The 57,671-nt window shown below is 36.3% G+C and carries 48 protein-coding genes (1 of these 48 running past the window's edge); 23 read left to right on the forward strand and 25 right to left on the reverse strand.

Going from position 1 to position 57,671, the window contains the following annotated elements; genetic code table 11:
* Nucleotides 1-422, reverse strand: a 422-nt coding sequence (locus tag A6E06_RS06485) for a hypothetical protein (RefSeq protein ID WP_141676906.1), incomplete at its 3' end; no start/stop codon positions are given.
* A 454-nt stretch (nt 423-876) separates the two neighbouring features.
* On the reverse strand, nt 877-2,019 hold the full coding sequence (locus tag A6E06_RS06490; RefSeq protein WP_065593013.1) for an ABC transporter substrate-binding protein: 1,143 nt from the start codon (nt 2,017-2,019) through the stop codon (nt 877-879).
* Nucleotides 2,020-2,147: 128 nt separating this feature from the next.
* Between A6E06_RS06490 and A6E06_RS06495 the strand changes: the two genes are divergently transcribed.
* From A6E06_RS06495 to A6E06_RS06510, 4 genes are all read left to right on the forward strand, one after another.
* Nucleotides 2,148-3,053: a LysR family transcriptional regulator gene (locus A6E06_RS06495; RefSeq protein ID WP_065593014.1), complete on the forward strand. Its 906-nt coding sequence runs from the start codon at nt 2,148-2,150 to the stop codon at nt 3,051-3,053.
* A 114-nt stretch (nt 3,054-3,167) separates the two neighbouring features.
* Nucleotides 3,168-4,607, forward strand: a complete 1,440-nt coding sequence (locus A6E06_RS06500; protein WP_065593015.1) for a DUF1254 domain-containing protein — start codon at nt 3,168-3,170, stop codon at nt 4,605-4,607.
* Between the two features lie 45 nt (nt 4,608-4,652).
* Nucleotides 4,653-6,191 (forward strand): sulfatase-like hydrolase/transferase, encoded by a 1,539-nt coding sequence (locus A6E06_RS06505; protein WP_065593016.1) that lies wholly within the window; start codon nt 4,653-4,655, stop codon nt 6,189-6,191.
* A gap of 74 nt (nt 6,192-6,265) precedes the next feature.
* Nucleotides 6,266-6,904: a hypothetical protein gene (locus A6E06_RS06510; RefSeq protein WP_065593017.1), complete on the forward strand. Its 639-nt coding sequence runs from the start codon at nt 6,266-6,268 to the stop codon at nt 6,902-6,904.
* 32 nt (nt 6,905-6,936) lie between these two features.
* Here A6E06_RS06510 and A6E06_RS06515 read toward each other — a convergent pair whose 3' ends face one another.
* The 5 genes from A6E06_RS06515 to A6E06_RS06535 all read right to left on the reverse strand — a co-directional run bounded on the left by A6E06_RS06515 (nt 6,937) and on the right by A6E06_RS06535 (nt 13,615).
* Entirely contained in the window at nt 6,937-8,361 is a 1,425-nt protein-coding gene (locus tag A6E06_RS06515) for a cell wall metabolism sensor histidine kinase WalK (RefSeq protein ID WP_065593018.1), read from the reverse strand.
* Nucleotides 8,349-9,035 carry a response regulator transcription factor gene (locus tag A6E06_RS06520; protein WP_065593019.1) on the reverse strand — a complete coding sequence of 229 codons (687 nt, stop codon included), beginning with the start codon at nt 9,033-9,035 and terminating at the stop codon, nt 8,349-8,351. Before A6E06_RS06520 ends, A6E06_RS06515 begins: the two co-directional genes overlap by 13 nt.
* A gap of 117 nt (nt 9,036-9,152) precedes the next feature.
* Nucleotides 9,153-10,787, reverse strand: a complete 1,635-nt coding sequence (locus A6E06_RS06525) for a phosphoethanolamine transferase (RefSeq protein WP_083190297.1) — start codon at nt 10,785-10,787, stop codon at nt 9,153-9,155.
* 118 nt (nt 10,788-10,905) lie between these two features.
* Nucleotides 10,906-12,141 (reverse strand): OmpP1/FadL family transporter, encoded by a 1,236-nt coding sequence (locus A6E06_RS06530; RefSeq protein ID WP_065593020.1) that lies wholly within the window; start codon nt 12,139-12,141, stop codon nt 10,906-10,908.
* A 76-nt stretch (nt 12,142-12,217) separates the two neighbouring features.
* Entirely contained in the window at nt 12,218-13,615 is a 1,398-nt protein-coding gene (locus A6E06_RS06535; RefSeq protein ID WP_065593021.1) for a DUF1254 domain-containing protein, read from the reverse strand.
* Nucleotides 13,616-13,781: 166 nt separating this feature from the next.
* Between A6E06_RS06535 and A6E06_RS06540 the strand changes: the two genes are divergently transcribed.
* Together A6E06_RS06540 and A6E06_RS06545 are read left to right on the forward strand one after the other, a co-directional pair.
* A complete protein-coding gene (locus tag A6E06_RS06540; protein WP_065593022.1) occupies nt 13,782-14,948 on the forward strand; it encodes an anaerobic sulfatase maturase in 1,167 nt (388 codons plus the stop codon).
* An 81-nt stretch (nt 14,949-15,029) separates the two neighbouring features.
* A complete protein-coding gene (locus A6E06_RS06545) occupies nt 15,030-15,977 on the forward strand; it encodes an endonuclease/exonuclease/phosphatase family protein (RefSeq protein WP_065593023.1) in 948 nt (315 codons plus the stop codon).
* Nucleotides 15,978-16,020: 43 nt separating this feature from the next.
* Here A6E06_RS06545 and A6E06_RS06550 read toward each other — a convergent pair whose 3' ends face one another.
* Nucleotides 16,021-17,163, reverse strand: coding sequence for a hypothetical protein (locus A6E06_RS06550; RefSeq protein WP_065593024.1), 1,143 nt, complete (start codon nt 17,161-17,163; stop codon nt 16,021-16,023).
* A 297-nt stretch (nt 17,164-17,460) separates the two neighbouring features.
* On the opposite strand from A6E06_RS06550, the gene A6E06_RS06555 reads away from it, so the two are divergent.
* Nucleotides 17,461-18,147 carry a response regulator transcription factor gene (locus A6E06_RS06555; RefSeq protein ID WP_065593025.1) on the forward strand — a complete coding sequence of 229 codons (687 nt, stop codon included), beginning with the start codon at nt 17,461-17,463 and terminating at the stop codon, nt 18,145-18,147.
* Nucleotides 18,148-18,241: 94 nt separating this feature from the next.
* Nucleotides 18,242-19,471 (forward strand): HAMP domain-containing sensor histidine kinase, encoded by a 1,230-nt coding sequence (locus A6E06_RS06560; protein ID WP_218059901.1) that lies wholly within the window; start codon nt 18,242-18,244, stop codon nt 19,469-19,471.
* A 377-nt stretch (nt 19,472-19,848) separates the two neighbouring features.
* Here A6E06_RS06560 and A6E06_RS06565 read toward each other — a convergent pair whose 3' ends face one another.
* On the reverse strand, nt 19,849-21,117 hold the full coding sequence (locus A6E06_RS06565) for an MFS transporter (protein WP_065593027.1): 1,269 nt from the start codon (nt 21,115-21,117) through the stop codon (nt 19,849-19,851).
* A gap of 275 nt (nt 21,118-21,392) precedes the next feature.
* On the opposite strand from A6E06_RS06565, the gene A6E06_RS06570 reads away from it, so the two are divergent.
* Together A6E06_RS06570 and A6E06_RS06575 are read left to right on the forward strand one after the other, a co-directional pair.
* Nucleotides 21,393-22,334, forward strand: coding sequence for a YeiH family protein (locus A6E06_RS06570; protein WP_065593028.1), 942 nt, complete (start codon nt 21,393-21,395; stop codon nt 22,332-22,334).
* Between the two features lie 115 nt (nt 22,335-22,449).
* Nucleotides 22,450-23,088, forward strand: a complete 639-nt coding sequence (locus A6E06_RS06575) for a hypothetical protein (RefSeq protein WP_065593029.1) — start codon at nt 22,450-22,452, stop codon at nt 23,086-23,088.
* Nucleotides 23,089-23,122: 34 nt separating this feature from the next.
* Here A6E06_RS06575 and A6E06_RS19945 read toward each other — a convergent pair whose 3' ends face one another.
* Nucleotides 23,123-23,272: a hypothetical protein gene (locus A6E06_RS19945; protein ID WP_176703453.1), complete on the reverse strand. Its 150-nt coding sequence runs from the start codon at nt 23,270-23,272 to the stop codon at nt 23,123-23,125.
* Between the two features lie 168 nt (nt 23,273-23,440).
* The gene (locus tag A6E06_RS06580; RefSeq protein WP_065593030.1) at nt 23,441-24,106 is read right to left on the reverse strand and encodes a tRNA (adenine(22)-N(1))-methyltransferase TrmK; all 666 of its coding nucleotides are present in this window, start codon (nt 24,104-24,106) and stop codon (nt 23,441-23,443) included.
* A 101-nt stretch (nt 24,107-24,207) separates the two neighbouring features.
* Between A6E06_RS06580 and yidA the strand changes: the two genes are divergently transcribed.
* Nucleotides 24,208-25,017 (forward strand): sugar-phosphatase, encoded by an 810-nt coding sequence (yidA, locus tag A6E06_RS06585; protein WP_065593031.1) that lies wholly within the window; start codon nt 24,208-24,210, stop codon nt 25,015-25,017.
* Between the two features lie 87 nt (nt 25,018-25,104).
* Here the strand turns inward: yidA and A6E06_RS06590 are convergent, their stop codons facing one another.
* The gene (locus A6E06_RS06590) at nt 25,105-26,403 is read right to left on the reverse strand and encodes an MFS transporter (protein ID WP_065593032.1); all 1,299 of its coding nucleotides are present in this window, start codon (nt 26,401-26,403) and stop codon (nt 25,105-25,107) included.
* A 39-nt stretch (nt 26,404-26,442) separates the two neighbouring features.
* A complete protein-coding gene (locus A6E06_RS06595) occupies nt 26,443-27,180 on the reverse strand; it encodes a glycerophosphodiester phosphodiesterase family protein (RefSeq protein WP_065593033.1) in 738 nt (245 codons plus the stop codon).
* A 282-nt stretch (nt 27,181-27,462) separates the two neighbouring features.
* Between A6E06_RS06595 and A6E06_RS06600 the strand changes: the two genes are divergently transcribed.
* Entirely contained in the window at nt 27,463-27,996 is a 534-nt protein-coding gene (locus A6E06_RS06600; protein WP_065593034.1) for a DUF3332 domain-containing protein, read from the forward strand.
* 83 nt (nt 27,997-28,079) lie between these two features.
* Here A6E06_RS06600 and A6E06_RS06605 read toward each other — a convergent pair whose 3' ends face one another.
* Nucleotides 28,080-28,526: a DoxX family protein gene (locus A6E06_RS06605; RefSeq protein WP_065593035.1), complete on the reverse strand. Its 447-nt coding sequence runs from the start codon at nt 28,524-28,526 to the stop codon at nt 28,080-28,082.
* A gap of 142 nt (nt 28,527-28,668) precedes the next feature.
* Here A6E06_RS06605 and A6E06_RS06610 point away from each other — a divergent pair, with 142 nt between their 5' ends.
* A complete protein-coding gene (locus A6E06_RS06610) occupies nt 28,669-29,559 on the forward strand; it encodes a LysR family transcriptional regulator (RefSeq protein WP_065593036.1) in 891 nt (296 codons plus the stop codon).
* A 166-nt stretch (nt 29,560-29,725) separates the two neighbouring features.
* A complete protein-coding gene (locus A6E06_RS06615; RefSeq protein WP_065593037.1) occupies nt 29,726-30,337 on the forward strand; it encodes a response regulator transcription factor in 612 nt (203 codons plus the stop codon).
* Nucleotides 30,338-30,393: 56 nt separating this feature from the next.
* Here the strand turns inward: A6E06_RS06615 and A6E06_RS06620 are convergent, their stop codons facing one another.
* The 10 genes from A6E06_RS06620 to A6E06_RS06665 form a co-directional block, all read right to left on the reverse strand.
* Entirely contained in the window at nt 30,394-32,286 is a 1,893-nt protein-coding gene (locus tag A6E06_RS06620; RefSeq protein WP_065593039.1) for a methyl-accepting chemotaxis protein, read from the reverse strand.
* A 126-nt stretch (nt 32,287-32,412) separates the two neighbouring features.
* Complete coding sequence (locus A6E06_RS06625) at nt 32,413-33,780, reverse strand: GGDEF domain-containing protein (protein WP_176713275.1); 1,368 nt, start codon at nt 33,778-33,780, stop codon at nt 32,413-32,415.
* A gap of 27 nt (nt 33,781-33,807) precedes the next feature.
* Nucleotides 33,808-34,407, reverse strand: coding sequence for a response regulator transcription factor (locus tag A6E06_RS06630; protein ID WP_065591861.1), 600 nt, complete (start codon nt 34,405-34,407; stop codon nt 33,808-33,810).
* A 14-nt stretch (nt 34,408-34,421) separates the two neighbouring features.
* Nucleotides 34,422-35,582 (reverse strand): EAL domain-containing protein, encoded by a 1,161-nt coding sequence (locus tag A6E06_RS06635; RefSeq protein WP_065591862.1) that lies wholly within the window; start codon nt 35,580-35,582, stop codon nt 34,422-34,424.
* Complete coding sequence (locus A6E06_RS06640; RefSeq protein WP_083190290.1) at nt 35,575-39,222, reverse strand: transporter substrate-binding domain-containing protein; 3,648 nt, start codon at nt 39,220-39,222, stop codon at nt 35,575-35,577. The genes A6E06_RS06635 and A6E06_RS06640 overlap by 8 nt, the downstream gene beginning before the upstream one ends.
* A 178-nt stretch (nt 39,223-39,400) precedes the next feature.
* Nucleotides 39,401-40,282 carry a LysR family transcriptional regulator gene (locus A6E06_RS06645; RefSeq protein ID WP_065591864.1) on the reverse strand — a complete coding sequence of 294 codons (882 nt, stop codon included), beginning with the start codon at nt 40,280-40,282 and terminating at the stop codon, nt 39,401-39,403.
* A gap of 86 nt (nt 40,283-40,368) precedes the next feature.
* Nucleotides 40,369-42,333 (reverse strand): GGDEF domain-containing protein, encoded by a 1,965-nt coding sequence (locus A6E06_RS06650; protein WP_065591865.1) that lies wholly within the window; start codon nt 42,331-42,333, stop codon nt 40,369-40,371.
* Complete coding sequence (locus tag A6E06_RS06655; RefSeq protein WP_065591866.1) at nt 42,330-43,493, reverse strand: extracellular solute-binding protein; 1,164 nt, start codon at nt 43,491-43,493, stop codon at nt 42,330-42,332. Before A6E06_RS06655 ends, A6E06_RS06650 begins: the two co-directional genes overlap by 4 nt.
* 135 nt (nt 43,494-43,628) lie before the next feature.
* Complete coding sequence (locus tag A6E06_RS06660; protein WP_065591867.1) at nt 43,629-44,228, reverse strand: response regulator transcription factor; 600 nt, start codon at nt 44,226-44,228, stop codon at nt 43,629-43,631.
* Nucleotides 44,229-44,243: 15 nt separating this feature from the next.
* A complete protein-coding gene (locus A6E06_RS06665) occupies nt 44,244-46,064 on the reverse strand; it encodes a sensor histidine kinase (protein ID WP_255312058.1) in 1,821 nt (606 codons plus the stop codon).
* 190 nt (nt 46,065-46,254) lie between these two features.
* Between A6E06_RS06665 and dsrO the strand changes: the two genes are divergently transcribed.
* The 6 genes from dsrO (at nt 46,255) to A6E06_RS06695 (ending at nt 53,813) form a co-directional block, all read left to right on the forward strand.
* Nucleotides 46,255-47,031, forward strand: a complete 777-nt coding sequence (dsrO, locus tag A6E06_RS06670; RefSeq protein WP_065591868.1) for a sulfate reduction electron transfer complex DsrMKJOP subunit DsrO — start codon at nt 46,255-46,257, stop codon at nt 47,029-47,031.
* Nucleotides 47,028-48,098 (forward strand): NrfD/PsrC family molybdoenzyme membrane anchor subunit, encoded by a 1,071-nt coding sequence (nrfD, locus tag A6E06_RS06675; RefSeq protein ID WP_065591869.1) that lies wholly within the window; start codon nt 47,028-47,030, stop codon nt 48,096-48,098. Before dsrO ends, nrfD begins: the two co-directional genes overlap by 4 nt.
* Nucleotides 48,099-48,108: 10 nt before the next feature.
* Nucleotides 48,109-51,213 carry a tetrathionate reductase subunit A gene (locus A6E06_RS06680; RefSeq protein WP_065591870.1) on the forward strand — a complete coding sequence of 1,035 codons (3,105 nt, stop codon included), beginning with the start codon at nt 48,109-48,111 and terminating at the stop codon, nt 51,211-51,213.
* 180 nt (nt 51,214-51,393) lie between these two features.
* The gene (locus A6E06_RS06685) at nt 51,394-52,014 is read left to right on the forward strand and encodes a c-type cytochrome (RefSeq protein ID WP_065591871.1); all 621 of its coding nucleotides are present in this window, start codon (nt 51,394-51,396) and stop codon (nt 52,012-52,014) included.
* An 11-nt stretch (nt 52,015-52,025) separates the two neighbouring features.
* A complete protein-coding gene (locus A6E06_RS06690) occupies nt 52,026-53,060 on the forward strand; it encodes a c-type cytochrome (protein ID WP_065591872.1) in 1,035 nt (344 codons plus the stop codon).
* A gap of 177 nt (nt 53,061-53,237) precedes the next feature.
* On the forward strand, nt 53,238-53,813 hold the full coding sequence (locus tag A6E06_RS06695) for a hypothetical protein (RefSeq protein ID WP_065591873.1): 576 nt from the start codon (nt 53,238-53,240) through the stop codon (nt 53,811-53,813).
* 60 nt (nt 53,814-53,873) lie between these two features.
* Here the strand turns inward: A6E06_RS06695 and A6E06_RS06700 are convergent, their stop codons facing one another.
* Nucleotides 53,874-54,995 (reverse strand): multidrug effflux MFS transporter, encoded by a 1,122-nt coding sequence (locus A6E06_RS06700; RefSeq protein WP_141676908.1) that lies wholly within the window; start codon nt 54,993-54,995, stop codon nt 53,874-53,876.
* A 98-nt stretch (nt 54,996-55,093) separates the two neighbouring features.
* On the opposite strand from A6E06_RS06700, the gene A6E06_RS06705 reads away from it, so the two are divergent.
* The 3 genes from A6E06_RS06705 to A6E06_RS06715 all read left to right on the forward strand — a co-directional run.
* Nucleotides 55,094-55,858: a helix-turn-helix domain-containing protein gene (locus A6E06_RS06705; protein WP_065591874.1), complete on the forward strand. Its 765-nt coding sequence runs from the start codon at nt 55,094-55,096 to the stop codon at nt 55,856-55,858.
* Nucleotides 55,859-55,956: 98 nt separating this feature from the next.
* Complete coding sequence (locus tag A6E06_RS06710; RefSeq protein ID WP_065591875.1) at nt 55,957-57,483, forward strand: YjjI family glycine radical enzyme; 1,527 nt, start codon at nt 55,957-55,959, stop codon at nt 57,481-57,483.
* 8 nt (nt 57,484-57,491) lie between these two features.
* Nucleotides 57,492-57,671 carry the 5' end (the start) of a YjjW family glycine radical enzyme activase gene (locus A6E06_RS06715; protein ID WP_065591876.1) on the forward strand. 732 nt of this gene lie beyond the right edge of the window, so the window shows 180 of its 912 coding nt (coding positions 1-180); the start codon lies at nt 57,492-57,494; its stop codon lies beyond the right edge, outside the window.

Here is a 57,671-nt window from a genome sequence, read left to right on the forward strand (position 1 = left end):
GTATTTTGGTTAGCAGAAAGTGCTATATGTTGTGTTTGTTTTAAAGCAGCATCAGTTTGATTGTGAAGTTCATTGATTGAAGCGGTGTTATTCACCGTATTTTGGTTAGCAGAAAGTGCTATATGTTGTGTTTGCTTTAAAGCAGCATCAGTTTGATTGTGAAGCTCATTGATTGAAGCGGCATTATTCACCGTATTTTGATTAGCAGAAAGTGCTATATGTTGTGTTTGTTTTAAAGCAGCATCAGTTTTATCGTGAAGCTTTTTGATTGAATCGGTATTATCAACAATATGAGAAAATGCTACTTTATTAGCATTTACTGAAACTTGAAAATCACTAGAAGATACAAAATCGTTTGTTGAAGCCATTGCAGAGGAAGATAAAACCGCACTAACCGCTGTTGCAATAAGTAATTTTTTCATTGGTAAGCCTTAATAAAATTGATTATAAATATCGTGGATACAACTCATGGTAATCATTAGCATCACTTACTATGGCTTTGTCGTAACGCATTAAACGTGAAGGCGAAGAGTTTATAAAATGACCGCTTATGTAAATTTAAAACTTAAAATCCATTTCATTATTAAATTTTAAATTCGAATGCTCGTTTTGAGAAAATTGATTATCTATATCGTTGATATCCTTGGCATCCATGCAATCGCCACCATTATATTTACTTAATATTTTTTGATAATAGGTATAAATATGAATTCATTATTCGGATAGAGTGAACAATAAGAGGCACAGAATACAGTTCAGTCTAAACGTGTTTTAAAGAGAGATATATTGAGATTTTGTGGTTTTTTAAGAGAGGGATCGGCCTTTATGTAACACTATAATAGTGAAAAAAAAGGCCTTTTAACAACGATGGTGATTTTACTTTCCGTAACGAACCAACCATTCTTTTTCTAACGCAAGTTGCCAACTTGGGTGAGGTTCAGCCAAAGATTTAAATAGCTTCGTATTCTTCGCAGATCCCGTTAAATACTGTGACGACAACACTGATGGATCGCCCCAAACACTTAAATCGCCTTTACGAGATTGGGCTTCAGGACTTAATAAGAAGTTAATCGCTACCTGAGCGCCCTCTTTTGCTGATGCATTCCATGGGATAGCTAAAAAATGAATATTAGACAGTGCCCCCGCTTCCATTGCGTAGGTTTGTGTGGTGTCTGCTAACTTACCACTCGCTTGTGCAGAAAAGACTTCATTTGGATTAAACGTAACCGCAAGATCAATCTGACCGTCATCTAATAATTGTAATGATTGTGCGGTACCTGATGGGAACTGCTTACCTTTGCGCCACGCCGTTTGATGCAGTTCATCCAGATACATCCATAAAGGTTGTGTGACCTCTGCAAAGTTCGCTTGCTCTACTGGCTTCATTAACTGAGGATTGTTATTGGTTAACTCAATTAATAACGCTTTTAAGAAACTCGTACCATGAAATTCTGGCGGCTTAGGATAAGTAATTCTATTTGGAAAGGCTTTGCTATAACTTAGTAATTCAGCAAAGGATTGTGGTGGGTTATTTAACGTTTTCTTATCATGGATAAAAACAAGTTGACCTACCCCCCACGGGGCTTCCAAACCAAGTGTAGGTTCAGAAAAATCGCTATCAACCGGAAGCGTTTTATTTACATACTCCCAGCTTGGTAAGCCTTCAACAAACGGACCAAAAAGTAATTTGCTCTGTTTCATTGATTTGAAATTTTCACCATTGATCCATACCATATCAACACTACCTCCGTTGTTTTTACCGGCGGTTTTTTCTGCAATTAGGCGAGATGTACTTTCTGCAATATCAGCAACTTTTACATGCTTTAATGTTACTCCATATTGACGTTGTAACTCTTTATCTGCCCAACGAAGATAATTATTTATCTCTTGGCTTCCTCCCCAAGCGTGAAAGTATACCGTTTGCCCTTTGGCTTTTTGTTCAATGTCTTTCCATGTATCAGTAGCACTAACCGTAAAGGAAAGTATTATGCTGCTGAGCAGCAACAACCACTTTTTCATTTTTATTTCCTTATCCATTAAAACGTATTTTTATTATGTTCGTCCCGATTATAGTGTATAACTAATGATTATTCAGAGCTTTGTGGTTATATTTAATAATCAAAACATCAATACGAAGATGGGTATAAATGCATAATAAAGATCTTAATTTACTCAGGTTACTTATCATTCTTAATGAAGAAAGACAGACCGTTTTAGCGGCAAAAAGAATGAATTTAAGTCAACCAACCATCAGTATTATGCTAAAAAAACTTCGTGACCAATTTGATGATCCCTTATTCATTAGAGATAAGAATAATCTAGTCCCAACCATCAAGTGTTTGGATATTTTATCCACACTACCTAATCTGCTAACTCAGCTTGATAAACTATACAGTGACAATACTGAATGGGATATCTCTCAGCTTAATGGTGAATTACATTTACTGATATCTCCTCCATTGATATCCACTCTTGGCGCTCAATTAATAAAGAAACTTACATTGTTAGCCCCTGCTCTCACGGTTCAATGCTCGCATTGGGACATAAATACACCACAAAGATTAGAAATGAACCCTCATCAACATTTTGGTATTACTTATTTACCAATGGAAACCAATAAAACATTGATGGAGCAAGAAGTGGGAGCCGATGAATTTGCGGTTGTGGTTCATAAGGATCACCCAATAACTGAAATCACTATTGAAGAAGTTCTCGTTTATCCGATAGCTATCTGCCTGATCCCAGGGGTTACCGGTCCTTCTAAAGCTGAACAGTTGATCCGCAGTTTTAAGCTAAAGAAAAACATTAACCTTAGAACCAGTGATATTGCGTTAATGACAACCTTGATGGCGAAAAGTAAATACATTGGTATTATGCCACGCTCTTTAGAAGAATCTATTGGTAAGCAATTTCGTTTTTTATCCATACCTCATTCACTTGTCCCTAAAGGTTATCAGCGTAAAATTGCCTTTTTTTGCCACCAAACTAATCGTAAACAACCTCTGACTGAATGGCTTTTAAATGAAACAAAACTCTTCTTCTCCCTTCATTAGTTATTCATTTTTTAAATCTAAAGTCACTCTCTATTAAAAATAGTAATAGAGAGTATAGGAACAATTTTTAAGTAAAAAACGTAAGCTTACTCTATATATTTAGAGGAGTCGCTAATGTTTAAAAAACAGTTTACCGCTACTATTATCGCCACTATTTTAATGAGTTCTTTGAGTATTAATGCTCAAGAAGTAAAATCAACGACACTGAGTCCTGCCGCTCAAATCCATCAAAATCAAGCATCAACATGGCTGAATCAAGAAAGCTATATTTTGGCGACTAATGCCTATTTATGGGGTTCAACTTTAGTTCGTATGGAGCAGGTTGCTCGCCAATATACGGATATGTCTCAGCCACAAAATGACACGAGTTATCGTGCGCCTTTAAATCATTTTGGCCATGCTCGTCGTCTACCAACAGATCAAGACACCGACATGCCAACCGCAAATAGAGATACGCTCTATTCAAGCGCGATTGTAGATGTATCAAAAGAACCAGTGATTTTATCAACTCCAGAGGTGGAAAATCGTTACTTTGTTATCGATATGTTTGATATGTGGCACAACTTGTTCAAATACGTAGGTACTCGAGCAACAGGGGATTCACCTCAAAAAATAATGATTGTTCCTCCTCACTGGCAAGGTACTGCACCAGAAGGCGTTCAAATTGTAGAATCTCCAACCAGTAAAGTTTGGTTATGGGGAAGAACTCAAGTCTTTGGTGAAAAAGACTACTCGCAAGTTCATAAGATTCAGGATAAATATACACTAACTCCACTGAGTATGTATAAATCAGGAAAAATAACAAAATTCTCTTCAACTCCACTAACTCCAAGAGCTGGAAAAAAAGATGATCCTCTACGCTTTTATGAAGAGCTAGGAGCGTATTTAAAAGACAACCCTATCCCTGAGCGCGAACAAGCCTTACTTGGACAATTTAATAAGATTGGCCTCAGTGAAAATGGATTCGATCGTTCAAAGTTGACCCCGTCAATGAAAATTCAACTTGAAAAAGCGCTTGAAGATGGACCACAAATTGTAGCGAACCAAACTTCGAACCCTGTCACAATGAAAATAAAAGATGGTTGGTATTACTCATTCGTCCTTGATCAATTCGGAGACGATAACGCTTTGAGATCATTAGTTTCACACCCTTATTTAGGCGGGCAAGGTGCAAAAGAAGCGATGTACCCAATCACCTATGCCGATTCTCAAGGTAAATTGTTATCTGGAAACATTCCGTATTCGATGCATTTCAAAGCGGAACCTCCTGTCGATTCATTCTGGTCTGTTACAGTCTATGACGCCAAAACAAAAATGCTCATTAGTAATGAAATTCAGCGTTTTAATATTAATGACCAAACATCAATTCAAAAAAATAAAGACGGTTCTTTTGATTTAATCCTATCAAATAAAAAACCAACAGATCATACACAACAAAAAAATTGGTTACCTACACCAAAAGGTAACTTCTATGCCATTACTCGTTTATATATCCCATCAAAAGACATTCTCGATATGAAGTGGACTGTTCCACCTATTAACCCAATAAAGTAATACCAATATTGAACATGAACTTACTACTTTTATAGGTACATTGAAATGAAGAAAAAAACCATAACAAAAACAGCATTAGCACTTGCTGTCGCCTCCTTTGGTGCTCATGCTGCTCAAACTCAACCGAATATTCTCACCATTATGGTTGATGATGTGAGTCCAATGGATATTTCAGCTTACCATCGTGGAGTTGGTGCCATTGAGACTCCAAATATAGATCGTATCGCCAAGCGCGGTATGATGGTGAGTGATTATTATGCGCAAGGCAGCTCAACGGCGGGAAGAAGTGCATTTATTACAGGACAATATCCATTCAGAACAGGCTTAACCACTGTAGGTCAACCCGGTTCTAATATTGGCTTACAAAAAGAAGATCCAACACTGGCTAATATGCTTAAAGCAAAAGGCTATGACACCATCCATGTGGGTAAAAGTCACTTAGGTGATCGCAATAAATTCTTACCGACAGTTCATGGTTTTGATGAATTTTTTGGTTTCTTATATCACCTAAACGTAATGGAGATGCCAGAACAAGCAAACTTTCCTAAAGACCCTAATTTTGTTGGCCGTCCTCGTAATATGATACATAGTTTTGCTACCAATAAGTATGATAAAACAGAACAACCTCGCTGGGGTGAAATTGGAAAACAGCGCATAGAAGATAAAGGGCCTCTAGGGTCTGAGCGTATGAAAGTGATTGATGATGAGTTTGTGCAGTTCTCTACCGACTGGTTAGACAAACACGAAGCAAATACGCCTGATAAGCCTTTCTTTATGTGGTTTAACCCATCCCGTATGCATCAACAAATACACGTCAAAGATGAGTATTTAGGTTCAAGTGGACACACTGAATATTTTGATGCATTAAAAGAATTGGATGACCAAATCGGGGTGTTATTAGATAAATTAGACGCACTGGGTGAAACTGATAACACCATTATCATGTTCACGGCTGATAATGGTATTAACTTAGATCATTGGCCAATGGCAGGAACAGCTGCATACAGAGGCCAAAAAGGGACGACATGGGATGGAGGCTTCCGAGTTCCTATGCTGATCAGTTGGCCTGGCCATATCCCAGAGGGTGAATATACTGGCGGCTTTATGACGTCTGAAGATTGGGTCCCAACACTAATGGCAGCTGCAACCGGAGATACGACGGTTAAAGAAGACTTGTTAAAAGGCAAAAAAATTGGCGACACCAAGTACAAAGTCCATTTAGATGGCTATAATCAAATGGACATGCTAACCAAAAAAGGCCCAAGTAAACGTAATGAATTCTTCTATTACAACGAGCAAGATTTAAACGCTGTTCGCGTGGGTGATTGGAAAGTACATCTGAAGACTAAAACAGAATGGACTGAACCAGCTAAAACATGGCCTTTAGGCATTATCTTAGATATCAAGGCGGATCCTTATGAGCGCAGTGTTGATACTAATGGTTGGTTCTTATGGATGAAAGAACGCTCTTGGATTGTACCTACATTGCAAAAATCAATTGTTGAATACAAACAATCATTGAAAGAATTCCCGCCACGTCAAAAATCAGGTGGTATAGGAATGTCGGATACTTCAGTAAAGTAAACAACAAATAAAACCATAGAGAGGAGCTGAAATGCTCCTCTCCTTATTCTTCAAATATTTACCTGGAATTTTTAATGACACATTATTCACGCTTTCTTTTAATTATCCCTTTTATTTCCTTTTATTCAAATGCAAGCGAAGAAGTAGATATGTCAGACCCAATGGCAGTTTATACCGGAGGGGATATAAAAGCTGGAGATCAAGGTCTTGGCGGCTCTTTACAATTTTCTGTTGGTCAAAACAACTGGGCAGCAATGGGAAAAATAGAAAGCACAAATAATTTCGAAACCTATCGAGCTCGTATTTTTACCCCAAATAAAGTGACTGGTACTGGTGTTTATATCGACGCTAGTAAAGATGATTCCGTAGATAATATCTCTTCTAATTATGCCACTATTGGTGTATTACAGGTAATTCCTGTAAATGAAAAACTTCAATTTAATGTGGGATTAACCTATGGTAAAGCATGGGAATCAAATGAGAAATTCGAAGATACCGACATCATTAACGCTCAAATTTATGCAAAATATAATATTAATGAAAAATTCTTTGTTCTCGCCTCTCCACAATATCAATATGGCTTAAATGGTGAGGAATTCCGAGATTTTTATGCAGAGCTCAATGTAGGGTATAAAATTGACTCAAGTAATGTTCTTCTTCTGACAGGCAGCACAGAAAACCAAACCTGGATTACTTACAAGTTTAAAATATAAAATGATGACTAAGTTGGATAATATGATCCAACTTATTTACTTTTCGGAATCACAACAGTAAATGTGATCTCTTGATTTTCATTATATGTTACGGATAAATCATACCCATTCTGCTGAGCTATATTTTGTACAATCGACAGCCCTAAACCATGTCTATCAGTATCCGTTCTTGAACAGTCCACTTGATAAAGGGGTTTAAACAAATTCTCTATATTTTGTTGTGTTAATCGTTTTGATGTTGTGTTCTTAATTTCTAAAATTATATTGCCATTTTCATCATTTTCCATAGACGCAATTATGTTTGTATTCTTGGCACTATAAAATAACGCGTTATCTAGTAAATTCCTGCCCATGGTTTCAAGGCTAAATTTATCAGCACACACAATAGGAGAGTTTAATGATGAAGAAAACGTTATTCTATTTTCTATATTTGGGTACTTAAACTGTAATTCGGTACTTATCTCTTCAGATAAAATTCGCATATCAATTTCTTTTCTTACTATATGAAAAGAGTCTGATGCACTTTGATTCAATGCCATCAACTTATTGACGATATTCTTCATGTTATGCGCAATAGATAAGACATCTTCCTTATACGTTGCTGAAATACGAACATCATCAGGAAAACGAATATTCATCTCACTCAAGCTGATGATCTCAGCAATTGGCGTTTTAAGCTCATGAGCGATATCAGAAGAAAGACGTTTCTCATTCGCAACATTTTGAATATTTAATTCTATATATCGATTTAACTCTTTTCTAATTGGCGCTATTTCTCTGCTCTCTTTCGGGTTTTTCTTTATTTGTTGTGCATGGGCATCTAGTTCTGAAATCTCTTTATTTAATAAATAAAGTGAATCTAGCTCTTTATTCACGACTTTAATTACAACAAATCTCACCCCGAAAATTGCCGTTATGAATACAAATAACAATGAAAAATCAGCAATTAATAGTACATTACTCGCTCTTTGATTTGAGATAGCTAACGTCAGATACATCGTGTCGATATAGGTTACATCAGCAGGGTTAACATCCGATGACAATTGAGGTTGAAAACGAGCAGAAATGGCTTTGCCCATACTGCCATCAGGCAATCTAATCTTAAAAATACGGCTACCATGCGTAGGAACGTCTTTGTATTTCAAGTCAACATCATCAAAATAAGCAAGTGATTGAGACTTCGCGAAAGTCTCTTCCTCTAACCAAATCTGAAAATATTGAGCGTTATCTTTACGCTCAAATTGAGGCATAAAACCAGTATGATACTCAAATTCGATGCCATCACTTTCGACTTCCACTAGTGATTTTAAATAGTTTGATTTCTCAACTAAAGCATCATCAAATTGCTGATCAACCCAAGCATCAAGAATGAAATCTAACGATAAAAAAACGACTAATAAAATAATACCGATAATAACGGTTAATGCATTGACTAACCTGCCTTTTATTGAATACATGAGCGTTTTTCCAGATAATAACCAAAACCACGTTTGTTTTTAATTGGCAACTCACCACCCAAGACTTTGACCTTTTTACGCACAGAAGAGAGGTGTGACTCTATGGTATTTTTTGATAATGAATCAAACGAGCCAACGACATAATTACTGATATTTTCAGTCGTCATAACTTGGTTTTTAGATAAGAATAAACACTCAATAATCTTGTATTCATTTTTAGTAAGATCGATGAATTGCTCAGAAAACTCTAATTCTTTTTTGGCAAGATCGAGCTTAAAGTCACCCAACCTAATATCATCATCGCTATTTTTAACTACACCTCTTCGGGCCACCGTTAAAATACGAGCGTGTAACTCATCAAAAGAAAAAGGTTTCACTAGATAATCATCCGCACCGGACAATAAGCCTTCAACACGATCTTCAGGTTGTGACCTTGCCGATAAGATAATCACTTTTACGTCATTACCCATCTTCCGAATGCTCTTCAATAAGGTGATACCGTCTACATTGGGTAACATTAAATCCAAAATAATGAAGTCATACTCATTAGTGATAGCCATTGATAAGCCTACTGAGCCATCTCCGGTATCATCAATCGTAAAACCAAGGTTACTCAACCCGACGACTAAACTACGTCGCAAGTGTGCAGAGTCTTCAATCAAGAGTATTTTCATTATCTAGTACCACGTTATTCTTGAGATTAAGCATTATCTAACGATGATAACAAAAAATAGGCTAACCATTGTTATGGTTAGCCTATTTCTTTCTACTTTAATTATAGCTGTGTTTTGTTAACTTTGAATTGCCATGATGTCTAACGTATTATCTTTCGCATCTGTTTTTACGCCATACAAGCCAAGCATGGTATGAAACAAGTTATCATGCGAGTATTGACCTGTTGCAGCTTTCTCAACAACACTTGCTTTATCAATGCCTTTTTGGTTTGCATAGTCATTACTCATCCAGATATACCAAGGCACATGAGTTTGCTCTTTAGGTGCAATCATATAAGGTGCACCATGAAGGTATAAACCGTTCTCACCTAATGATTCTCCGTGGTCTGATATATACAGCATCACAACATTGTATTTATCTGAATATGTTTTTAGTTTTGCGATAGTTTGAGCAATCACATAATCAGTATAAACAAGCGTGTTGTCATACACATTGGTGATCTCTTCATCACTGCAATTTTCAATATCACTGCGATTACATGCAGGAGAAAATACGGCCATATTATCAGGATAGCGTTTCCAATACGTTGGCCCATGGCTGCCAATCATATGCAGAGCATACAGTTGATCCCCTTTACTATTTTGAATTCGTTGATCAAGCCCTTTAAGTAATACTTCATCATAACAACTTGATCCATTACATAATTGAGCGTCTGCATTATCCGTAATCATCTCTTTTTCAATGTTTTTAGCAACAGCTTTGTCACCACCATCATTATCAACCCATACAGATTTCACTCCAGCATGAGTCAGTACATCTAATACGTCATCTTGGTTATTAGCACGTTCTTTATTGTAATTGGTGCGCAGCATGTTCGAGAACATACAAGGCAAAGAATGTGCGGTTGCCGTGCCACAAGAACTGACATTTTGAAACGCAATCAACCCTAAATCTTTGGTGTATGGATTTGTTTCTCTTGAGTATCCATTATAAGTACTGTTTTGCGCGCGAGCCGTTTCGCCAACTAACACAACCATTAGGGTTGGTTTACCATTCTTCGCTGGGATAATTTGAGCATCTTCGCCGATCGTTACATATTCTAACGGCTCGGTCAGGTACGTATTATTGATGTATTTAACTGTATTAAACGCATCCGCAGGATTAATCATTTTATTAAGGTATGAGTTATTTCGGCCAATTGACGCGTAATCTTTAAAGTAAAAGACGGAGATAATCAACATACCGACAATAGCAACACTCATTAATGCCGCACGATGAAATATCTCTTTTGACCAAGATACATTACGTACAATTTTCACTTTAAGCAGTAATAAAACGGGAATAATACCAAAGGCAATCAAATAAAAAATAGACGCACTACTCAAATAAGATGAAGCTTCGTCTACATTACTTTCGAACACGTTTTCTATCATTGCGTAATCAAACATGGTGTTATATTGCAAAGCTGCATAAAACGCCATCGCTGATGTTATGGTTAAAATAACAACAATACTTTTAAATAAGTAAGGAAAAGCAATAAGCGAGAAAATGATAATAAAAACACAAGTAAGAAGCGCAGGAGTCATAAACAAAAAGAGGCTTTGACCTTGAGATAGCTCATAAATTTTTTCATTAATTGGGTAGTTAAAAACCACGGCAAAATAAATCGAAACAACGGTTATCAAAGACACCATATTCATGGTTATTTTTTGATTTTTAATTTTTGACAACAAATTCGACAACACAAGGATACCTTCAGGAACTTTAAGAATGAGATGAGTGTCACATATCAAACTTAAGATTCACTGAAGATAAACTTATGATTTACTGCATTTCATTACTTCACTGAATAATTAATGCGAAATTTGGTTATTTAAACGACATGTTTAGAGTTATGCCAATAAACTGATTCGAATTATCAAATTGGCCAATAACTCCACTATTGTTGATCTCTGGATCACCATAGTCTACGTAGCTATAATAGGCATTAAAAGAGGTATCTTTTGTCCATTGATAGGTTGCCCCTACACTGTATCTATGCTGTGTATCGACAGGAAGATCAAGGCCTTGAGATTCAGGTTCATCAAGTGGTGAACTTGCATAACCAACCCCTGATTCTAAACGTAATTTCGATGTTAGTTGGTAACGAGCCCCAATAGCTGCTGTCCATACATCTTCAAAATTTCGCTCTATTTGAACTAATTTATCATTATCAGTAATCGAAACTGTCGTGGAGTCATTATCACTCCATTGCTCGAAGCCTACACTCCACACTAAACTCAATGGATTAGTAAGTTGATGTAAACCTGAAACCTCAACTTGACGAGGGTTAAGGACATTTATACCTGCATCGCCCGCCTTAGCTGATATATCTTTATCTACTGAGCCGGGAATTGGCCCTGGAATAGGAACGGAAACCGTCATCGCATTACTATTAAATGATCCTGTCAGATTATGATTCATACGTGAACGATAGGCGACACCTAAACGGTTATTCTCATCAATCTGATACATCAACCCCAAGTTATAACCTAACGTCCAACTGTCAGTCTCAATATTACCTTGTCCGTATAACAAACTCTCTTCAAAACTAGCGTAGTCAATTTGTAATCCACCACCAATTGATAGCTTATTATTTACTTGATAAGACACGCTTGGGTTAAATTGTATGACCGACAATTTCAAATCATTTAGAGTTAATGCCCCCGCATAATCAATACCATAGTCAAGCGCACTTCCTCCTTGAGCTGACATACTCATTCCTAAATGGACATCATCATTCAACTGGTGAACATAGTAAATCGAACCGTAAGGTTGAATACCACCTGCATTTTCACTGTCTAGACTTGAGTCTCTATCGTCATGATAATACATACCCAAATCCATCACTGCGGCATTAACGCTTAATGCATCCCCCGCAATATAACTCATGCCTGCGGGGTTCGAATAAGCCACTGAAGCATTTTCAGCTAATGCTGCACTACCAGCCCCTGCTGTACTGACTGTCATTTTACTCATTTCTTGTACTAAGGTTCCGGCGGCATTCACCTGAAAGGGCAACACTAAAGTAGAACTTAGTAGTATTAATGAATAGTTTTTTTTCATTATTAATTCTCTAACTAACAAAGTAAAAAAGAGCACATTAAACACAATCAATGTACTCTTTAGTGAAAATGAAAATTTATTGTTTAACGACTTGAGGAAGTGCGTAATTGTTATCTAATACGGCTTGAGTTGGCTCATACAAACGTAAGTGCAAATAGAAGTCATCTTTTGGTGCTGGCAGCCAATTACAACTTGCATCCGTAGGTTTACTGTTTTGGATGCATACGGTTAATGACCCATCTTTGTTGTAGGTAAGTTCATCTTTTCGATTCGTCGATACTGAATAACGATCAATACTGTTTGGCACCATAAATAAATGTTTCGCATCATACATAGTTAATGACCAAAACTCTTTTGCAGGTGCGTCAGCAGGCATTATCATGCGGTACTTGTTTTTTCCTGACAATTGCTGATCGTTAGAATCCGTATAGCGATTTGGATACAGTGCACGCTCTTTAGTATTCAAACCTGCAGCACGGAAGTTAATACTGGCACGGCTCAGGTAATCGTTACCATAGCGCCCGCCTTCGTACATCATCGCCCAACCGTTATTTTTAACGCCTAAATCACGACTTGCGTATTGAATAATTTGTGGTGCTGCATTTAGCGCTCGTAATAAACCTTTTTTCTGATCAGCTGTTAAATCATCAGCATTAAATGGCTTATCACCACCGATTCCAATGTATTTAAATTGATCCACAATTGGTGCATCTGAAGGGATTGGATTGTTGCGTAATTCATGGTCAATCAATTCAAACCACTCTAGACCTTTAGGTTGAGCGACAGGAGATATACCAGTTTTTGCATGGCTTAGTTTAACTGTCTTGTGAGCTTGTCCCAATTCTGATAGTGGATAATTAATAAAACCATCGTGCACTTTTAAAGCAGCAGTTAAGTCTTTATTTCCTGAGACTCCAGTACGTTGAATATACCAAACTAACGGTGTTCTTGATTCTATAATACCATCAATACCATCAGGGATCCCCCCTTTCTGACCTTTCCATCCTTTATTGACCAGTAGGAATTTTCCGCCATCTTTTCCCACATTATCAACAATTAAATTATCAACGGCTTCTGAGTAATCATCAAGAAGCTGAACGATAAAATATCGATTATCTGTCGGTGGAACTTCAATCACCAACGGACCGGTATCATTCAGATTAATATGCGATTGCGAATAAAGAGTATCGTTATTCATCGTTGGGACAACTTTATCTTCAGGGCCCGATAATTTCAGGGTTTTTCCCATCATATTTAATGGTGCAGCCCCATTATCCATTGGTGTATCTACATTGGTCGAAGCGACTCTAACTTGCGCAACCGTTAATGGGCCTGCGCCATAAATAAAGGCTTGTAATCCTAGGGTGTAGGCTAATTCTTCTTGGGGATTAACAGGTGTTAGTTGTGCCGCAAATACCGCAGTACTGCTTAATAAACTACTCGTAATTACCGTTGCTATGAGTGCTTTTTTCATAGTAGAACCTCTATTTATAAATATCGTTCCAGATTAGCGACTCTTAATAAAGAAGAACAATTGAAAGAATGAATATCCTTTATTAAAAAATGCAATTCGACTATGCCTATATAATTAATTAAATTAATAGACATGAATTATAAGTCATCAACAAGGTAATCAAATAATGTCAGTATCCCCTACCACAACTACAATGCCTTATAGCCTATTTATTAAATCTGAAAGCGCAAAATGTAATCTAGATTGTCATTATTGTTATTACCTCAAAAATGAAGACAAAAAAAAGCCCGGCATGGATAATGAGACATTAGAAAAAATGATCATCAATCACATGCACTCTCAACCAAGCAAAACCCCCGTGGTTGATTTTATTTGGCATGGAGGAGAGCCAATGATGCGTGGTCTTGAGTTTTATCAATTGGCCATTCAACTACAGCAACAACAAAACTCAAACATTCCAATACAAAATACCATTCAAACCAATGGCACTTTAATTAATGACCGTTGGGCTTCGTTTTTTGCTCAAAATAAATTTATGGTTGGGATCAGTATTGATGGCCCACAACTGATCAATGACATTGCTCGCATTGATAAATCAGGTAATTCCTCTTTTGAACGAACCATGCGTGGAATGCGTCACTTAAAAGAACACCATGTAGAATTTAATACGCTTACTGTGATTAACAATAAAAGTTATAAACATGGAAAAACGATTTATAACTTTTTAAAAGACAACGGCAGCACTTACCTACAGTTTCAGCCTTGTATTGACCATGAAATGGATCGTCGTTTTGATTATGATTGGACATTATCAGGCAAGCAATGGGGACAATTTTTATGTGATGTTTTTGATGAATGGGCAGCCAATGACATTGGTAAAACCTATGTGCAATTTTTTGAAAACTGCTTAATGATTTTAATGGGACACCAAAGCCAAATGTGCCACCATGCTGATACTTGTGGGCAACAATTAATGATGGAATCCAACGGTGAAGTATTTAGTTGTGATCACTACGGTTATGATGACTATAAAATCGGTAATATTCACCATGACAACGCTTCATTAGCGCAAATGGTGAGTTCAAAAGAGCAAATGAAATTCGGGCAAGATAAACTCGATTCACTAAATCAAAAGTGTCAACGTTGTGATTTTAAGCCTTTATGTAATGGCGGTTGTCCAAAAAACCGAGTGGATAAAACCAATAATGGTGAAGATCACAATGTATTATGTGAAGGGTATGAACTATTTTTCAAGCACGCACTGCCTGTGATGCTAAAAATGGTTGACGCAATGAAGCGAGGATATTCCCCAGTTCATTACCCTATGTTCTAAAAAAAGGATTTTAATTAACACCTTAGCGATTTCTATCCCATACTAATAAGTATGGATTCGCTTAAGGATGGGTGCAGAATAATGATGAAAAAAAGAGGTTGGGTTTACCTACTTTTATTACTACCAACTTTATTATGGAGTGCAGTATCAACATTTACTGAGATTTGGTGGATTGAAAATATCACAGGTATTCCCAGTGTTATTGCTGGTATTTACGGCCTATCTTTTATCGTTTTATTACTTTGCCGTTATTACCTTTACTCCTTCTTCTGTTTATTACTTGCCACCTTGTGGTTATATCAAACCCCATCACAGCAATACACTACTGCATCTTGCTCTGATCCTTTAAAAATCGTTCAATATAACCTGTATTATACTAATCCTGATCTGACGTCTTTTTTAAACTACTTAATTAAAACGGATATTGACTTAGTTGTACTTCAGGAAACATCCCCTTGGCATGGGGAACGGTTCATGGAATTGATTGATGAATACCCCTATCAATTTGGCGGAGCCCCAACATTAGGCTACCCAAGTGGGCAAATGGTTATAAGCAAACACCCTCTAAATTTACGAGCTCAGAATACGCCTGCGGGTCATTATATGATTAGTGGTATATGGCAAAGCAGTGAAGACAGGCCTGTAAGTTTATACACCGCGCATCCTCCCTCCCCCCGAACCAAACAACTATGGCATGAGAGAAATGCATTAATAGGAAGTTTAGAACGACTGGCAGATTACTCTCCCTACCCTGATACATTAATTATTGGGGATTTTAACTTATCAGCCAACACCAAGCGTTTTAACACTATTTATAAGGATTACCACACTGCTCCAATACAAAGCTGGCCACGTGAAATCAAAGGAATTGCAATCCCCTCTTTCGCACGGATTGCAATTGACCACCTTTGGATAAAAAATACCGAATCACCCTCACTGTTTATTTGTAAGCGCGAAGCATTACCTCAGTTTTCTGGATCCGATCATAGTGCTGTCGTGACGTATTTATCAAAAGTAACACCGCACTAATTATCTATTTAATAACAAATCAATGCTAAGTTACAGTCAGCACTTATTGTGATAAATACTGCTTATAATAATCTTCAGCAATGACTTCGATAAGATCCCAAGGGTAATCTATTTTCATTTGAGCCAGTAATCTAACTTCATCATTCTCATCAATAGACACTATACTTTTCGCTGCAGCATAAGGAGATAATCCTTTTTCTATTTTTTTAATATCAAATCCAGCTTGTTCCAATAAGAAAATAGCTGAAGCTCCACTAGGATAAAAATAACTCCACCCAAATGTCTCTTGGGCATTTAAACCAAAAGTAAGATCTAAATTATATCCATCAGAGCCAAAGAAAGTCACTCCCACAGCATAAGGAAAAATCCCTTTTCCTAGCATAGTATCAACATAGTAAGCACTCCCCTCAACTTGCTCTTGCCACAACCCCATATTTTTTACTAACAAACCATTGGATGAATCTAATCGTATTTCCTCGCTTTTAATCGTTACGTATTTTTCTAATCTAGAGAGTGCGTCTTGCTTTGTTAATTTAGTTGGCAAATCTTTCATTACGTCCCTCATCAATAAAGATAAAGCAATCAAGTTTTTTTGAATTGGATAACCGTTCATTTCTTGAACATAATCACTCGATTGAGTAAATTTCTTTCCCTGGTAAGAATGAAATAATTCATGTGATAGCAGTCTAATAGATCCATCGGCCGGGCCACTATTAATATCAACACTTGCCATATCATACGTTTGAATATAGTAACCCTCTCCACTCACTTTATAATCAAAACTGTAGATACCGTTTCCATTATTAGCACTTAATGACTTATAAGCTTCCTTAACATTAATATCATAACGAAATACGTTTAATCCTTGATCTTCATTATCACCTAATTGCTCTGCGCCATTGACGTAATGAGATGGATTAATTAAATACCCACCAACAGGTTTACCATTATCGACTTTAATCATATAAATACGTTGTTTGCTTAAACTATAACCCGACCAAATATCATTCTTATCTAACTTTTTCATGGCTTCATTAGTTTGATTCAGCATTTGTAGATCAAGAGCATCAGTTAACGACGTATCCTCATATTTATTCTTTATTTTTTCAGTTTTCTTATCATCTCCGCATCCAGATATAAATAACCCCAAACTTATAAACATTATTTTAACTAACAAATTACTCATTATTGTCCCTATTCATTTAATGTAAAAGTAAAAAACTTGTATAACTTACATCAACAGACTCAGTAATTTTTTGTAAGTTTCATTGAGAACGTTACGTCTTACATTTCCTTACAAGCTTTCCTGTAACCATAAGAAATTACTCATATTATTAGTAGATAATTAATTTGTAAGTTATGTAAGCCATTCTATGATTTTGGAGTTTTCACTATTTTCACTTGTAAAATATTTATATCTTTTTTTCTTTATATATTATGAAAAGCGAATATAACTCAATGACACATAAGTAAGGGGAATGCATTGAAAAAAGGGAAAATACTTATTGTTGAAGATGACCAAGAAATTGGTCGATTAACACAAATGTATCTAGAGGCGGAGCAATATAATACTAAAATTATAAATGATGGTTCACTAGCTATTGATGCAATTAAAGACTATCAACCTGATCTTCTCTTATTGGATTTAATGCTTCCTGGAAAGAACGGCGCTAATATATGCCGTGAAGCTCGACAGTTTTATCATGGCATGATCTTAATTCTCACTGCATCAGATGATGAAATGAGTGAAGTAAGTTTATTTAAATTTGGTGCAGATGATTACGTAACAAAACCAGTAAGAGGGCATATATTACTGGCAAGAATTGAAGCACTATTACGCCGTTCACCTTCATCACCACTTAAAACCACCAACTTCCTTGCTACCAATATCATTCTTGAGAGTAACACTCAAACTGCATGGTATAAAAACTCAAACTTAGAATTAACTACCGCTGAATTTGAAATATTGCATGTTTTAATGGATAACGTAGGTAAGGTAGTTACACGAGAAAAATGCTGTAAAGCCTTTCGTGGTATAGATTATGATTTTAATGATCGCTCTATTGATATGAGAGTTTCCGGCCTTAGAAAAAAACTCTCCGCAAATAATTCTCCAAGCAATTTAATAAGAACGATTAGAAATAGAGGATACATGCTTGTTTCACTTTAAGTCATTACCTTCTATGTTTGCTCGGTTATATTTTGGGCTAATCATATCTATTATTACGACCTTACTTTTGTTTTTTACCTTTGCTGAAAATTACATGAGAAAAGCTGATATAGATGTATTCTTAAAAGATGGAGATTTTTTTCTAGAGCAATATGTTAAGCAGAAAGATAAAGAAAATTCTTTATATGATGACCTAGAAAATAGCAATCATGAAGTTTTTTACATCTTCACATTAAAGCTTATTTCTCATTGGGATAAATCCCCCCCCTGTCATGGTTGCGATCAGATTTTTATTAAAAACTCAACGGTTGTATACGTAAATGAAAGCGGGTTATATAGTGCTATATACCCGGTACCAAATTCAAACCAACATTTTGTCTTTAGTGAAAATGCTGATTTCTTCTCTGATGAAACTGCTTGGTATAAAGAACCAACCGTAATTTTTATTCTCACTCTCACCTTCAGCATTGTTTTTATCTTAAGTGTGGCGATTTACCTTCCCTTAAGACAGTTACAAAAACAAACCCAAACCTTTCAACAAACCCAACGTAAATTTGGTCTGGGAAAATTATCAGAAAGAGCAAACGAACAAGTTCCTGAACCAATAAAAAAACTGTCACAAAGCTTTAATAAAATGGCTGATGAAATTGAAAGCAGAGTTATTCAAAGCCAAATATTTGCTCAAGCAATACCCCACGAAGTAAGAACGCCACTAAGTCGCATTCAGTTAGTTAATGATTTACTCCGTATAAAAAGCCAAGCTGAAAACACAGAGTTACATGACGATATTGATACATATATAGACGACATTAATAACTTAACGTCTAATATCATTATGCTTTCAAAATTAACATCGATGGAATCTTCTTTTTATGAAACGCATAAATCTAATATAAATATGAGCGTTTATCTTCGATCAAGAGTTGAGTCATTACCCAAAAACAACATCAGAATAACCCGCGACATTACAGAAGATATCGTCCTGAGATGTGACTCGACAATGGCAAGGCTGGTGATCGATAATTTAGTAAAAAATGCAATTAAATATACCCACTCTCATGTCCATATTAGCTTAAAAGAACACCAAGAATATGTCGAAATCACTGTCGAAGACAATGGTTCAGGGATCCCAAGATGCAAATACAAAGAAGTTTTCCTCCCATTTTCACGACTAGATAAAAGCAGAAACAGCAAAACAGGCGGCTTTGGTCTAGGCCTCGCAATTGCCAGTGCAGCGGCACATCGCTCACATTTGGCAATTGAGATAAAAGAAAGTACGCTTAGCGGTACTCAATTTTCAATTATTATTCCAACTGAAAGCTAAATAATAAGGGCTATATCTTGATTTACTTTATTCGTTATCACAATAATGGCTCAGAGAAATTAATTTACTGCCACTCTAAAAAAATTAATAAGTGATACAACCGCTAGTACTCCATCTCTTATACCTTTTTGTTTTAGAAGTATAAGAAATAGCTCCAAATAATTATACATAGCGTTTGGAATATCCTAAAAACCACTAAATTGCACATGTCATTAACATTTTATGAGTGAGGCTCAAAAAGACCTATCGTGATTGGTTCTATTGCAAGTGCACTAAGCTGGCGTCCAGAGTAATCATTCTGAACCATGTTGAATAATAAAAGCCACCATAAATAGTGGTGGCTTTACATATTACTTTTCAAGAACAAATATCTCAAATTAGTTACTTTTACTTGGTATTTCCTTCTCCGCCCACTTATATAATCCAATCATTAACAAAGAAAGAGCAAAGCACGCGATAAATAAGGGCGTTGCCCCACCAAGTTGAATAAGCACCCCGCCAACGAGCGGAGCAAGTGCAAACCCTAGCCCATAAATAGCAGCGGCACCAAAATAACTTCCTCGTAAATGTTTAGGTGCTAATTGATCTATTTGTACATTTAAGGTTGGAAAAGCAATCACCTCGCCCACACTCAACACAAAGCACGCCATCAACCAACCCGCAGGAAAATCTACTGGTACCATTAAAAAACAAATTTGTGCTAACGCCATCATTACCATACCAATACGAGTTCGGGTAAATAATGGGACATTTTCAAGCAGCTTAAGCATTGGAAACTGTAAAATTACAATCGTTAGCGTGTTAACTAAAACTAGTCCGCTGATAAATTTAGCGGCATCAACAATATCCGTACGAACGATGACTTGGGGGATAGACGATTCATACTGACCATAGACAAACATCATGATTAAATTTGCGCCAATCAATTTAATAAATAGCTTGTCTTTACTTATGATCCGAACGGTTGAGAAAAAGGACGTTACATCCGCAGTTGCTTTAGAGAGCAAGGTTTCACTCTTACTTTTAGCAAAAGAAAAAAATAGAAAAAGACCAAAAGCCAGATAAGTAATACCGGTCACTAAGAACAATATTTTAGGATGAGCCAGCCCAAGAGTAATGCCAATTAGTGGTCCAATCGCCCCTCCAACGTTAATCAAAAAATAGCGCACATTTAAAGCCAGTTCTCTGTCTTTATCATTATCTAAATTATCACCAATCACGGCTTTTGCTGGTGCCTCTATCATAGGGCGCATTAAGCCACACATCCCAACAAGAACAAACAGTTGGAAAATAGTGGTCGCCATTCCAATTCCACTGTAAGAAAAAGCCGCAATCACACACCCAGATATCATGACCCATTTACGGCCAAATTTATCGGATAACCAACCTGAATATAAACCCGTAAATGAGCCAACCACAGCTGAACCCGCTAACATAGCGCCAACCGTGACTGCACTGGCATTAAAATCTTGATAGAGAATAACAATGAGAAATGGCCAAGCCATAAAATACGTAGTTCGAGCGAGGAGTGTTCCGACTAAAACAGTCCAGATAATGTGATTAAAACGAGAAAGTCTATTCCATTGCAGTACACTTGTATTTTCTTCTATTGCACGGTTACTTTCAGCGGTATTTGCCTCTTCCATATAGTCTCCTTAAGATCCCTAAGCCTAATATTATTGTTATTTGTTATTTTTTATTTGTTTAAAAAGTATACCGAAGTGTCGACCTAATATAAGAGCGTAAGATACTAAATATGAATTCAATTTTAATTAAACCAGTACATTACACTGATATTTAGCCTAGGAACAAAACCCTTACAAAGGTTAAGGTTTATTTAACTCTATATATGGAATTATTAAACTTACTAAACCCAATAAAAATGATATCGTCACCTTTCCTGTATCTGAGACTAATGAACATGACTTTTAATAAACAACATTTACGACATTACTTCCCTTTTTATTTTGCAGCCTTATTAACATTAACTCCTTGGGTTAACTCACCTACTGCTTTAGTCATGGGTTTCGCTTTAGCCAGTTTCGGTTTTGTTCCTACCAATTTTGCTCTCGGCAAAGTAACTAAAAAATTATTAGCCTATTCTATTGTGGGGCTAGGTTTTGGGATCCAATTAAACGAAGCCATTGATGCAACCTCAAACGGTATTGGCATTATCTTATCAACCATTTTTGGTACTTTAGTTCTTGGTTGGTTCTTAGCAAAATTAATGAAACTCGATAAGGTAACGGGACATTTAATCGCCTCTGGTACTGCGATTTGTGGCGGAAGTGCTATTGCAGCAGTCGCTCCAGCGATTAATGCTGACGAAGAATCAACAGGTTTAGCCTTAGCAACTGTTTTTGTTTTAAATTCAATCGCTTTGTTTATTTTCCCTGTTATCGGTCATGCATTAGAATTAAGCCAACACGCCTTTGGTACTTGGGCTGCGATTGCCATTCACGATACTTCATCCGTTGTTGGTGCAGCATCTGCATACGGCGAAGAAGCGTTAAAGACAGCAACAACGCTTAAATTAGCTCGTGCATTGTGGATTGTTCCGGTTGCTTTTATTAGTGCTCTACTTTTTCGTAGCAACAGTAAAAAAATAACCATTCCTTACTTCATTCTTTTCTACTGTTTAGCTATTTTGATTAGCGATAACTTACCGCAATTTAGCCTGATCTATGATGGCATTTTTGATGTATCGAAAAAGCTCTTAGTTCTGTGCTTATTCTTTATCGGTTGTGGTATTTCAATTGATAAAATCAAAGCCGCTGGCGCAAAACCATTGATTTTTGGTGTTAGCTTGTGGGTTGTGATATCAACAACCTCTCTGTTTTATATTATGAATTATATTCAATAGGGATTTATAGAATGACAACTTGCAGTTATGGAATCCTATTTTCAATAAATGAGTACATACTATGCTACTTAACCACTCTATAATGATAAACTAGTTAATAAGTATTAGGGTAGCCATGATGTTTTCTTATTCAAAATCCGCTGACATAAAAAAAATCCAAAAAGGGTTATTACAGTTTTTTATTCAATGCCTTGTTGCTTCTGTTGCCTACTTAGTCATCCGTACTGACATTATTGTCTTAAAAAATGGGCTTAGTGAAAACTCATTAACTGAATATTACCAACAGATTTTACTGCTTATTGTCATTTTTTCTTTTAGTTATATCGCTGTAGTTAACAAAGAGGTTCGCTCTTTTTCCATACTTATCATTGGTTTCTTTAGCTGTATGTGCATAAGGGAGAGTGATGGCGTTCTTGATAAGATTTATCATGGATTTTGGCTAATTCCAGCTCTAATCGTTGCTTTTACCTGCATTTACTTTGCATTAAAAGATAAGAAAGGTCTTCTATCTACCGCCGCACGTTTTTTCGATAGCCGTTATTTCTACACGTTAAGTTGCGCTTTAGTTATTGTTCTGGTGTTTTCTAGATTCGCTGGCATGGGTTATCTGTGGCAAACGTTACTTGATGATCACTACATTCGTACAATAAAAAACCTAGCAGAAGAAGGAACTGAACTACTAGGTTATTCTCTACTCGCTTATAGCGCGCTAGGCTTTGGTATTGAAGTTCATCGCCTTAATAAAAATTCATGACCTTATCTAGCTAACGGCAATTGTCGTTAGCTAATTATTCATTCAATGCCTCTGCTCTCATCGCAAAGTAACTGATCATTTTAACAAGATCTGACTTACTTATTTCTTTTAACGTTAATGCGACTTCTACATCTTTTTTTATCGTCTTGAGCAACACTTGCTTTCTCAAACTTTCACTTTGCATACTGAACTCCGAACATTAACATGCTCATTTAACCACTAGAATGTGTGCTAAGTATAAAAAGTAATAAATACAATTTATGTAGGACATATCCTAAAAATGAATCGCTCAAGTCTATAGCTTTAACGAAACATTCCAATAGCATATTAAAAGGGTAACAAATTCAATGAGCTAAAATTGAAACGTAGAATTCCTTAATCTTAAATACAAGTCACTAACTCCATTCATTCCTTTAGAGTTCTCTTCTATTCTTTGATAATGAGAAATCGCTTTTTGCAAATACTCTTGATGATTTACATCTAACAAATCCCACATTTCAGAACCGATATTAGTCAAAGAGATAGTCGCTTGATTACTGACATGAATAACTTCATAAAAGCGTTTGTTCTCTTTAACTAATGTTTCTGATATCAGACCAAAGCCCATCTCTATCAACTCACATCTAACCATATAGTTATGTAATACCGGGCAAAGAATGAACTCCAGCTCAATATCACTATTACGTGATTGTATGGAACGCATCAGCTCAATCAACAAGTCCCCACCCACACCTGCGATAATGATCAGATTCTTTTTATTTGGGACGATAGGCAGTTGAGCTACATCCATACAGTGCACTTGCCATTGAGAACTGACATTTGAGGCATGCTTTTGCAATTGAGACTCAAGTTCAACCATCAACTCATCCACGACATCAACAAAGTGAATTACACTTTTTGGTTGTGAAGCCAATAAGGCAGTACCTAGTTGGCCATGATCACAACAGCAATCCCAAATATGATCATAATGCTTAGTGACTTTATTTTTAATGGTGTCTAAACGAGAACTTAATTTCATGGCTCAATATCAGTAGTGAAAATCAAGCACAGTATATAGTATTTTTTTCACAAAAATCAGGTAAGCTACCCCAAAATAATTTAACCAAAATGGTAAGTACTATGTATAAACTGATCGCATTGGATATGGATGGCACTCTGCTTAATTCTGATAAGCAAATCTCAGCCGAAAACAAAGCCGCTATTGCTGCTGCACGTGAAAAAGGAGTGGTCGTTGTTTTAGCCTCTGGCCGTCCACTAAACGGCATGAAGACACAATTGGAAGAGCTAGGCATGACAACAGAAGACGATTACGTTCTTAGTTACAATGCATCATTGGTTCAAAAAGTGAAAAGCGAAGAAGTTATCCGTAGCCAAATAATTACAGGTATAGACGCAAAAATCATTGCTAAATTAGCGAAAGAACTGGGAGTTCACGTTCACGCCTTCTCACAAGAAAAAGGGCTAATTACACCACAATTAAATCATTACACAGAACATGAATCAAGCATCACTGGTATGCCAATTACAGTAATTGATTTTGAAGAGTTAGCAGACGACGAACAAGTTATGAAAGCGATGATGATTGATGAGCCTGAGCTACTTTCTGCTGCTATTCTGCAATTACCTGCCGCTTTATATGAGCAATTCACCATTGTACAAAGTGCCCCTTTCTTCTTGGAGTTTTTAAACCCTAACAGTAATAAAGGCGTCGGTGTAAAAGCACTGGCGGATCATCTTGGTATTACTGCAGATGAAGTTATCTGTATGGGCGATGCGGGTAATGACTGGCATATGATCAAATACGCAGGTCTTGGCGTTGCAATGGCGAACGCCACTGACGATATCAAAGAAATCGCTAACCACATTACCGTAAGCAATAACGACCATGGCGTGGCTAAAGTAATTGAAGAATTCGTATTAAACGTTTAATTCTAACTAAATAGAATCATAACAAAATAAACCCCAGCATGTATTAGACATACTGGGGTTTTTATTTATTCGATTAAAGCCATTAAATTACGCTTCTGATTCAACTAACTTTCCTTCTTGATCATCACCACTGTTTTTCTTTTTCAGAGAGATAAGGATCAATGAACATATCATACCAAGTACCGCGACAGTTAAGCCGATACCAAAGATCATCTGATATGCTTGAATCGCAGGATAAGTATCAATAATCCAACCATTTAATGCGTACGCCCAAAACACTGATGCATAAGCGGCAAATGAACCCACACTCATTGCTGAACCACTGTAGGCTTTTGGTACTCCGGCTTCTGCCACTGGTGCCAAGATAATGCCTTTTGCTAAGAATATACTGAATGAGAAACACATTAGTAGCACCATGTTCATCATTAACATGCCTTCCGTTTTAGGCAGAGCAATCGTCACACCTAAACAAATTGCCGTTAAACCTAGAGCAAAGAACATCATTTTGATTGAAGACTTAAATACGAAATCAGCAATAGAACCGGCAACTAAACCAGCGACAACACCCATAGCGCCTGTATTAATAATACCAAAAATAGCGGCTTGTGCTGTTGATAAACCAAATACAGCTTGTAGGTAAGGCACTGTATAAATTAACGTAATATAAATCCAATATACCGTTAGAGAAGTAATCGCTGCTAACCATACTGTTGGCATTTTTAGTACATGAACTAAACCTTTTAATGCTTCTTTGTTTTTACTCTCACCTTGTTTAATTTCCATGTGGTTATCTGGTACAAATTTCCATACACAGAAGATCATCGGCAGGATAAGTAACGTATAGAAAACAATTGCACCTTGGAACACAAGGATTGAACCGCCAACCAGTGCCATGATACCAACGATCACAGCGTTCATGCTCATTTCAGCCGCGCGACGTACCGACTCTAACAAGCCAAATGCCATGCCTTTATTTCTATCGCCTGACATTAACGTCACACCATTCACAACCGCAGGCCAGAATGCGGCATCGACTAAACCCCAAAGACCGGCAATCACAACCAGAACACTAAAGCCGGGCTGTAAGAAGATAATCCCCATCATGCTCAAAAATCGAATACTCAAACTGGTGATTAAAATGGATTTTACAGAGAAACGGTTATTGACCCACCCAGCCGGAATATAGAAAAACATTGCCGAACCAATCAGCGTAAACAAGATCCCCATTTGGGTATTGTCTATTTGTAGCACTTCTAAAAGTAAGTTATAAAATGTTCCCTTAAAAGCTTCAAAAGCCGAATAAATAATTTGGCCTGACATCACGACAGAGAAGAAGCCAAACAATTGATTTCGGCTAGTAAAGCCTATTTTTTCAAATAAGTTCATCGTTGTAATCCTTTCACGTTATTGTTTTATTTATTATTTTTATGCTTTGTATTTAGAAGGGAATTTGTGAGCAATATCGGTACAAATACCATCCACGCCCCAATTAAACAATTCATTAGCACGAGCTAAATCATTCACTGTCCACACATTTACTTTAATGCCTGATGCTTTAAATTTATTGACCATTTCACGAGTTAAGCCTTTCTCTTCCGGATGGATGTAATCGGCTTGGCACCACTCAATGATTGAGTTCCAGTCATCCCATAGGTTATGACTTTCGAACAAACAAGCGACTTTACTTTCAGGGCTTTTACGTTTGAATTCAGACAATACCAAGTGGTTAAAACTTGAAATAATCAATTCACGTTCAGGATTTAACTCTTTCAGAGCCAAAATTAAGTTATCAATAAGCAAATGACTTAACTGAGCACTTTCTGAACACGATTTAATCTCAATATTTAAATTAAGTTCTTTTTCGTTCACTAATTTAATTAATTGCTGAATAGTTGGTAAACGCTCATTAATGTAGTCATCACTAAACCAGCTCCCTGCATCAATCGACGATAAATCTGCATTGCTAATATCATATAAACGACCGCTTTTATCTGTACAACGATCTAATGTGTCATCATGAGAAATAATAACCGTACCATCTTGTAGAATATCAACATCACATTCAAACCATTGAACACCATGTTCTTTACATAATGAAAATGCAGACAGCGTGTTCTCAGGAGCAAGAGAAGACATTCCACGATGAGCTATTAATGTTTTCATTGTTAACCTATTTAACGTGTTAGAAGAGGTTGAGGATAATAACGCTTAGATCATTTCATAAATGTGACAAGAATGGATAAAATGAGCATTCGAGCGCTCGAATAGGAACTTATTTTGTTTTTTGTAGAGTAAGTAACATTAAAAACGATAAAACTATCGATTATAGGAATAAATTAGCGTCATAAATTTTAGTTGGCACAAAATGGTAAGTATTGTTTGTAACGAAAAGCATAATGGCTCCAAGAAAACACATCACTGATTACTTACTTTTGGAACTAAATTATGAAAAAAATACTCATTAAAACTGCAGGCATCATTATTCTAGCGACAACATTAACTGGTTGTATTGGCAGCAATGCAGTGACAGGGAAAGTAATGAAATTCAATGTTGAGGTGGTTGATAACCGCTATGCTAGAGCTGGGGTAAATTTGCTTCTTGCACCAGTTTACGGTATTACGACTGCGGCAGATTATGTTTTATTTAACTCATTAGAATTTTGGACAGGTAAAAACCCAATCTCTGGTAGCCCGCATATTTTTGATTCAAAAACTGACACTCATTTTAAAGTAAATGATGAATTAGCCCCATCATTACGTGATGCACCTATTGACCCATTAGTGAACCAAAGAACTATTTCTATTGGTGAAATGCAAAAAATTGACGAGAATACCATTCAGATGGACATCACTTATAACACGGGTGAGACGGCTATTTTACGTGGCGTACGTGATGGGGAAAATGTAAGTTACTATATTGATGACGAACTGATTTCTCAAACAACCATCGCGCAATTAGAATCTCTACAGCAGAGTTAGAATAGGCGAGAAATATTCAACATAAAACCATGCTCTAATAATAAGATAGAGCATGGTTTCTCATTATTTGTTAACCCGCTATGTTACTTTACAATCTTACTTTCTAGCCATTTATCTACGGCTATTCTACCTGAACCAGACAACATTAGTGACACACTTGCCGCTAGCAAAGCCAAGCCAAACTCATAACCACCATTAGACATAAATAGGCCATTTTGTAAGTGAACACTAATAATCGCAATCAGCATCGTAAACGCAAGTACCAGTGCCGATGGGCGAGTTAATAGGCCTAATAATATAAATAACCCACCAAAAAATTCCGCGCTACCAGCCAAAAATGCCATTGCTACGCCAGGCGCTAGTCCAATAGATTCAAAAAACTGACCTGTACCTTCTAAGCCATAACCACCAAACCATGAAAATAATTTTTGAGCACCATGGGCCATAAAAATAATACCAATAGGTATACGAAGGGCAAGCGTGCTAAAACCAGCATTAGAGGATAATAGTTGAGCCATTTTTTGTTTCATAATAATGTCCTAAGGCGAATATATTTTAATGAGGTTTCCCTCCTAAGTTGTGAGCCAGTATAAATATGTTATTCTCAAAGAAAATTAGAACAATTTGAGCAAGTAGTTCAATTTTTTTGAACATCAAAAAATAAGGATATGAATGAACTCTCCTATCACGTTAGATGCTTTGCGAGTATTAGATGCTATAGATAGAAAAGGCAGCTTTGCCGCAGCCGCAGAATCATTATTTAAAGTACCATCAGCACTCACTTATACCATCAAGAAACTCGAAGATGATCTTAATGTTGCGTTATTTGACCGTTCTAAACAAAAAGCCAACCTAACCCCTGCGGGCAAACTTATCTTAGAACAAGGACGAGATATTTTAATCGCAACAGATAAACTTGAATCAGCAGTGAAACAGCTAACTTCTGGTTGGGAAAGAGAGATAAAGATAGTAAGAGACACCATTATGCCTCTAAATCCGCTTTTAGATACCATTCTTGAGTTCAACAAATTAGAACAAGACACGGAGATTACCGTTTCAGAAGAATCACTCAGTGGAGGCTGGGATGCTCTTCATAGTAACCGGGCCGATATTGCAATCGGAGTTTCTGACCATTTACCAAAAGGCGAATATCAGATCACTGAAATTGGACGGGTAGATTTTCTCTTTGCCGTAGCGAAACATCACCCATTAGCGCAATTAGAACGAACCATTGAAGCAGACGATTTACTTAAATACCCTTCAATTATTGTCTCTGATTCTTCACTTTTATTACCAACTCGCGACACTGGATTATTTAAAAGTAAACAGCGAATTCGATTTCATACCATGCAAGCCAAAATACAGGCACAACTCGCAGGCGTAGGCACAGGTTTTTTACCAAGGCATTTGATTCAATCTTATTTAGCTTCTGGCGATTTGGTTGAAAAAACATGTTCTGTTCCACGAGTAAATCCCCCGCTCTTTATTGGTTGGCATAAAAGCAATGATGGCAAAGCATGTGAGTGGTTTACAAGAGAATTGACTCATAAGAAATGGCTGTGATATGAAACAATAGATACAATTTTAAGTACAACTTTCCTTAATGGAAAGTTTCATTTTCCTTTTCTATAAAATATTTATCGATATGATGTTTATTCAATTTCACAAAGGACTAGTCAAATGGATGCGGAAGGTGACACGATAATAAATAGACTATGAGTAAAAAATTATGCCAAAATCTAAACGCATTAATGCCTTAATTCTAGATAACTTCCCTATCATTGTAGAATCCCTTACAAAACAACTTCAAACGAAAGATGTAATTAATGAAATTTATCACGCAGTATCAATAAAAAAAGCTACTGAGTTCATTAACAATAACAATATTGGTTTTATTGCTCTAGACATCAAACAAAATGATTTCGATGCTCTCTCTTTCATAAAAAAGATCCGAAATAATGGATTTGAAGGTTCTATTCTTGTAATTTCTAGTTATGGCTATAATACTTATTCTGATTCAGTAAAAGCACTTGGTGCTAATGGTTACATATCAAAAGAAGAGCCAATAAGCTTAATTGATGATGCGATTAACAATATACTAAGAGGTTATACTTTATTTAAAAAAACGACTGTTACTCATAAAGAAAAAAAGTTGTCAAGTCGAGAGTTAACTATTTTAAATAAATTACTTAATGGGAAAAGCAATAAACAAATATCAGAAGATTTATCCCTAAGTACCAAAACAATCAGTACCTATAAAACTAGAATATTAGCAAAATATAATGCAAATTCATTGTTCGATCTACTTAAAATAAACAGCTCTATTATTCAAAAGTGTTAATTTCTTATTTATGAGCTGCTCTTAGGTAAGAGCAGCCCTTAATGTATCATTAGCTCTTATAATTTAAAAAAGTAAAGGATCTCTTTCTGTTTAATCGCTAATTGTGATAATTCTTCACTTGCTTTGGTGCTTTGGTAAATACCACTCACATTCTGATTTACTAACTCAGATGCTATATTAATATTTTTAGCTATGTCATTAGTCACGCTTGATTGTTCTTCTGATGCAGCAGCAGCTAAAGCGTTCATATCAGACATTTCATTTATAAACCTTTCAATATTTGTAAAGGCTTCTTCAACTTTTTGTACAGAATCGTAAGAATTTTCAATTAATTGAGAATTTAATCTCATGTGACTATCTGCTTTATCAGACTGCGCCTGTAATTTTTCAATAATAGATTGAATATTAATTGTTGATAATTTAGTTTTCTCAGCTAATGAACGAACTTCATCAGCAACAACTGCAAAGCCTCTACCTTGCTCTCCAGCTCGCGCCGCTTCAATTGCTGCATTTAATGCCAATAAATTAGTTTGCTCAGAAATAGTATTAATTACATCAATAACACTGCCAATCTCTATTGAATATTCTTTTAAATCCTCAACGATAGTTGTTGTGTTTTTTACAGACTCTCCAATTTTTTTAGATATTACAACTGAGTTCATTAACGTTTCATTACCTAATTTAATACTATTTTGTGCTTTTACCCCAAAACTTTGTGCTATTGTTGCATTTGCACTAACTTCTAATGCCGTATTCGATAATTCATTCACAGCCGTAGCAATTTGTTCAATTTGAGCTATTTCTTTTTGAGAATTTATAGCCGAATCTCCCATAACAGCACTTAACTCAGTTGAAGCTGCAGACACACTCTCCGAAATGGAATGATTACCCGAAATCACTTTTTTTAACTCTCGTCTCATAGCGACAGCACTTGCATATATACCAGTATCATTATCTGATGAATGCAATTCCATTGTTAGATTACCTTGAGATATTTGCTTAATTAAAGATTCAATCTCCTCAGGTTCCCCCCCAATAGGTCTATAAATTAAAACAATTAAAACTCTATAAATAATAAAAGAGAATAATATAATAGCTATTGCAGCCATTACTATAGAGTAAAATAACGTATCATTAGTCGATTTTAAAATAACGCTGTTGTAATCAAAAAGAGCAACCGTCCAGTTCTGGGTTGCCTCTTTCGTTGATACGACGCTAACTTGATCATCTCTACTCTTTGAGTTATAGGTGATTGTGCTATTTTTTTCGGATAACTCAGCGAACTCAGGCCTAACATCATTAATATACCCACCTATCTCTTCAGCTTTTTTTGCTGAAACAATGTAGCCATCTTTTCTATAGATATACACTCGATTATCTAAAGTAAGAGTTCCTATGAAATTGGAAAACATAGATACAGGTACCGAAACACCAAGTACGCCGACAACATTATTTTCAAACTTTACAGGTATTGCAAAAGAAAATACATCATTCCCATTAGTATCGACATAAGCTCTTGTTATTATATTCTCATCTCCCTTAATTGCTCTTTGGTACCATTCTCTTATTTTAGCATTAATTTTATTTTTACCCCCTTCGATTGAATCAGTAGAAGAGGTTATATTACCAGAAAGATCCGAATAAAAAACACTTGTAAACATATTAAATTTCTTATTAATTTTTATAAGTTTTTCTTGTGTTTTTATTGGTTCAACAGTTCCATTTTTATCATTAACACCAATATCAATCGAATTAAGGACATTAAAATAGGATTCTATCTTATATGTCAAATTTGTGGATATTAGATCAGACTTTTCTCTCATTGAGAGGTAATTTGACTTTATACTTTCGTTCTTAAAATTATAATATCCAAATCCTGATATCACAAAACTAATAATCATGATCATACTTAAAAATATAAATAATAATTTACTTTTCAATGTTTTCATTTTAATTTTCATTTCTTAGTTATTAATAAAATAGATAGTCTACAGTAAATATTCCATTTATAATTGTATAACTTTAATATTCAGAAAAAACTGACACTTGGAAAATTAATATATTTATTTAATATTTTAACATAACTTTTCTTTCTCTAAATACAGCATTGAATCAGCCTTATTAATCGCATAATTTAAATCTTCACCAATTAAAGATACGGCGATACCAATGCTTACCTCAACATTAATTGAATGCTTGCTAAACCTCGACTTACTAATATTTTTTTTCAATTCAATCGATAAATCTTCTGCTACTTCTAAGTTACAATTTGGAAGTAGTGCTAAGAATTCATCACCACCATGTCGAATCAAATAATCATTTTCTCTAAATGTTATTTTCATTCCATATGCTATTTGCTTGATAGCCTCATCCCCGACATGATGCCCGTAATTATCATTGATAAATTTTAATTTATTACCATCAATTGCAATAATTGTTATATTTGATTTTTCTTTTATTCTTAAGAATCTTTCTTCCTTAAAAATTGACCTATTATAAAGTCCTGTCATTTCATCTTTATTTATTAGTAATTCAGCATTTAATAGTTTTATTTTCTTATCTGAAAGCAACATTAATTTCCATGTAATAATAGTTGAAATTAAAAATAGAAGTAAAAATAACCAATATTTATCTATTAAAATTTTAAGTACCGGTATTTTATATTTAATGATAGTTGTATTATCAGCATGGTACTCCCTAATAAATGAAAGCCCATTAAATGGGTACTGATCATCTTCTATTACAATATTTTTATATATTCCATTTTTTTCTATACTTATTGTTTTGTTTTTGATGATTTCATATTCACCCAAGTGCATATCGATATTAAAATCACCTATTATCTCTTTGTTTTTAAAAACAGGACTTGATAATGTGATTATATTTTCATTTGTAATTATATCTTTATAAATAGGAGAAACCAATATTCTATCTTCCAATGAAAATTTAGTCATTAAAATTGTACATGTTAGGATAATATCGCAACGTTCATGATTAAACATACCCTCACTAATAGTAAAATCATCAACAATCTTTGATGTTATATATTTCTTTCCTGTATAAGAACGATAATATAATAGGAGCCTATCCTGGTTTAAGAAAGAAGGGAGAAAACTAAATGTTCTTATTGCCATATTTAAAACAACAATTTCATCCTGTGTCAGATGATCATTATCTAATGAATAAGTGCCATATTTGTATTCAGTATCTTTTTTCTCTATTTTCCCATCTTTATTAATCAAAAAGTTATATTCGATATTTTTTTCGGAAATTAAACCTATCAACATTATATTTTGCTTATATTCTTCAATTTTTGACATCAATAAATAAAACTGTCGATGTTTATCTTTAACAATTTGCTCTCCAATTAAGGCTATCAATATCGAAAATATAATAGCAGAAGACAATAACGATCTTGTTAATATTTTAATTAAAACGTCCATTGATAAAACCATTTATATAAGATCCATTTATTTAAACTTCCTAATATTAATTAATTCAACTAAGCTATTAACGTGATATTTATTTAAAATACGCCTTTTATAGGTACTTATCGTTTTCGAGCTCAATGATAAAATTTCTGAAATTTCAATGTTACTTCTTCCTTCTAATAAATAATTAAATACCATAATCTCTCTATTTGAGAGTTTCACTTCATTTTCAACATTAATATAGCAACTATTTGATTTAAAGAACTTATATCCTTTTATAACACTAAATAAAGCATCTTTTATTAAATTAAGATCTTCAGATTTAGAAACATAACCATCAGCACCTAAACTTAAAGCTGTATTAGAGTATATATCTTCATTACTTGAGGATATAAATAGTACTTTTCCTACATAGGCATGAGATTTTATTCTTCGAAAAAAATCAAACCCATCACTATTACCAAGATTTATATCAATAATAATAAGGCCAAATGATTTTAGCCTTAATAGTGATAATGCCTCCTTTGTGTCGTTTACGGTCAAAACCTCCGAAACATAAGATACAGATTCAACTAGATTTTTAATTGCTGCACAAACTAGTGGATGATCGTCCAATATTAAAATATTTATATTATTCATATTAATTACATTTTTTAATTATAATCAGTTAACATATCTATAGAAATAGGTCTTCCTGAATAAAATCCCTGACAAATATCAAAATCCATACTCTTCAAGTACTCCCATGTTTCTTTATTTTCAACACCTTCAGCAACAATTGAAATATTCAGTTCTTTAGCTAATTCAACAGAAAACTCAATAATTATTTGTTTAAACCTATCCCTTAAGCAATTTGTGATAAATGAACGATCTAATTTCATTTCTGTAAAAGGCAAACGAGATAATTTGTCCAATGATGAATGCCCAGTACCAAAATCATCAATTGATACACCTACCTTATGTATTCTTAGTCTAGATATATTTTCAAGAAAATTAATCGATGAGTTATAAGCGTCACCTTCCGTTAACTCCAGCATAAATAAACTTGTATCTAAATTATTTTCTTTACACTTATTAATAAATTCATCAGAAAAACCTTTTTTACAAAGCGAATCATATGTGATATTTATAGATACTTTATATTTTAACTCTCCTGATAAATAATCAGAAATTACATTATCAAAAACAATATTAAATAATTTATCCAAGATCCCTTGTTTTTTACACGTATCTAAAAAATAATATGGTGTCAATAAACCATATGTAGGATGTTGCCATCTAACCAACGTTTCAACCGAGATTATTTTTTCAGTTTTAAAATCAACTTGAGGTTGATAATAATTAATCATCTCCCCATTATCTATCGCTTCAATTATATCTTCAATTGAAAATTTAATATCTTTAGCTTTATTTATATCATGTTTTTCTAAATTTATTTCATTCACAGTTTGTATTATTTCTTTTATTTTCTCATTTTTTATCGGTTTCTCTAATGCGTCGATTAATAAAAATTGTAAAGAGTGACATAAATCACTCACGATAGAAATCAAAGATGTATCTAATGCACTAACAATAACTATACCACCATTAAAATCAGTATTATTAATCCGAATAAGTAGTTCAACACCATCCATATTAGGCATTCTTATATCACAAAAAATCAAATCAAATACATTTTTATTAATAAGTTCAATAGCCTCACTTCCTGAATAAACACATTCAGCATCAGATCCACACTGTTCAACAATTAAACTTTTTAGCATATTAGCTTGTAACTTATCATCATCAATAATTAATATTTTTAATTCATTCATTATTCAACTCATACCACTCTGATGCATTTAGAAGTATGGTTTTTACTTCTGAAATAAGTATTTCCTTTTTTTCATTATATGATTCTTCTCCATATTCACATTTTGATAAAGTATTTATCATTGGAACAAACCTTAGCATATTTACACTATTAAATCCGCCTTTCATCTTATGTAATATTGAACTCATAGATTCTTGATCCATACAAGAAACTAATGTATTGTAATCATCCGTTATACTTTCAATGAAAATTGGCATTAAGTTTTTTTTATTAATGTCAAAAAAGCAGGCTCTTATATTATTATTATTTAAATGTTTACTTAATGTTTTATGCAGTTGTTTTAATCCATATGGTTTAAATAATACGTCATCAAAACCACAAATATCACTATTGACTCTTATGCTCCTTGAGTCTTCTGCTGTACACCCAATAATTGCTTTTTCATTAAATATGGGAAGTTCATTTCTTATTTTTTTTGATAGTTCAAAACCATCCATAATAGGCATATGGCAATCGGTAATTAAGAGATCAAATTTATTATAATCTTTTTTAATGACCTCCCATGCCTCTTTACCATTACTTGTAACAATTGAATTTAATCCAATTTCCTCAAGTTGGTTTACTAATAACTCTTGGTTTATTCGATTATCTTCAGATATTAATACAGTACCTTTAAGGCGTGTTAAGGATTCGTCTTCATTTTCTTTCTTACCATTTTGAATATACACTAATGTATTTAATAGTTGATCTAAAAATATAGGTGAAGAATTTATGTAATGGTGATTACTTATTCTACTTTTATCATCATCATTAATACTATTTAAATATATAGTTTCATTATACTCATTATCAACTTCACTTTTATTTGTGATGAGTACATTACACTTGGCACCGAAACTATTATCAGAAAATATCGATAACCATTGACGTAAGTTTTCATCATTAACTTCACATGTGATAGACAACTGTCTCACTGGATATTTGAATTCAGAAACGACATTAATTGGAATTGAAAAATTAATTGATGTCCCTATTTTTTCAATACTCTTAATGCTTAAGCTTCCACCCATTAACTTTATCAACTCATTGACAATATTAAGACCAAGGCCTGTACCTCCATATTCACGAACAATACTATTATCTGCTTGCGTAAATGGTTTGAATACTCTATCTAAATTTTCTTTACTGATCCCAATACCAGTATCACTTATATCAAAATTCAAATTATTATCTAAAATAGAAACAGTTACCTCTACATATCCCTTATTTGTAAATTTTATTGCATTAGATATAAGATTGTTAATTATTTGACTCAATCTTAATGAATCAATACTAATAACTTCACTTAAAGTTGGCTCAATTGTGATGTATAGATTAAGGCCTTTTTCATTTGCTGATGCATTGTGCAAACGAAAAAGCTCGTTTAATACATTCAGATAATGACAATCTCTTTTATCTAAACTTAACTGCTCTGCTTCTAATTTAGAATAATCTAAAATATCATTAACCAACATATGAAGATGGTTCATAGAACCAGAGATATTATCTACCAAGGATTGCTTTTCTACTCCTTTAATTCTTTTTGAAAGTAACTCCAAAAGACCTGTTATTCCTGCAATTGGTGTTCTTAACTCATGACTCATATTTGCAAGAAACTGCTCCCGATAAACAAGTGCTTTTTTAGTCTTTTCATTTGCTTCTATTAATGCAGATTCTTGATTTTTTTGCTGACTAATATCGCTAATAACGGTAAGTAAATAATATTCGCCACTTCTTTCTTCATAAATTCTTTTTCTAACTTTATTTACAAATTTGTAATCAAATTTACAGTTCGTAATTGATATTTCATTTGTAATTACTAAATCATTAAGGAAAATATTATCGGTTATTTCACTATTTAATTCATAGGAAAAAATACAATTCCCACAATGTTCTTTATTATAAAAATAGCAGTTACTTAGCACTACATCCTTATCTTTGTTATGAATAAATATTCTCGTAGGTAATTCAGATATTATTCCTTGTAACCACGTTTTATCTTTCTCTAAGTTTACTTTATCTTTATCTTTAACCTTTACTTGTAATTTTAAATTATTAAGCCAGAAATAAACGACTAAACTTATTAATAAAATAAATATTGTTACTACAAACACTATTTTTAGTACTGTATTTTTTTCATAACCATAAATAACATTAAACTTTCTGTAACTACGTTTTATTTTTCTAAACTCTTCCTTATCAATAATTTTCAACGCTGAATTAATTACTTTCATTAATTCTTCATTTTCATTTGACAAAGAAAAAGATACTTTAAAAATACGATCTTCTCTTGCCCCTATAATAAACTTATTATCAACATCATTTACAATAACACCTTGAAGTAAATCTTTTGATATATAAGCCACATCAATTTTTTCATTAGATAGATCATTAATTAATTTTTTAATGTTTGTATAAACAAAAGAATCTTTTGTTATATCCTTTCTAATCAAATTTAAACTTTCATTATTTTCAGAGACTAATACACCTATATTTTCTTTCTCTCTATCCGTTCTTATTTTATTTTCAATAGATACATAAACCATAGACATATAGGGGTTACTAAATAAAAGGCCTTCTTTATTATGTGAGTCTGAATAGACCAGTGGTATTAAATTTATTCTACCTGAGTAAAACATATCCCATACATCTTCTTTATTCTTTGGTACATATTCAAACATCAAACCTGTTCTTCTTTCAATAAGGTTTATGAAATCATATAAATAACCCGTAAGTTGTCCATCTTCATTACGATAAAATAGAGGTTCTCTATTTTCGTTAAAACTATATTTTATTATTTTTTGTCCTTTTTTAAGTTGTCTAAACGCTATATTTGCCCAGTCATTGTTAAGATAAATATCTGCTATTTCATTTCGGTTAAATTCTTTTGAATTCATTAACTTATTAATAATTGATATTAATACCTCATTTTCATTAGAGGTTATTATGCTAATTTTTTCAAGTTCTAACCAATCTGGTATTTTAACAATACCTTTAGATATTTTATTTACACTTATATATTCTGATATAGTAACATAGCTTGATATAATTGCATCTACAATACCACTATTTACAAGTTCGATGGATTTATCAAATGACTCAACCTCATGTATATTTACCGCACCTATTTCTTCTAACTTATCACAATAGACAGTACCTAAAACACAAGTCCACGATATTTTATTTATAGGCAAGGACGATATATTATTATCTTTATAATAAACGGATATACTCGATTCAAATAGAGGCTTTGAAAATAAAAATGTTGACTCTCTTTTTTTTGATGGTGAATAACCTAAAGCAATATTTGAAGAGCCTTCTTTTACACTTTCTAATATTTCTTTAACCGTATCATATCGGTTAAATTTAATGTCTACGCCTTTTTTCGAAAATATATACTTAATATAATCAACATAAATTCCTTTATAATCACCTGACATAGATATTTCTGCATAAGGAAACCAAGGTTCTGATAACATAGCGACAGATAGTGTTGGATTTTCATCTATATATTTTTGTTCATTGTCGGTTAATACTTCAGATGCATTAGTAATAAAAGGAAAAAAGCACAAAGAAATTAATATTAAATATGTATACATCATAGCTACAAGTTATAGAGTCAACTTACAGAATAATTATCATAGAAAATATGTCAAATTAAAAAAAATACCACCAATTAATAAGCCATTGATTATTAATTGGTTTTATAAAAAACTTCACTATAGACTACATCAATATAGGATTTTTCTTACAGATTTGTTGTTGTTATATTCTTTATTGTCATACGATAATCTTTTGTATTATTTTTTCTAATTCTATATGCAAAGGACTACTTCTATTTGTTAATTTTATACATGCAGCAAACGATAAATTTATACGCAGCTTTTCTGGTATTTCTATAAACTTAAATTCCTTTTCATCCATCATTGCTCGGATCCCTACCATTGCCATATTATCATCAAGAACAAAACGTTGTAGCGCCATTAGATCATCCGTTCTTAGTTGATAGTTGAGTCTTATTCCATTTTTACGGCATACGTCGACAAAATGTTGTTTCTTATCATTCCAGCCAGATACTCGGATCTGTGCAAAAGGAGCCTGTATAACTTCTTCCCAAGTATTTGCTCCATGTGAATGAGACACGGCTATAACCTGAACCGTTTCTAAGAGCTTCTTTTGATAAATCTGTTTCGTTCTATCTGCATTTAAAAAATTCACGCCTATTTGAATCTTGCCATCTAATATTTCTTGTTCTGTCACCTCTGTCCATGTTTCAATAACAATCACCGAATGGGGAAATCTCTTGCGTAATATTGAATAGATTTTTGAAGCATAATATTTAATAGTCACTGAATGCATAGCAATATGAATTGTATTTTTATATTCAGAGGCTATAAATTTAGATTCAGGAAAAATTGCATTATCTATTTGTTGTAGCGCATTTTCAATTTGAGGAAGCATTTCTTGAAGTACAAGTGTCGGTTCTAATCCTACGTTACCTCGAATAAATAAAGGGTCACCAATTTGCTCTCTTAACTTTGATAAATGTTTACTGATGGCACTTTCAGTATTCCCAAGAATATTTGCTACTTTCTTAAGATTCCGCTGTTCATTAAGTAAGATTAATACTTTTAATAAATTATAATTAAGCTCATTACTCATTAGATCCTCCTATTAACTCAATTAAGCATAATGACTAAATACTAATAATTCCTATATTTGATTAAAACCTCGCTATACCTTAGAGATTACCTTTTATAATAAGCCTTCTTCTCTCGATACATATGCTCATCTGCAACCGTAAACATCTTAAATAGCTCTGTATTATCAGAGCATGACCAGCCTATAGAGTAATGAGCTTCATAACTAGCCCCCTCTTTATCAAAAAAGAGTAAACTCTCTTGGTGTAACTGTAATTTTTCAGCTAATGATGTACATTCTTTCCACGTCATACCTTTGGCTAGCAGAGCAAATTCATCTCCCCCTATTCGGTAGAAGCTTTCATTCTTTGTTAATAGTTCTGAAATATGACGACTACTTGCTTTAATTAACTCATCACCTAAATCATGTCCATATTGGTCATTGATTGCTTTTAATCCATTCACATCTAAGATGAACAGTCCAAAGTTCCATTCTGCATCGGTGTCCCTATAACGCTTCTGATAGTGCGCTAAATCTTCATCAAAGGCTTTTCTATTGCCACACTTTAATAATGTATCACTTCTTGTTACATCGACTAACTCTAACCAAGAAGAGAGCTGTTTAACAAAAAGCTTAAACACTAACTGGTGCTCTTCTAATTGAGGAGTAGATATAAAACGTAAGCTTGCGAGCAATTTATCCTTACTCGACAATATTTGTATTCCGGAGTGTTCACCTAACCGTCTAAATCGCAATTGCCATTGAATATCAGGAAAAAGCTGTTGTAGTTGTTGCTCTACTTTCTCTGGTAAATTACGGTAGCCCAGTGTTTTATATATTGAGCCAAACTCAATCACTGCTGCTAAGTTATTTTTATTTAACTCTTCTCTCTGCAAAGCATCACTAATTTGAGCAGTCTGCTTAGTCACTTGTATTTCTAATTCTTGATTAAAGCTGGAAAGTTTTTTATTGTTCAACTCTATCAAAGCTTGAGATTTATTGAGTTCATCATTCGTATTTTTTAATTCCAGCAGTTGATTTTGAATCGTAACTCTCATTTTACTAAGCACTATCGCCATTCGATTAAACTCAGTAAATTGGAACTGCTTTTCTTTAGGCTCTTGATTTGATGCATAACTAACAATGGTTTCTTCTATCTCAAGGAATGCTTTTGATATCCATCGAGTGATCCCCATTGCGATGAAAAGAACAGTTACAAATGTCCAACCAATAACCGTAAATAATGCAACTAACGTTGATTTCATTTCTTTTAAACGAGAAAAATCAGAAAATTGATACGAAATATCGAACGTTAATGGAGATGAAAAAAACGTATTATTTAATACAAACAAACGATCAATACGGTCACTGTCGCTAGCTTCTGGCGTTATTTTCATCTTTTCTTCCACATGCTGTTGAACACTGAAACTTTCGTCGTTAAGTAGAAAGTGTTGAAAGTGCTCTTCAATCGTCTCAAATGAAATCAATACCACCACATAACCAGACGCTCTATAGCGACCGGAACCTTCTAAATTGTATGCTAGCATTGGAGTGACTAAAGTAACCCCTTCAGACGATGAAAGCCCTTTTATAAGGTTTGGTTCAGTATAAAATCGAACCGCAGTTAACCCTTGCTCATAGATAGACTTATCTTGACTGATTTCTTTTAATAATTGACTGTTTTCAAAATGATATGAACGCCCATTCAAATCATACAAAGGTTCCCAATCATCATTTAATATATAGACACTGTTAATTAAACTTGATAACTCACTAAAACGCGTCAAATTATGCATTACTACGCTAGAATAGAGAATATTATCAAGCGCTTGAATGTTAAATCGATCACGGGATAGCCAATTTAAACTTTGTTGAATACGATCAAACTCAATCACGATCTCTTGAGCGATAGTGGATACTGCATTTTGTATTTGTTGTTCTTTTTGATTTAACAGTTTTTCGCCAATACTGTTCGTCAAAAAATGACTAATAAACAGCAATGGGACTAACGTCGTAATCAACAGAACGTAGGTGAATACTTTACGTAAACTTAAAAATGGACGACGGATCACTGTTCCTCCACCTTTTTAGAATATCTGTCTATTAGATTTTCGATATATTCCATGGTTTCCTTTTTTGGCATACCATCAGAATGTCGAGATGCCCCTCTTGCTAAGGCTTCCCAAACAAAAGAAACACGCAAACTTGTTGGCATCGATTGAGAACGTAGATATTGTTGATATACCGAATACATCACGGTTTTATTGGATGACATTGAGACACGATTCACCTCTTCTGATGCAGAGATGTACTGATGTTTATTGATCAATTGAGTTAAAAACGCGTCATCTTGAGATAGCAGCATTAACTGCCTAATCATTTCGCGTTTCTCTCGATTTTGATACCCCCCTCTGGTAATAATTAGTACTTTACCTGCAGACAATGATTTCATCGGGACGCCTTGATAACTCGGCAGTGACGCAATACCAAGGTTGTCACCAAAAGCGTCAGACAGATCACTAACAGCCCAATCACCATCGATTAGATAAGACGCTTTACCATCGATAAATTGCTGACGCCCACACACATTACTGCACTCAGGATGAATATGATTAGTCGTAGCGACATCATGGTAAAACTGCAATGTTTCCATGCTTTTTTCATCATTAAAGATAATCTTATCAAGCGGTATATCTGGATGGAATAAGCTAAAAAACGCAGAGAATAAATACATGTCTTTCACACTAAACACAATGTGTGTTTTATCTGGATCTTGTTTTGACAGCACTTGCAGTTGTTCCCAACGAGTTACTGGCTCTGAAGTTTTACTTTTATCATAAAACAGCATTAGGTGATTACCAAGAAATAGGGGTAAACCCATGTATTCATTATTCACCATAGCACTTTGCTTGGCCGCTTCCTCTAATTGTTCTTCTTTGATCCACTCTTTAGGAATCGCTTTCAAACCGATAAATTTATGTAAGCCTAAAAAATCAGAAGGCACCCATGCCACATCTGGCATGTAGTTTTTTGAACGAGAGGCTAATAGTAATTCGGCTTTCATTTCATCGATAGAGAACTTACGGATCATCAGTTGATTACCCGTTCTGGCTTCAAACTCTTCAGCCAATCTTTTATCCACGTTGTCCCCAAAGGCACTCCAAAATTCAAGCATTTTGGCTTCAGATGAGAACGAAACAAGAAAAGTAATTAATACGAGGAATTTACGCATGACAGTTAAATAATATCTATTTGAAATGAAAAGAGAGACACAAGCTTCCTATTTATGTCACGAACTGATAATTATATCAGAAAAAAAAGCAATAAACGTTGGCTACCCATAAATGGTCATACCACTAATATCTGGTTATACATGTATTTTTGCATACGTCATAACGAGATCCGCAACCGTCTCGGCATTCAGTTTCTTCATTAAACTAGAACGATGTACTTCTACCGTACGAACCGCAACAAATAACTCTGCTGCAATCTGTTGGTTTCGTTTTCCTGCTACAATTAAATGCAAAATCTCAGATTCTCTTTCGGTCAATGAATCCAGCACTTTTTTACAGTTGTGTTTATCATAAAGACTTAAAGAGGCCGTCATTGCTTTATGAATAGCTAACGCTAATTGCTCGCCATCGACGGGTTTTTGAAAGAAATCCACCGCCCCTAACTTTAGAGCATCCACCGCCATTGGTACGTCACCGTGTCCGGTTAAAAATATAACAGATAATGGACTTTGCTGTTGGTTAAGTACTGCATGCACTTCTTGGCCGCGAAGAATAGGCATACGACTATCAAGCACCACACAACCCGGCTTCATTATATCCACATTATCAATAAAACCTTGTCCATCGTTAAAAGAAACAACTGTAAAATCATATCCTTCTAACATGAAAGTTAATGAATCACGTACAGACTCATCGTCATCGACAACATACACTGGTACTACTAATTCAGACATTATCTTCCCATTTTTTTATTTAATAACGAGTGTACTTAATCGTGGCAATATTACTGTGACACAGCACCCTTGTGGTGATGCGGGTTCCAATAAAAATTGCCCTTGATGCGCTTCAATCACATCACGACAAATCGCAAGTCCTAATCCTAATCCATTTTCTTTCGTGGTAAAGAATGCTTTAGATAACTGTTCGCTATCGTCCTCAAACCCTATTCCATTATCTTGTATTGTGATCTCGATATTAGAATCATCACATTCTGTTCCAATATGAATATGATGGATAACACTGCCTTCTTGTTCTTCGCGTTGCATACAAGCATCAGCGGCATTATTAAGTACATTAAGCAGCACCTGTTGTATGCCGACGGCATCTCCCCACAAAAGACATGGTTCAATCGCATTATCTCGCGTGAGATGAATTTGTTTCTTTTGAAAGTCGTACTCTAATAACGCTAAGGTATCGCTAATGATGCCATTAATATCACATTCTGCTTTGGCCATTTGGCGCTTATTAATCAGTTTACGTAACCGCTGCACAATGCTATCAGCGCGAATGACTTGCTGCTCTATTTTCTCTAAAACGGGAATTAATTCTTGCGCTGGCAGTCCTTTTTTAAGGCGTAACAATCCCCCTTGGCTATAATTACGGATTGCAGCTAATGGCTGATTAATTTCATGCGCCAAGCTACTTCCTAGCTCTCCAACAATACTCACTCGTTGAGCGTGTTCTAGCATCGAATTTTTCTCTTTTAAGCTATGAAGTGTATTTTCTAGCTCGCGTTTACTGCGGCTGAATCGATATTCCAACAGAAAATGATAACCATTAAGTGAAATAACTAGAATAAATAGCATCCATCCCCATTGTTGATTCTGCTTTAGCCACGATACGGCTTCTTGCCACCACGGCTTTTGCAATGGATGCATATCCAAGCCTTGATACAATTTATCAACTGAGAGCTGACTAATGGGTGATGTCCAACCCAACGAATTAGCAGCAAGCGCAGCAGACTCATGACTGGATAATGATAACAACGCTCTCGTGATCGGTTTGGCTAATCGTTCATTTCCTTTCCCTGTTTTAGCAAATGACCAGTTTGGGTAGAGCGGCGTTGAGGTGGCGCAAGAAAAATCGTCTGGTGCGATATTATTGATCACTCGATAATTAGAGACATCTATCAATCCCTCTTTGTTCATTCTCTCAATTAAACACACGGGTACAATCGCCCCCTCAATATGTTTATCACGTAATTGATAAATTAAGGCATCTAACGGAAACCCTAAAAATTGCGTATCTGAAAAGTACGCTGATTGACTTAATCCGAGTTTATTAATCTCAAATCGTAGCGTCAGATAACCTCCAAAAGCATTTTCATCCACCGCAGTTAAGGAGTGTCCACTTAATGATTCAATAGTCATAAATGATGAATCGCTACGAACCACTAATGCCGAGCCAATTGCGTGAGTTGTTCCATTTTTACGAGTAGTGTTCGCACTGCTTAATGTCGCAAGCCAAGAGAGTGGGTATTGTCTGCCCAATCGTACGGCCTGACCGGGATTAGTGATAACAAAATCAACGGTTTGATTCTCGACCGCTTGTTCCATTTGTTGAAGCGTAAAAGGATGCAAAACAAAATGAGTATTCGGAACGCGTTCACTCAACCAATTCATCGTCGGTTGCCAACGATTTTGAGCTTCAGCCCCACCACGGGTAGCCAATACACCGACATCAACGGCTTGCGCTTGAGCAAAGACCGCATGAGATAACAACAAACACACGCACCCTACCCACAGCGATAGACTGATTTTACGACCCGGTACTTGCCATCCATTGATCATTATCTTTTCGCTCTTATTTGAAATACTTGCCAAGAATAACAACTTCTGTTTATTTCCCAACTCTTTTTCTTGTTTTAGATCAACTCTCCTTACGCTATGTGGAAAACCACAATAGGCGACACTGACTTAATTCTTAATAATCCGTTCATATTATGCAATGCACTCTAACTCCTAACCAAAAAGGTGTTTTATGGACAATACCAAACGTCGATTTCTCAGTCGTCTTGGCAGCCTTACCGCTGGCGCTGCGATTATTCCTGTCGCTGGCGCAGGCACATTATCAGCCAATACCATTATCCGTAATAATAACCAACCAGACCGCAAAGGCATGGTGGGTAAGCGTTACGCAATGGTTGTTGATTTACGAAAATGTGTTGGCTGCCAAGCCTGTACCGTAGGTTGTTCCATCGAAAACCAAGCACCTATTGGGCAGTTTAGAACAACCGTAAAACAATACGAAGTCACGCTAGATAATGGCGATACTGAAGTTCAAAACGTCAAATCATTCATGTTACCGCGTTTGTGTAACCACTGTGAAAATCCCCCTTGCGTTAAGGTGTGTCCAGTTCAAGCGACCTTCCAACGTGAAGATGGCATTGTCATGGTGGATAACGAACGCTGCGTAGCCTGTGCTTATTGTGTTCAAGCTTGTCCTTACGATGCCCGTTTCATTAATGAAGAGACCTTAACCGCTGACAAATGCACCTTCTGTGCTCATCGCTTAGAAAAAGGTTTATTGCCCGCTTGTGTCGAAACCTGTGTAGGTGGCGCGCGTGTGATTGGTGATTTGAATGATCCAAGCAGTGAAATTGTACGCTTAATGGCAGAAAACCAAGCGGACATAAAAGTACTAAAACCGGAAGAAGAAACACAACCCCATGTGTTTTATATCGGCATGGACGAGCGCTTTACGTCTCACATTGAAGGCAAAGCCGCGATTTATGATCCAAAAGGAGAAAACGCATGAACATCACTGAAGTTTTGATTCAACCACAAGCAACCGCGTGGCTTCCGTGGGCCGTGCAGTACTTCTTATACATAGGTTCTGCTTACGCTGCTGCTATTTTGTTTTTTCTGAGCTTGGTATTTCAACAATTCACAAGCCATAAAATGCGCTCGGCATTGGTATTAACCCTTGCGATTGGCGCGATTGTTGGTCCGTTAGCGTTAACCGGTGATTTGCATCAACCAGGTCGCGCTTGGCATTTCTTTTTCCATCTTACGCCTTGGTCTTGGATGTCTCTTGGATCGTTATTCTTGCCTCTTTTCTCAGGGCTAGCGGTACTCACAGCATGGCTATATTTACGTGATGATATTGCCCAATTGAAAAACAGCACCAATTCAATCGCAAAATTAGTGGGCTTACTAACACTAGGTGATTGGAAAATAAGTACCGTACAAATGAAAATCGTCGCAGCGATCACGGTTTTATCTGGGTTAAGCATCGCGCTTTATACAGGCGCTGAGATTGCGATTGTAGAAAGCCGTCCATTATGGAATCAAGCCGCTTCTCCTCTGCTTTGGTTTATCACTGCGTTCTTAGGTGCAATTGGTTTCTCGTCAATTTTATTATGGCTATTCCCTTCTGAGAACAACAAAATAATGAAAAGTGGGGACTTATCTCTTATCAAACGCGTAATGACATTAAGCTCACTGCTCGCATTTATTCTCATGCCGCTTTGGGCTTCAAATAATCCGTACTTTTCATTGTACGAAAATAGCGATTGGATCACTCGATTAAGCATTGTCAGCATAAGCTTTGTCCTTTGTTTTATTGTGGCTCAAAACATCAAAAAACTGCATCGACTGAGTTTCGCGGTGATTGCATTAACGACCTTGTGTGCGAGCTTTTATTTACGTTGGGTCACCATGATGGATGTGCAAACCATACCAAAATTTGATGTGGGTGCTTACCCATACGAACTGCCACTGGGCGGCTCTGGGCTACTGGGCATTATTGGTATGTTTGGCTTATGGATGGCATTAGCGCTTGCGGCATCTGAACTCATCAACACAACAAAATCAACCAAGTAAGGAATTGAACATGGATAACAAACGTCGTCAGTTTTTAAAATCAGGCCTTGCTGTTGGTGGTGTTGGTGCTTTTGCAGCAGGCTATGCAACAACAGCGAAACACATGGCTCATGGGGTGATTGAAGGCACCGCAGGTAAGAAAACCAACCACATTCATCATGGTAATTCATTAGAACCAGAATACACGGTGACAGAAGAAGGGAAATTTATCCCGAATCCAAAGCAACGTGTTGCCCCTTCAATGTGTTTTGGTTGTTGGACATTATGTGGCCTACGCGTTCGTATTGATAATGACAGCGATAAGATCTTACGTATCTCTGGCAATCCGTATCATCCGTTATCACACGAGCAGCAAATCCCATTCAATACATCGGTAAAAGACGCGTACATTGGCTTAGCCGGAGAAACGGGCATTGCAGGTCGTTCAACGGCGTGTGCCCGTGGTAATGGCATGATGGAAATTCGCAACAGTCCGTATCGTATTACTCAACCATTAAAACGTGTCGGTAAACGTGGCGAAGGAAAATGGGTACCCATCAGCTATGAACAATTACTTGAAGAAGTGATTGAAGGGGGCGATTTATTTGGTGAAGGTCATGTCGAAGGGTTACGTGCCATTCGCGATCTAAAAACCCCCGTAGATCCTAATAACCCAGAATACGGCCCAAAGGCCAATCAACTGTTAGTGACCAACGCAGGTAACGAAGGTCGTGATGATATTTTAAAACGCTTTGCTTTTAACAGTTATGGCACACGTAACTTTGGTCATCATGGTGCATATTGTGGTTATGCTTTCCGCGCAGGCTCTGGCGCATTAATGAATGATCTCGACAAGTTCGCTCACGTAAAACCGGATTTAGAACACACCGAATTTGCAATCTTTATTGGTATGTCACCAGCCCAAGCCGGTAATCCATTTAAACGTCAGGCTCGTCAATTGGCCGCTGCTCGTATTCGTGGTAATTTTGAATACACGATTATCACACCAAGCTTACCGGCTGGTTCATCAAGCCTAGCGGCGGGCGATAACAACCGTTGGATGCCAATTAACTCTGGCACGGATTCCGCTTTAATACTCGGTATGATCCAATGGATCATCACTAACGAGCGTTACAATCACACCTTCTTAGCGCAACCAAGTGTAAATGCAATGAAAAGTGCAGGCACTGCTCATTGGTGTAATGCTACTCACCTTGTTATTAGCGATGAATCTCACCCTAGAAATGGCGCGTTCTTACGTGCGTCTGAAATGGGATTAGCGTATGAAGGCGAAGCGCTGTCTGACAGTGATCCTTATGTGATTATTGATGCAGAAACGAAGCAGTTAGCCATCAATACACAGAACCAACCAGCGATGTTATTTGTAAGCCAACAAATAGAAACCATCACTGGCACCGTCACCGTTAAGTCATCATTACAACGCTTAAAAGAAGAAGCGTTTAAATATGACTTGGCGTTCTACAGTGAGCAATGCGGGATCTCAGAAGATGAGATCATTGCATTAGCCACTAAATTTACCAGTCATGGAACTAAAGCTGTCGTCGATACCCACGGCGGTAACATGCACAGTAATGGTTTTTATAACGCTTACACCATTTTGATGTTGAATGCCCTTATCGGTAACATCAACTTAAAGGGCGGAACAATGGCAAAAGCAGGCGGTTATCCTACGTCGGCGGAAGGCCCACGTTATAACTTTGCGACATTCTCAGGCAAAGTGAAACCACAAGGTGTTTTCTTATCTCGCAGTAAATTCCCATACCAGAAAACCAGTGAATACAAACGTAAAATGGCGGCAGGTCAATCGCCTTACCCAACTCGCTCACCTTGGTACCCTATTTCTTCGCCATTACTAACTGAACATTTATCGGCGGCGATTGATGGTTATCCATACCGTGCAAAAGTGTGGATAAACCACATGGCAAACCCGCTTTATGGCGTTCCTGGGTTAGATAATTTATTAAGCGATAAAATCAAAGATCCAAAACAATTAGGATTGATTGTCTCTGTTGATGCGTTCATTAACGAAACCACCGCTCTATCTGATTATTTAGTACCCGACACCGTGACTTATGAAAGCTGGGGAATGGCGACACCTTGGCATGGCGTACCAACAAAAGCCGTCACAGCTCGTTGGCCTATTGTTGAACCATTAACCGAAAAAACGACTGATGGTCGCACTATCAATCTTGAAAACTTCGTTATTGATATTGCCAAACAGATGGATCTTGGTGGCTTTGGGGATAACGCGATTTCAGATGCAAACGGCAACTGGCATGCCATTCATTGTGCGGAAGATTTCTATTTACGCTCAGCCGCTAACCTTGCTTATGTGGCTAATGGCGTACCAACCGCCACCGCAGAAGACATAGTGTTGTCAGGGTTAGAACGATTACTACCAGACATGCAACGAGTTTTATCGCCAGAAGAATTAGGCAAAGTAGCCTATATTTTCGCTCGTGGTGGGCGTTTTGAAGATGCCACAGAAGCGTACAAAAACGATGAAATGAAATACAAATGGAAAAAACCATTAGCGATTTGGAATGAGACACTCGGCACCTCTCGCAACACCATGACAGGTGAGCAATACAGTGGTTGCCCTACGTGGTATCCACAAAAGCTCGCTGATGGCACACCGTTAAGTGATAAATACCCAAAATCAGAATGGCCATTTACGTTAACTAACTTTAAATCGAACATTCACAGCGCGGTGTCTAACTTATCTCCTCGCTTGAATTCAATTAAAGGCGTAAACCCTGTTTATATTCATCCGACAGACGCAAAAAAACTCGGCGTTAAAACCGGTGATGTATTCACAATAACAACGCCAAGCAGCTCAACCAAAGCGTTGGCGATGTTAGTTGATGGTATTCAACGTGGCACATTAGGCTTTGAACATGGCTTTGGTCATACAGAGCTAGGTGAACGCGCCCATTGGATTGGCGATACTCAGCAACCCGTGAAAATGAAATCAAACGATGGCGTAAATATTAATGACATTGGCTTGATAGACCCTACTCGTGAAGGCAAAGGCGTTTTGCTTGATTGGGTGGTTGGCGCAGCAGCAAGACAAGCACTCCCTGCTAAAATCAGTTTAAGCGAGCAATTCGCCTAAATTGAGATGACTGGTGTGCTCTGCGCACCAGTCATTCTTCCATCCTATGAAAACAATAAGTCCTTTCATATCACACGCTGCATAATAAATGTGGAAAACCACAATACCCAAGACTATAAATAATATTGATAATAAAAAGAAAATATCCCTAAAAAATAAAGTGATTTTTGTGGAGCAAATATGTCATTAACCAGAATAGTTCAAGGCAGCATGGGGTTAGGGGTTTTGCTTCTATCCATCAGCTCAGCCTTTGCAGCACCAATACCACCCGCAGCAACCGTATGTACCAGTTGCCATATGCCCACCGGCATGGGCTTACCCAACATGGCCCCTATGATTGCAGGGAAAAACGCGGAATACCTTACTCGTCAAATCGATTTATTCATTGCAGGCGAGCGTAGCGACCCTCTGATGACACCAATGGCTAGCCTCATTTCTGATCCAAAAAAGAAAGCCGAAGCCATTAATTACTTCGCTTCTTTGTCTGCTCCTGAAATTAAAAATCCAGAACACCGCGGCGACCATGCCATTATCGAAGACCCTGCTCGTAAGCTCGTTTACCAAGGCGATTGGAATCGTAATATTCCAGCCTGCTCTACTTGTCACGGTGCCAGTGGCATTGGGGTACAAGATTTTCCTCGCTTAGCAAATCAACATCCTGATTATCTGGAAGAACAATTAAAAGCATGGAAAAACAAAACTCGCTCAGGTGATCACAATGACGTGATGGGCAGTATCGCACGACAACTCACAGATACTGAGATCTCGCAATTATCTCAATACTTTGCCAACGTGAAATAAGGATGATGACAATGAAAAAATACCTAATCACTCTGGCAGCTGCAACGTTATTATCAAATAACGTTTTAGCAAATACCGATTTACCAGACAAACAAGCTGAATTACCGGCCCATCCAAAAACAGAAAAGTCTGATCACTTAGTCCCACGTGATTTCAGTACAATTCCGAACACCCCTTTTGGTGACAAAGTTAAACAAGGTTATTCTCTATTTGTAAACACGCAAACCTTGCAAGGCAAATACGTTAATAACCAACAGAATTGCGTAAACTGCCATATGCAAGCCGGGATGAAAGCCGATTCGGCCCCTCTTTGGGGAGCATTCATGGCCTACCCTGCTTACCGCTCGAAAAATGACAAAGTAAACACCTACGCTGAACGTATTCAAGGCTGTTTCACTTATTCCATGAACGGGACCGCTCCGCCAACAGACTCACCTGAATTAGTCGCATTAAGTGCGTATTCCTACTGGTTAGCCATGGGGGGGTTATTAGACAAATATGGAATGCAAGATACCCCTATCCCTGAATTATCCGATACCGCAGTTCAGCTTGGTGGTAATGATGAAACATTCATCTTACCTGCTGAAATGATGAAAGATTTACCCGCAGGAAAACGAGGTAAATTAGCTGGTCGTAGTTTCCCAAAACTAGACAAACCAGAGCAAGCGCCTTCTATTGAGCGTGGCGAGATTGTTTACAACACTACGTGTGCAAGCTGTCATGGTGCTAATGGCGAAGGCATTAGAGATCACGGCGTGCAATCTTTCCCACCACTATGGGGTAAAGACTCATTTAACTGGGGCGCAGGCATGCACCGTGTAAATACTGCCGCCTTCTTTATCTATGAAAACATGCCACTTGGAAAAAGTATTCAGATCACCAAACAAGAAGCATGGGATGTTGCAGCCTTCATGAACAGCCATGAGCGCCCTCAAGATCCCCGCTTTAAAGGTGATTTAAAAGCAAACCAAGAAAAATACCATAACCACCAAGGCTACTATGGTAAAACCGTAAACGGAAAAGTATTAGGTGAACATTCATATTAATAGCATTGCCTAATTAAAATAATAAAATAGCACCGTCTATTGGCTTAACATAAAGTCCTTATTCACTTTTAGTAATAAGGACTTTTTATTGCGGCATTGTTAACACCGTCCCTGTTTATTACAACAAAATACGTTATATTCTCGCGAAATTAATCCTTATTGATAATTGAGTTCATAATGAAATTTAGCGTTAACACATTAGTTATTTCTACTCTATTTGCTTCTTTTTCGGCTTTTTCTGCCCCTGTTGAATTTCAGAAGATCCCAGAGATCATGACGAAATTTGAATCTGCTCAACTGTTTGTAAAAAGCTCACCAACGCTAGGTCGATTACCAAAAGAAGCCGAACTAGGAAAAGAGTTTCCAACGTACGTTTCTGATGGCAAAGGCGGTTACCACCTAGAAACAAGCAATACGATGATCAAAGAGGTTGTTGTCGCTAGAATGCCAACCGCAGTTGTCGATGATGTCTATAATGAATGGTTAGTACCTCAAGATGTATGGAAAGGCACTTATGGTATTCTTCCGACCTCAACAGAGTTCGCGTCATTTAAGCGTATTAAAACCATCAAAGCCGTTAAGATTGATGATGAAATGCTAACACTGATGGGCAGTGAAGATGGTAAAACGGCGACCATTAAAGTGAGCTGGGACGATAAAGGAATGACCGTTTACAAAGACGGTTACCTTGCTGATTATGAATACGGCATTGCACCAGAAGAAATGAAAGAAAACTACGAACTGGCAAAATAACATAGCCAAATCAATAAAAAAGAGAGGCGATTAATACCTCTCTTTTTATTCATAACCCCTTTATTCTCTAGATATCAAGATGGTTCCAGCCAATAAAGACATTGCTATTAGTACTAACCCTAAATCTCCAACGACACCTGCAAGGCCCAATCCACCGCCAATTAAGCAATAATACAACAGGCCTAATACTGCGCCTGCGGTTCCTACTTGGTGTTTATAATTAACGAGTGCCGTGCTAAATATATTAGGAATAGCCATACCAAACCCAGCGACCACACTTGCCATTCCGAGCAAAAACCAAAGGCTACCTTGATACAAATACACCTGAGCCGAACCAATCATGCTAAACACAACTGCCATCTGAATTAATCGTTGCGATCCCCACTCTTTTTCTAACAATCGTTTATTCAATGTGCTACCAAAAATAGAAGCCACAGCTAACACCACACCACTGTAACCAAATTCCATTGAGCTTAATCCAAGCTGATTAAACTTAAATGGAGCTAAAGAGTAGTAGCTAAACATCATGACATTAAAGCAAGCAACCAAAATCGCACTTTTCCAAATAGCACCATCTTTAAGCATTGCCTTAAAAATACTCATAAAACGAACTGTTTCAAGATGACTAGGCTTTGTTTCTGGCAATGACACTGCAGACACAGCTAAGAGCATAATAGCCATAACAAATAACAAGCTAAATACAATCAAATGCCCGAAATACTCAGCAATAAATCCACCCAACATTAAACCCACAACAGGGCTAATAGATACAGCAACAACCGCTACTGAAAATACTCTTCCTAACTCCTTACCTTCATAACTATCACGCAATATTGTCTGGCCGATAACAGACCCAACTGCCGCGCCAAAAGCCGAGACAATGCGTGCAATTAGCACAATATTAAAATCAACAGCAATAATGGCCAGCAGGCAACCAATAGCATAAATCAGCAAACCACATAGCATCGCTTTGCGGCGTCCAATCACATCAGAGACTCGTCCCCAGAAAACCACACCCACAGCAAAAGCCATAAAATAAATAGACAAGGTTTGACTGGCGCTTGCCATTGATACGCCAAAATAATCGACGAGGTGAGGTAATACTGGGCTGTAAATAGTTTCAACAATTTGAGGGAACATCAATAGCATGATGAGTAATCCCATGTGAGGTTTTTTATTCATACACTTCTCTTCTAAAATTGGAATAAGAGAAGTATATGGACTTCATTTGTGTTCAAATATCAACAATAGAACAATAAACATCAAAATAAGGACAAACCATGCTGATCGATGACAACACTCCTTTTTATGTTGATGATATGCCTTATCCCTTTGTTGGTATTGCCGCCCAAGTCGGCAGACATGATTCAGGCATGCATATCCACAACCGTGCACAATTGTTGTTTGCCCCGCATGGTTGCATGAGTATTACGCTCGACGGGCTGCATTGTGTATTACCGCCAACCAAAGTCGCTTGGATTCCTGCGGGGATTGAACATTGCGCTACCATGACCAATGTCGTTGCCTATCGTTCTCTTTATTTTGATCCTCGCGCTATCGATAATTTACCAACAGAACTGAGTATTTTTAGTGTCACACCATTATTAAAGGAATTGATTGAACGAATGGCCTTTTGGGATTGGGATAAACCCAGCGAAGAGCAAAAAAACACATTGGCATTATGTTGCGAAGAACTTTTTCACGCAGAAAAGAATGAACTCACTCTGCCTTTACCCAAAGATAAACGATTAGCATTGTGGTTAGAAAAAGTAAAACAAGGAACACTGTTACCTCAACCATTGAATGAAATGGCAAAGCATATTGGGGCAAGCAGCAAAACCATTACTAGATTATTCATTAAAGAAACAGGGATGCCTTACCAAGCGTGGCGTCAGCAATGGCGACTGCTCACTGCGATTGAACAATTGTCAGAAAAAAAGAGTGTTTCATCCGTCGCCCACGCATTAGAGTTTTCTAGTGACAGTGCGTTTATTCATTTCTTTAAACAACACACAGGAGAAACTCCAGCTCATTACATGAAATAAGCATTTCCAAAAAAGAAAAGTATCATTGAATTAATTTCACTAACTGAAATTATATTCTTAACTCATAATAAACCCATACTAATTAAAAGGGTTTTATCATGAGTCAAGAACGCTTCTATAGCATCATTACCGATGCTAACCTTTCTCCAAAACAAAAATCTCAATATTTAGCATTAGAGGCAGAAGCAAGCCTGCCTTATATGGAGATTGACTCAAAAACTCAACAAGCTTTAAAAGATGGCGTGTTATGTGACATGTTTGAAGGCCACGCTCCATTTAAACCACGCTATGTATTACCAGATTACGCAAAGTTTTTAGCTCAAGGTTCTGAATTCCTAGAGTTGAGCCCAGCGGAAGACTTTGATGATGCATTAAATTTACTGACTATTATTTATCATCACGTTCCTTCGGTTACTTCTATCCCTGTTTACCTTGGCCAACTTGATACAGTGCTTATGCCTTTTGTTGGATCTCTTAGTGATGAAGATATTTACCAAAAACTAAAACGTTTCTGGATCATGCTTGATCGCACCCTTCCTGATGCATTTATGCATGTAAATATTGGTCCAACAGATAACATCATTTGCCGTACTATCTTGCGTGTTGATGCTGAATTAAAACAAATCGCACCTAATCTAACCTTTATGTATGATGCTGACGTTACACCAGACGATTTACTTCGCCAAGCGGCATCAAACATTTGTGAATGCAGCAAACCGCACATTGCTAACTACCCTGTTCACGCAAAAGCGTATAACAATACAGGCTTTGGTATTGTTAGTTGCTACAACTCTCTGCCGCTTGCTGGTGGGTCAAACACATTAGTTCGTATGAACTTAAAAGAAGCGGCTAAAAAAGCACAAAATAAAGCCGATTTTATTGAGAACGTTCTACCATATTACTGCAAAGTAATGTTTGGTTTAATGGACACTCGCAGCGAGTTCTTACATGAAAAATCTAACTTCTTTGAAGGCTTCCTAACAAAAGAAGGTCTAATTAATGAAGACCGATTTGCACCAATGTTCGGTATTTACGGCATGGCTGAAGCGGTTAATATTTTGCTGGAAAGAGACGGTATTAATGCAAAATACGGTCATGATGACGTTGCAAATCTGTTAGGTCATGCCATTTCAAAACAGCTTTCTGAAATTGTGGCAGCAACTGATGTTAAATACGGCTATCACAAAAAAGCATTGCTTCATGCTCAAGGTGGGATCAGTTTAGATCTTGATGTAACTCCTGGTGTTCGTATTCCTTACGGCACAGAACCTGATCCAGTCTCTTATGTGCAAGCAACTGCTGGGCATCATCAATACTATACGTCAGGTATCAGTGATATTTTAACGATTGATGAAACCGTTAAATCAAACCCAGAAGCGATGTTTAATTTAGCAAAAGGGGCGCTTCAATCTGGCTACCGTGAATTTACAGCAAACGTTGCGTCAAACGATTTGGTACGAGTTACAGGTTACATGATCAAACTGTCTGACATTGCAAAATTTGACGATGAAGGTTCTCGTACAAATACGACATTCTTAGGAGCTGAAGCGGCTAAAAATACGGGTATTTTAGAACGTAAACCTCGTGTTGCCGCGCTAGAAATTACCCCAACGTACGCAGAATAGTTCATATTATGGTAAACGCTTCCCCATTAAGCAGCGATACCATCAACTATGATAAAACAGGAATGGTCAGCAAAGTGCTGACCTTTTCTTGTGTTGATGGCCCTGGCAACCGCCTTGTGATCTTTCTACAAGGTTGTAATTACGATTGTATAACTTGTCATAACCCCCACACCATTAACCACTGCGAT

This window comes from Aliivibrio sp. 1S175 (genome assembly GCF_001690985.1).
Classification (GTDB): domain Bacteria; phylum Pseudomonadota; class Gammaproteobacteria; order Enterobacterales; family Vibrionaceae; genus Aliivibrio.

Bases quoted from the DNA above. Each gene is read 5' to 3' on its own strand.
- A6E06_RS06645 (WP_065591864.1), bottom strand. From the start codon at position 40,282: ATGAGTAATGAGCTTAATTATAATTTATTAAAAGTATTAATCTTACTT.
- A6E06_RS06630 (WP_065591861.1), bottom strand. From the start codon at position 34,407: ATGAATAATATAAATATTTTAATATTGGACGATCATCCACTAGTTTGT.
- A6E06_RS06495 (WP_065593014.1), top strand. From the start codon at position 2,148: ATGCATAATAAAGATCTTAATTTACTCAGGTTACTTATCATTCTTAAT.
- A6E06_RS06505 (WP_065593016.1), top strand. From the start codon at position 4,653: ATGAAGAAAAAAACCATAACAAAAACAGCATTAGCACTTGCTGTCGCC.
- A6E06_RS06545 (WP_065593023.1), top strand. From the start codon at position 15,030: ATGATGAAAAAAAGAGGTTGGGTTTACCTACTTTTATTACTACCAACT.
- A6E06_RS06635 (WP_065591862.1), bottom strand. From the start codon at position 35,582: ATGAATGAATTAAAAATATTAATTATTGATGATGATAAGTTACAAGCT.
- A6E06_RS06500 (WP_065593015.1), top strand. From the start codon at position 3,168: ATGTTTAAAAAACAGTTTACCGCTACTATTATCGCCACTATTTTAATG.
- A6E06_RS06685 (WP_065591871.1), top strand. From the start codon at position 51,394: ATGTCATTAACCAGAATAGTTCAAGGCAGCATGGGGTTAGGGGTTTTG.
- A6E06_RS06540 (WP_065593022.1), top strand. From the start codon at position 13,782: ATGTCAGTATCCCCTACCACAACTACAATGCCTTATAGCCTATTTATT.
- A6E06_RS06550 (WP_065593024.1), bottom strand. From the start codon at position 17,163: ATGAGTAATTTGTTAGTTAAAATAATGTTTATAAGTTTGGGGTTATTT.
- nrfD (WP_065591869.1), top strand. From the start codon at position 47,028: ATGAACATCACTGAAGTTTTGATTCAACCACAAGCAACCGCGTGGCTT.
- A6E06_RS06600 (WP_065593034.1), top strand. From the start codon at position 27,463: ATGAAAAAAATACTCATTAAAACTGCAGGCATCATTATTCTAGCGACA.
- A6E06_RS06535 (WP_065593021.1), bottom strand. From the start codon at position 13,615: ATGAAAAAAGCACTCATAGCAACGGTAATTACGAGTAGTTTATTAAGC.
- A6E06_RS06605 (WP_065593035.1), bottom strand. From the start codon at position 28,526: ATGAAACAAAAAATGGCTCAACTATTATCCTCTAATGCTGGTTTTAGC.
- A6E06_RS06590 (WP_065593032.1), bottom strand. From the start codon at position 26,403: ATGAACTTATTTGAAAAAATAGGCTTTACTAGCCGAAATCAATTGTTT.
- A6E06_RS06690 (WP_065591872.1), top strand. From the start codon at position 52,026: ATGAAAAAATACCTAATCACTCTGGCAGCTGCAACGTTATTATCAAAT.
- A6E06_RS06595 (WP_065593033.1), bottom strand. From the start codon at position 27,180: ATGAAAACATTAATAGCTCATCGTGGAATGTCTTCTCTTGCTCCTGAG.
- A6E06_RS06705 (WP_065591874.1), top strand. From the start codon at position 55,094: ATGCTGATCGATGACAACACTCCTTTTTATGTTGATGATATGCCTTAT.
- dsrO (WP_065591868.1), top strand. From the start codon at position 46,255: ATGGACAATACCAAACGTCGATTTCTCAGTCGTCTTGGCAGCCTTACC.
- A6E06_RS06565 (WP_065593027.1), bottom strand. From the start codon at position 21,117: ATGGAAGAGGCAAATACCGCTGAAAGTAACCGTGCAATAGAAGAAAAT.
- A6E06_RS06560 (WP_218059901.1), top strand. From the start codon at position 18,242: ATGAGAAAAGCTGATATAGATGTATTCTTAAAAGATGGAGATTTTTTT.
- A6E06_RS06615 (WP_065593037.1), top strand. From the start codon at position 29,726: ATGCCAAAATCTAAACGCATTAATGCCTTAATTCTAGATAACTTCCCT.
- A6E06_RS06530 (WP_065593020.1), bottom strand. From the start codon at position 12,141: ATGAAAAAAAACTATTCATTAATACTACTAAGTTCTACTTTAGTGTTG.
- A6E06_RS06695 (WP_065591873.1), top strand. From the start codon at position 53,238: ATGAAATTTAGCGTTAACACATTAGTTATTTCTACTCTATTTGCTTCT.
- A6E06_RS06610 (WP_065593036.1), top strand. From the start codon at position 28,669: ATGAACTCTCCTATCACGTTAGATGCTTTGCGAGTATTAGATGCTATA.
- A6E06_RS06680 (WP_065591870.1), top strand. From the start codon at position 48,109: ATGGATAACAAACGTCGTCAGTTTTTAAAATCAGGCCTTGCTGTTGGT.
- A6E06_RS06625 (WP_176713275.1), bottom strand. From the start codon at position 33,780: ATGGACGTTTTAATTAAAATATTAACAAGATCGTTATTGTCTTCTGCT.
- A6E06_RS06700 (WP_141676908.1), bottom strand. From the start codon at position 54,995: ATGAATAAAAAACCTCACATGGGATTACTCATCATGCTATTGATGTTC.
- A6E06_RS06575 (WP_065593029.1), top strand. From the start codon at position 22,450: ATGATGTTTTCTTATTCAAAATCCGCTGACATAAAAAAAATCCAAAAA.
- A6E06_RS06620 (WP_065593039.1), bottom strand. From the start codon at position 32,286: ATGAAAACATTGAAAAGTAAATTATTATTTATATTTTTAAGTATGATC.
- A6E06_RS06510 (WP_065593017.1), top strand. From the start codon at position 6,266: ATGACACATTATTCACGCTTTCTTTTAATTATCCCTTTTATTTCCTTT.
- A6E06_RS06660 (WP_065591867.1), bottom strand. From the start codon at position 44,228: ATGTCTGAATTAGTAGTACCAGTGTATGTTGTCGATGACGATGAGTCT.
- A6E06_RS06520 (WP_065593019.1), bottom strand. From the start codon at position 9,035: ATGAAAATACTCTTGATTGAAGACTCTGCACACTTGCGACGTAGTTTA.
- A6E06_RS06490 (WP_065593013.1), bottom strand. From the start codon at position 2,019: ATGAAAAAGTGGTTGTTGCTGCTCAGCAGCATAATACTTTCCTTTACG.
- yidA (WP_065593031.1), top strand. From the start codon at position 24,208: ATGTATAAACTGATCGCATTGGATATGGATGGCACTCTGCTTAATTCT.
- A6E06_RS06570 (WP_065593028.1), top strand. From the start codon at position 21,393: ATGACTTTTAATAAACAACATTTACGACATTACTTCCCTTTTTATTTT.
- A6E06_RS06665 (WP_255312058.1), bottom strand. From the start codon at position 46,064: ATGATCAATGGATGGCAAGTACCGGGTCGTAAAATCAGTCTATCGCTG.
- A6E06_RS06515 (WP_065593018.1), bottom strand. From the start codon at position 8,361: ATGTATTCAATAAAAGGCAGGTTAGTCAATGCATTAACCGTTATTATC.
- A6E06_RS06580 (WP_065593030.1), bottom strand. From the start codon at position 24,106: ATGAAATTAAGTTCTCGTTTAGACACCATTAAAAATAAAGTCACTAAG.
- A6E06_RS06640 (WP_083190290.1), bottom strand. From the start codon at position 39,222: ATGATGTATACATATTTAATATTAATTTCTTTGTGCTTTTTTCCTTTT.
- A6E06_RS06655 (WP_065591866.1), bottom strand. From the start codon at position 43,493: ATGCGTAAATTCCTCGTATTAATTACTTTTCTTGTTTCGTTCTCATCT.
- A6E06_RS06710 (WP_065591875.1), top strand. From the start codon at position 55,957: ATGAGTCAAGAACGCTTCTATAGCATCATTACCGATGCTAACCTTTCT.
- A6E06_RS19945 (WP_176703453.1), bottom strand. From the start codon at position 23,272: ATGCAAAGTGAAAGTTTGAGAAAGCAAGTGTTGCTCAAGACGATAAAA.